The sequence below is a fragment of the Streptomyces sp. NPDC001222 genome, from assembly GCF_042896945.1.
Classification (GTDB): domain Bacteria; phylum Actinomycetota; class Actinomycetes; order Streptomycetales; family Streptomycetaceae; genus Streptomyces; species Streptomyces gibsoniae.
The window spans coordinates 1-57,537 of record NZ_JBIAXT010000017.1 but is presented as its reverse complement, the minus strand read 5'-3'; the positions used below and the strand labels follow the sequence as shown (position 1 = coordinate 57,537).

The 57,537-nt window shown below is 70.7% G+C and carries 50 protein-coding genes, 1 tRNA gene and 2 pseudogenes (1 of these 53 only partly in view); 8 read left to right on the top strand and 45 right to left on the bottom strand.

The features are described 5' to 3' along the window. From carB to pyrR, 6 genes are all read right to left on the bottom strand, one after another. Positions 1-2,761, bottom strand: partial view of a carbamoyl-phosphate synthase large subunit gene (gene carB, locus ACFY2Z_RS22785; RefSeq protein WP_390745924.1) — the 5' portion only. 548 nt of this gene lie to the left of the window's left edge; only the first 2,761 of its 3,309 coding nucleotides appear in the window; its start codon is at positions 2,759-2,761; the stop codon falls past the left edge of the window. Then, a complete protein-coding gene (carA, locus tag ACFY2Z_RS22780; protein ID WP_390745923.1) occupies positions 2,754-3,896 on the bottom strand; it encodes a glutamine-hydrolyzing carbamoyl-phosphate synthase small subunit in 1,143 nt (380 codons plus the stop codon). Before carA ends, carB begins: the two co-directional genes overlap by 8 nt. Beyond that, positions 3,893-4,504 (bottom strand): hypothetical protein, encoded by a 612-nt coding sequence (locus ACFY2Z_RS22775; RefSeq protein WP_390745922.1) that lies wholly within the window; start codon positions 4,502-4,504, stop codon positions 3,893-3,895. Before ACFY2Z_RS22775 ends, carA begins: the two co-directional genes overlap by 4 nt. After that, positions 4,501-5,787 (bottom strand): dihydroorotase, encoded by a 1,287-nt coding sequence (locus ACFY2Z_RS22770; RefSeq protein ID WP_390745921.1) that lies wholly within the window; start codon positions 5,785-5,787, stop codon positions 4,501-4,503. Before ACFY2Z_RS22770 ends, ACFY2Z_RS22775 begins: the two co-directional genes overlap by 4 nt. A gap of 5 nt (positions 5,788-5,792) precedes the next feature. Next, positions 5,793-6,788 carry an aspartate carbamoyltransferase catalytic subunit gene (locus tag ACFY2Z_RS22765; protein ID WP_355913665.1) on the bottom strand — a complete coding sequence of 332 codons (996 nt, stop codon included), beginning with the start codon at positions 6,786-6,788 and terminating at the stop codon, positions 5,793-5,795. Positions 6,789-6,892: 104 nt separating this feature from the next. Further along, positions 6,893-7,465, bottom strand: a complete 573-nt coding sequence (gene pyrR / locus ACFY2Z_RS22760; RefSeq protein WP_311696015.1) for a bifunctional pyr operon transcriptional regulator/uracil phosphoribosyltransferase PyrR — start codon at positions 7,463-7,465, stop codon at positions 6,893-6,895. Between the two features lie 241 nt (positions 7,466-7,706). On the opposite strand from pyrR, the gene bldD reads away from it, so the two are divergent. Beyond that, entirely contained in the window at positions 7,707-8,210 is a 504-nt protein-coding gene (gene bldD / locus ACFY2Z_RS22755; protein ID WP_311696017.1) for a transcriptional regulator BldD, read from the top strand. Between the two features lie 263 nt (positions 8,211-8,473). Here the strand turns inward: bldD and nusB are convergent, their stop codons facing one another. The 16 genes from nusB to ACFY2Z_RS22675 all read right to left on the bottom strand — a co-directional run bounded on the left by nusB (position 8,474) and on the right by ACFY2Z_RS22675 (position 24,985). Further along, on the bottom strand, positions 8,474-8,902 hold the full coding sequence (nusB, locus tag ACFY2Z_RS22750) for a transcription antitermination factor NusB (RefSeq protein WP_390745920.1): 429 nt from the start codon (positions 8,900-8,902) through the stop codon (positions 8,474-8,476). 2 nt (positions 8,903-8,904) lie between these two features. Then, positions 8,905-9,471 carry an elongation factor P gene (gene efp, locus ACFY2Z_RS22745; RefSeq protein WP_311696020.1) on the bottom strand — a complete coding sequence of 189 codons (567 nt, stop codon included), beginning with the start codon at positions 9,469-9,471 and terminating at the stop codon, positions 8,905-8,907. 44 nt (positions 9,472-9,515) lie between these two features. Further along, on the bottom strand, positions 9,516-10,622 hold the full coding sequence (locus ACFY2Z_RS22740) for an aminopeptidase P family protein (RefSeq protein WP_390745919.1): 1,107 nt from the start codon (positions 10,620-10,622) through the stop codon (positions 9,516-9,518). Positions 10,623-10,863: 241 nt separating this feature from the next. Continuing rightward, positions 10,864-11,730: a Pro-rich N-terminal domain-containing protein gene (locus tag ACFY2Z_RS22735; protein ID WP_390745918.1), complete on the bottom strand. Its 867-nt coding sequence runs from the start codon at positions 11,728-11,730 to the stop codon at positions 10,864-10,866. Between the two features lie 174 nt (positions 11,731-11,904). Further along, the gene (aroB, locus tag ACFY2Z_RS22730) at positions 11,905-12,996 is read right to left on the bottom strand and encodes a 3-dehydroquinate synthase (RefSeq protein ID WP_311696026.1); all 1,092 of its coding nucleotides are present in this window, start codon (positions 12,994-12,996) and stop codon (positions 11,905-11,907) included. Next, positions 12,993-13,475: a shikimate kinase gene (locus tag ACFY2Z_RS22725; protein ID WP_390746012.1), complete on the bottom strand. Its 483-nt coding sequence runs from the start codon at positions 13,473-13,475 to the stop codon at positions 12,993-12,995. The genes aroB and ACFY2Z_RS22725 overlap by 4 nt, the downstream gene beginning before the upstream one ends. Before the next feature lie 32 nt (positions 13,476-13,507). Further along, positions 13,508-14,692, bottom strand: a complete 1,185-nt coding sequence (aroC, locus tag ACFY2Z_RS22720; RefSeq protein WP_390745917.1) for a chorismate synthase — start codon at positions 14,690-14,692, stop codon at positions 13,508-13,510. Between the two features lie 214 nt (positions 14,693-14,906). Beyond that, positions 14,907-15,743, bottom strand: a complete 837-nt coding sequence (locus tag ACFY2Z_RS22715) for a shikimate dehydrogenase (protein WP_390745916.1) — start codon at positions 15,741-15,743, stop codon at positions 14,907-14,909. Beyond that, complete coding sequence (gene mltG / locus ACFY2Z_RS22710; RefSeq protein ID WP_390745915.1) at positions 15,740-17,503, bottom strand: endolytic transglycosylase MltG; 1,764 nt, start codon at positions 17,501-17,503, stop codon at positions 15,740-15,742. The genes ACFY2Z_RS22715 and mltG overlap by 4 nt, the downstream gene beginning before the upstream one ends. Before the next feature lie 123 nt (positions 17,504-17,626). After that, complete coding sequence (gene ruvX / locus ACFY2Z_RS22705; RefSeq protein WP_388971656.1) at positions 17,627-18,091, bottom strand: Holliday junction resolvase RuvX; 465 nt, start codon at positions 18,089-18,091, stop codon at positions 17,627-17,629. Positions 18,092-18,104: 13 nt separating this feature from the next. After that, positions 18,105-20,777 (bottom strand): alanine--tRNA ligase, encoded by a 2,673-nt coding sequence (gene alaS, locus ACFY2Z_RS22700; RefSeq protein ID WP_390745914.1) that lies wholly within the window; start codon positions 20,775-20,777, stop codon positions 18,105-18,107. Further along, complete coding sequence (locus tag ACFY2Z_RS22695; RefSeq protein WP_390745913.1) at positions 20,777-21,124, bottom strand: hypothetical protein; 348 nt, start codon at positions 21,122-21,124, stop codon at positions 20,777-20,779. The genes alaS and ACFY2Z_RS22695 overlap by 1 nt, the downstream gene beginning before the upstream one ends. Before the next feature lie 7 nt (positions 21,125-21,131). Next, entirely contained in the window at positions 21,132-21,599 is a 468-nt protein-coding gene (locus ACFY2Z_RS22690; RefSeq protein WP_390745912.1) for a DUF948 domain-containing protein, read from the bottom strand. Positions 21,600-21,889: 290 nt separating this feature from the next. After that, positions 21,890-22,504, bottom strand: a complete 615-nt coding sequence (gene rpsD / locus ACFY2Z_RS22685; protein WP_311696037.1) for a 30S ribosomal protein S4 — start codon at positions 22,502-22,504, stop codon at positions 21,890-21,892. A gap of 387 nt (positions 22,505-22,891) precedes the next feature. Then, positions 22,892-24,247 carry a replication-associated recombination protein A gene (locus ACFY2Z_RS22680; protein WP_390745911.1) on the bottom strand — a complete coding sequence of 452 codons (1,356 nt, stop codon included), beginning with the start codon at positions 24,245-24,247 and terminating at the stop codon, positions 22,892-22,894. A gap of 81 nt (positions 24,248-24,328) precedes the next feature. Next, positions 24,329-24,985, bottom strand: a complete 657-nt coding sequence (locus tag ACFY2Z_RS22675) for a vitamin K epoxide reductase family protein (RefSeq protein ID WP_390745910.1) — start codon at positions 24,983-24,985, stop codon at positions 24,329-24,331. Between the two features lie 141 nt (positions 24,986-25,126). Here ACFY2Z_RS22675 and ACFY2Z_RS22670 point away from each other — a divergent pair. Further along, positions 25,127-25,876 (top strand): annotated as a pseudogene (locus ACFY2Z_RS22670) (ABC transporter ATP-binding protein); the annotation flags it as partial. A 105-nt stretch (positions 25,877-25,981) separates the two neighbouring features. Continuing rightward, positions 25,982-26,158, top strand: a pseudogene (locus ACFY2Z_RS22665) (response regulator transcription factor); the annotation flags it as partial. A gap of 107 nt (positions 26,159-26,265) precedes the next feature. On the opposite strand, the gene hisS reads toward ACFY2Z_RS22665, so the two are convergent. Beyond that, positions 26,266-27,528, bottom strand: coding sequence for a histidine--tRNA ligase (gene hisS, locus ACFY2Z_RS22660; protein ID WP_390745909.1), 1,263 nt, complete (start codon positions 27,526-27,528; stop codon positions 26,266-26,268). 10 nt (positions 27,529-27,538) lie between these two features. Continuing rightward, complete coding sequence (locus ACFY2Z_RS22655; RefSeq protein ID WP_390745908.1) at positions 27,539-28,249, bottom strand: MBL fold metallo-hydrolase; 711 nt, start codon at positions 28,247-28,249, stop codon at positions 27,539-27,541. A 168-nt stretch (positions 28,250-28,417) separates the two neighbouring features. On the opposite strand from ACFY2Z_RS22655, the gene ACFY2Z_RS22650 reads away from it, so the two are divergent. Together ACFY2Z_RS22650 and ACFY2Z_RS22645 are read left to right on the top strand one after the other, a co-directional pair. Then, complete coding sequence (locus ACFY2Z_RS22650) at positions 28,418-29,266, top strand: peptidylprolyl isomerase (RefSeq protein ID WP_390745907.1); 849 nt, start codon at positions 28,418-28,420, stop codon at positions 29,264-29,266. A 135-nt stretch (positions 29,267-29,401) separates the two neighbouring features. Then, positions 29,402-30,631, top strand: coding sequence for a DUF349 domain-containing protein (locus ACFY2Z_RS22645; RefSeq protein WP_390745906.1), 1,230 nt, complete (start codon positions 29,402-29,404; stop codon positions 30,629-30,631). 123 nt (positions 30,632-30,754) lie between these two features. Here ACFY2Z_RS22645 and ACFY2Z_RS22640 read toward each other — a convergent pair whose 3' ends face one another. The 15 genes from ACFY2Z_RS22640 to pgsA form a co-directional block, all read right to left on the bottom strand. Then, on the bottom strand, positions 30,755-33,286 hold the full coding sequence (locus ACFY2Z_RS22640) for a RelA/SpoT family protein (RefSeq protein WP_390745905.1): 2,532 nt from the start codon (positions 33,284-33,286) through the stop codon (positions 30,755-30,757). Positions 33,287-33,513: 227 nt separating this feature from the next. Next, the gene (locus tag ACFY2Z_RS22635) at positions 33,514-34,062 is read right to left on the bottom strand and encodes an adenine phosphoribosyltransferase (RefSeq protein ID WP_390745904.1); all 549 of its coding nucleotides are present in this window, start codon (positions 34,060-34,062) and stop codon (positions 33,514-33,516) included. Continuing rightward, entirely contained in the window at positions 34,059-35,159 is a 1,101-nt protein-coding gene (secF, locus tag ACFY2Z_RS22630) for a protein translocase subunit SecF (RefSeq protein WP_390745903.1), read from the bottom strand. Before secF ends, ACFY2Z_RS22635 begins: the two co-directional genes overlap by 4 nt. Before the next feature lie 3 nt (positions 35,160-35,162). Further along, positions 35,163-36,980 (bottom strand): protein translocase subunit SecD, encoded by a 1,818-nt coding sequence (secD, locus tag ACFY2Z_RS22625; protein WP_390745902.1) that lies wholly within the window; start codon positions 36,978-36,980, stop codon positions 35,163-35,165. Positions 36,981-37,121: 141 nt separating this feature from the next. Then, positions 37,122-37,613 carry a preprotein translocase subunit YajC gene (gene yajC / locus ACFY2Z_RS22620; RefSeq protein ID WP_390745901.1) on the bottom strand — a complete coding sequence of 164 codons (492 nt, stop codon included), beginning with the start codon at positions 37,611-37,613 and terminating at the stop codon, positions 37,122-37,124. 164 nt (positions 37,614-37,777) lie between these two features. Further along, positions 37,778-38,887, bottom strand: a complete 1,110-nt coding sequence (ruvB, locus tag ACFY2Z_RS22615) for a Holliday junction branch migration DNA helicase RuvB (RefSeq protein ID WP_390745900.1) — start codon at positions 38,885-38,887, stop codon at positions 37,778-37,780. Positions 38,888-38,924: 37 nt separating this feature from the next. Further along, entirely contained in the window at positions 38,925-39,530 is a 606-nt protein-coding gene (ruvA, locus tag ACFY2Z_RS22610) for a Holliday junction branch migration protein RuvA (RefSeq protein ID WP_390745899.1), read from the bottom strand. Continuing rightward, positions 39,527-40,057 (bottom strand): crossover junction endodeoxyribonuclease RuvC, encoded by a 531-nt coding sequence (gene ruvC / locus ACFY2Z_RS22605; RefSeq protein WP_390745898.1) that lies wholly within the window; start codon positions 40,055-40,057, stop codon positions 39,527-39,529. Before ruvC ends, ruvA begins: the two co-directional genes overlap by 4 nt. Positions 40,058-40,199: 142 nt before the next feature. Continuing rightward, positions 40,200-40,952: a YebC/PmpR family DNA-binding transcriptional regulator gene (locus ACFY2Z_RS22600; RefSeq protein WP_355910106.1), complete on the bottom strand. Its 753-nt coding sequence runs from the start codon at positions 40,950-40,952 to the stop codon at positions 40,200-40,202. Positions 40,953-41,029: 77 nt separating this feature from the next. Continuing rightward, complete coding sequence (gene pdxT / locus ACFY2Z_RS22595; RefSeq protein WP_390745897.1) at positions 41,030-41,638, bottom strand: pyridoxal 5'-phosphate synthase glutaminase subunit PdxT; 609 nt, start codon at positions 41,636-41,638, stop codon at positions 41,030-41,032. Between the two features lie 49 nt (positions 41,639-41,687). Next, complete coding sequence (pdxS, locus tag ACFY2Z_RS22590; RefSeq protein ID WP_390745896.1) at positions 41,688-42,599, bottom strand: pyridoxal 5'-phosphate synthase lyase subunit PdxS; 912 nt, start codon at positions 42,597-42,599, stop codon at positions 41,688-41,690. Between the two features lie 231 nt (positions 42,600-42,830). After that, complete coding sequence (locus ACFY2Z_RS22585; protein WP_390745895.1) at positions 42,831-43,376, bottom strand: hypothetical protein; 546 nt, start codon at positions 43,374-43,376, stop codon at positions 42,831-42,833. 49 nt (positions 43,377-43,425) lie between these two features. Then, a complete protein-coding gene (locus ACFY2Z_RS22580; protein ID WP_390745894.1) occupies positions 43,426-44,634 on the bottom strand; it encodes a glycosyltransferase family 4 protein in 1,209 nt (402 codons plus the stop codon). Continuing rightward, positions 44,631-45,569, bottom strand: a complete 939-nt coding sequence (locus ACFY2Z_RS22575) for a phosphatidylinositol mannoside acyltransferase (protein WP_390745893.1) — start codon at positions 45,567-45,569, stop codon at positions 44,631-44,633. Before ACFY2Z_RS22575 ends, ACFY2Z_RS22580 begins: the two co-directional genes overlap by 4 nt. Positions 45,570-45,597: 28 nt before the next feature. Continuing rightward, on the bottom strand, positions 45,598-46,284 hold the full coding sequence (gene pgsA / locus ACFY2Z_RS22570; protein WP_390745892.1) for a phosphatidylinositol phosphate synthase: 687 nt from the start codon (positions 46,282-46,284) through the stop codon (positions 45,598-45,600). A gap of 309 nt (positions 46,285-46,593) precedes the next feature. On the opposite strand from pgsA, the gene ACFY2Z_RS22565 reads away from it, so the two are divergent. Then, a complete protein-coding gene (locus ACFY2Z_RS22565; RefSeq protein WP_390746011.1) occupies positions 46,594-48,792 on the top strand; it encodes an elongation factor G-like protein EF-G2 in 2,199 nt (732 codons plus the stop codon). A 195-nt stretch (positions 48,793-48,987) separates the two neighbouring features. After that, complete coding sequence (locus tag ACFY2Z_RS22560) at positions 48,988-50,646, top strand: hypothetical protein (RefSeq protein WP_390745891.1); 1,659 nt, start codon at positions 48,988-48,990, stop codon at positions 50,644-50,646. 79 nt (positions 50,647-50,725) lie between these two features. On the opposite strand, the gene ACFY2Z_RS22555 is transcribed toward ACFY2Z_RS22560, so the two are convergent. The 4 genes from ACFY2Z_RS22555 to ACFY2Z_RS22540 form a co-directional block, all read right to left on the bottom strand. Next, positions 50,726-51,286, bottom strand: a complete 561-nt coding sequence (locus ACFY2Z_RS22555; RefSeq protein ID WP_390745890.1) for an HIT family protein — start codon at positions 51,284-51,286, stop codon at positions 50,726-50,728. A gap of 147 nt (positions 51,287-51,433) precedes the next feature. Next, entirely contained in the window at positions 51,434-53,410 is a 1,977-nt protein-coding gene (thrS, locus tag ACFY2Z_RS22550) for a threonine--tRNA ligase (protein WP_390745889.1), read from the bottom strand. Between the two features lie 100 nt (positions 53,411-53,510). Then, positions 53,511-54,737 (bottom strand): hypothetical protein, encoded by a 1,227-nt coding sequence (locus ACFY2Z_RS22545; RefSeq protein WP_390745888.1) that lies wholly within the window; start codon positions 54,735-54,737, stop codon positions 53,511-53,513. Beyond that, positions 54,734-55,300 carry a DUF4365 domain-containing protein gene (locus ACFY2Z_RS22540; protein ID WP_311696071.1) on the bottom strand — a complete coding sequence of 189 codons (567 nt, stop codon included), beginning with the start codon at positions 55,298-55,300 and terminating at the stop codon, positions 54,734-54,736. The genes ACFY2Z_RS22545 and ACFY2Z_RS22540 overlap by 4 nt, the downstream gene beginning before the upstream one ends. Positions 55,301-55,468: 168 nt before the next feature. Between ACFY2Z_RS22540 and ACFY2Z_RS22535 the strand changes: the two genes are divergently transcribed. Then, on the top strand, positions 55,469-56,194 hold the full coding sequence (locus tag ACFY2Z_RS22535) for a 3'-5' exonuclease (RefSeq protein WP_390745887.1): 726 nt from the start codon (positions 55,469-55,471) through the stop codon (positions 56,192-56,194). Positions 56,195-56,286: 92 nt separating this feature from the next. Here ACFY2Z_RS22535 and ACFY2Z_RS22530 read toward each other — a convergent pair. Together ACFY2Z_RS22530 and ACFY2Z_RS22525 are read right to left on the bottom strand one after the other, a co-directional pair. Further along, a tRNA-Val gene (locus tag ACFY2Z_RS22530) sits at positions 56,287-56,358 on the bottom strand. 39 nt (positions 56,359-56,397) lie between these two features. Beyond that, on the bottom strand, positions 56,398-56,844 hold the full coding sequence (locus ACFY2Z_RS22525) for an SRPBCC family protein (protein WP_390745886.1): 447 nt from the start codon (positions 56,842-56,844) through the stop codon (positions 56,398-56,400). Positions 56,845-57,537: the final 693 nt, after the last annotated feature.

Genomic DNA, 57,537 nt, shown 5'->3' with positions numbered 1-57,537 from the left:
CGCCCCGGCCGTGGATGTCGCGGAACCGCGACCACGGCAGCACGGCCTCCTTGACCGAGATCGGCGCGTCCAGCGGCAGCTCGCCGCCGTCGCCGTTCTTCGGCAGCAGACCCTCCTCGCGCAGCTGCGCGACGGTCGCGCCCAGCGAGATCCGGGCGGCGGCCTTGGCCAGCGGCACCGCGGTCGCCTTCGAGGTGAAGGGGACGGTGCGGGAGGCGCGCGGGTTGGCCTCGAGGACATAGAGGATGTCACCCGCCATCGCGAACTGGATGTTGATCAGTCCGCGCACCCCGACGCCGCGGGCGATGGCCTCCGTGGAGGCGCGCAGCCGCTTGATGTCGAAGCCGCCCAGCGTGATCGGCGGCAGCGCGCACGCCGAGTCGCCGGAGTGGATGCCGGCCTCCTCGATGTGCTCCATCACACCGCCGAGGTACAGCTCCTGGCCGTCGTAGAGGGCGTCCACGTCGATCTCGATCGCGTCGTCGAGGAAGCGGTCGACGAGCACCGGCCGGGACGGGCTGATCTCGGTCGACTCGGCGATGTACGACGCCAGCCGGGTCTCGTCGTAGACGATCTCCATGCCGCGTCCGCCGAGGACGTACGACGGCCTGACGAGGACCGGGTAGCCGATCTCGTCCGCGATCGCCTTGGCCTCCCCGAACGTGGTGGCCGTGCCGTGCTTGGGGGCCGGCAGCCCGGCCTCGGCGAGCACGCGACCGAACGCGCCGCGGTCCTCGGCGGCGTGGATCGCCTCGGGCGAGGTGCCCACGATCGGCACGCCGTTGTCCTTCAGTGCCTGGGCCAGGCCCAGCGGGGTCTGGCCGCCGAGCTGGACCACGACGCCCGCGACCGGGCCGGCCTGCTGCTCGGCGTGGACGATCTCCAGCACGTCCTCGAGCGTCAGCGGCTCGAAGTACAGGCGGTCGGAGGTGTCGTAGTCCGTGGAGACCGTCTCGGGGTTGCAGTTGACCATCACGGTCTCGTACCCGGCGTCTCTGAGCGCGAAGGAGGCGTGGACGCAGGAGTAGTCGAACTCGATGCCCTGGCCGATCCGGTTGGGACCGGAGCCCAGGATGATGACCGCGGGCTTCTCGCGCGGCGCGACCTCGCTCTCCTCGTCGTAGGAGGAGTAGAAGTACGGCGTCTTCGCGGCGAACTCGGCGGCGCAGGTGTCCACCGTCTTGTAGACCGGGCGCACGCCCAGCGCGTGCCGTACCTCGCGCACCACGTCCTCGCGCAGGCCCCGGATCTCGGCGATCTGCTGGTCGGAGAAGCCATGTCGCTTGGCCTCGGCCAGCAGCTCGGCGTCCAGCCGCTCGGCGGCGGCCAGCTCGTCCGCGAGCTCCTTGATGAGGAAGAGCTGGTCGACGAACCAGGGGTCGATCCTGGTGGACTCGAAGACCTCCTCCTGGGTGGCGCCCGCGCGGATCGCCTCCATGACCGTGTTGATCCGGCCGTCCGTGGGACGGGCGGCCTCGCGCAGCAGCGCCGCCTTGTCGCCGGTCTCGCCCGTGAAGGCGAACTGGCTGCCCTTCTTCTCCAGGGAGCGCAGCGCTTTCTGGAACGCCTCGGTGAAGTTGCGGCCGATCGCCATCGCCTCGCCGACCGACTTCATGGTCGTGGTCAGCGTGGAGTCGGCCGACGGGAACTTCTCGAAGGCGAACCGCGGCGCCTTGACGACCACGTAGTCGAGGGTCGGCTCGAAGGAGGCCGGGGTCTCCTGGGTGATGTCGTTGGGGATCTCGTCGAGGGTGTAGCCCACGGCGAGCCTGGCGGCGATCTTGGCGATCGGGAAGCCGGTGGCCTTGGAGGCGAGGGCGGACGAGCGCGACACGCGCGGGTTCATCTCGATGACGATCACACGACCGTCCTCGGGGTCCACCGCGAACTGGATGTTGCAGCCGCCCGTGTCCACGCCGACCTCGCGGATGACGGCGATGCCGATGTCGCGCAGGATCTGGTACTCGCGGTCGGTCAGGGTCATCGCCGGGGCGACGGTGATCGAGTCGCCGGTGTGCACACCCATCGGGTCGAAGTTCTCGATGGAGCAGACGACCACGACGTTGTCGTTCTTGTCGCGCATCAGCTCCAGCTCGTACTCCTTCCAGCCGAGGATGGACTCCTCCAGGAGCACCTCGGTGGTCGGCGAGAGGGTGAGGCCCTGGCCCGCGATGCGACGCAGCTCGTCCTCGTCGTGCGCGAAGCCGGACCCGGCGCCGCCCATGGTGAAGGAGGGGCGGACGACGACCGGGTAGCCGCCGAGCTGCTCGACGCCGGCCAGCACCTCGTCCATGGAGTGGCAGATCACCGAGCGGGCGGACTCACCGTGCCCGATCTTCCGCCGGACCGCCTCGACGACCTCCTTGAACTGGTCGCGGTCCTCGCCCTTGTGGATGGCCTCGACGTTGGCGCCGATCAGCTCGACGCCGTACTTGTCCAGGACACCGTTCTCGTGCAGCGCGATGGCGGCGTTGAGGGCCGTCTGACCGCCCAGGGTGGGCAGCAGGGCGTCGGGGCGCTCCTTGGCGATGATCTTCTCGACGAAGTCCGGGGTGATCGGCTCGACGTACGTGGCGTCCGCGATCTCCGGGTCGGTCATGATCGTCGCCGGGTTCGAGTTGACCAGGACGACCCGCAGGCCCTCGGACTTCAGCACCCGGCACGCCTGGGTGCCGGAGTAGTCGAACTCGGCGGCCTGGCCGATGACGATCGGGCCGGAGCCGATGACCAGGACGGACTGGATATCGGTGCGCTTAGGCACGCTGGCCCTCCATCAGGGATACGAAGCGGTCGAACAGGTAGGCGGCGTCGTGCGGTCCCGCGGCGGCTTCGGGGTGGTACTGGACGCTGAAGGCCGGCTGGTCGAGCAGCTGGAGGCCCTCCACCACGTCGTCGTTGAGGCAGACGTGGGAGACCTCGGCGCGGCCGTAGGGGGTGTCGGACACCTGGTCGAGGGGTGCGTCGACGGCGAAGCCGTGGTTGTGCGCGGTGACCTCGACCTTGCCGGTCGTACGGTCCTGCACCGGCTGGTTGATGCCGCGGTGGCCGTACTTCAGCTTGTAGGTGCCGAAGCCGAGCGCACGGCCGAGGATCTGGTTGCCGAAGCAGATGCCGAACAGGGGCGTCCGCCGCTCCAGGACGGCCTGCATGACGGCGACGGGGTGGTCGGCGGTCGCGGGGTCGCCGGGGCCGTTGGAGAAGAACACGCCGTCCGGGTTCACCGCGAACACGTCCTCGGCGGTCGCCGTCGCGGGCAGCACATGCACCTCGATGCCGCGCTCGGCCATGCGGTGCGGGGTCATGCCCTTGATGCCCAGGTCGATCGCGGCGACGGTGAACCGCCTCTCGCCGATGGCGGGGACGACGTAGGCCTCCTTGGTGGCGACCTCGGCGGCCAGGTCCGCGCCCACCATCTCGGGGGCCTGGCGGACCTCGGCGAGCATGGTGCCCTCGTCGGGCAGCGCGTGGCCGGAGAAGATCCCGACGCGCATGGCGCCGCGCTCGCGCAGATGGCGGGTGAGCGCGCGGGTGTCGATACCGCAGATGCCGACGACGCCCTGGTGGCGCAGCTCCTCGTCCAGCGCGCGCTTGGCGCGCCAGTTGGAGGGCACGCGCGCGGGGTCGCGCACGACGTAGCCCGCGACCCAGATCCGCTGGGACTCGGGGTCCTCGTCGTTGACCCCGGTGTTGCCGACGTGGGGGGCGGTCATCACGACGACCTGGCGGTGGTACGACGGGTCGGTGAGGGTCTCCTGGTAGCCGGTCATGCCGGTGGAGAACACGGCCTCGCCGAAGGTCACCCCCACGGCCCCGTAGGCACGGCCGCGGAAGATCCGGCCGTCCTCCAGGACGAGTACGGCGGGAGTCCTGGTGGCTCCCTCGGTGGAGGTGGTCATCGTGCGCCTTCCATCTTGTCGATCATGTGGTTCAGGGTGTCGACCCAGTCGTTGTGCTCGGCCGCGCGGTCGGAGCGGAACCCGGAGTCGAGCAGCTTGCCGCCGTGCTCCCAGGTCACGACCAGCAGTCCGCCCTCGGTGAGCACCTTGCCCGCGATGCCCTTGTCGAGCCGGGCCCCGCGCAGCTGCTCGGCGGGGACGAAGAAGTCGGTCGCGCCGGGGCGTACGACGTCGAGTCCGGCGTCCGTCAGCGTGAGCTCGACCCGGCTGCGGGTACCCAGGCCGTGGGCCACGATGCGGTCCAGCCACTGTCCGGCGGTCGTGGAGCCGTGGTAGCGGCCGCTCATGCTCAGTCTCGCCGGACCGGGCTCCTCGGGCATTCCGGGCCGGGGCGGTTTGCCGCCCCCGTTGAGGGTGGTGGGCGACGGGCGGGCGGGCAGCTCCGGCAGGTCGCTCTGGAGGGTGCCGCGCCACTTCCAGCCCTCGCGCATCAGCCAGTAGACGAGCGCGACGAACAGGGCGAGCCCCACGAGCCAGCCGATCCGAGCGGCCCAGTCGGTCACTTCCGCCGATTTCTTCGCGGCGGCGAGCAGGATTTCAGAAGTCACGCGAGCTTCCCGTCAACGAGGGTGGCCTTGCCCCGGAGCCAGGTGTGGGTGACACGGCCCGGCAGCTCACGGCCCTCGTACGGAGTGTTGCGGCTGCGCGAGGCGAAGCCCGCGGGGTCCACCTGCCCACGGTAGGCGGTGTCGACGAGGGCGAGATTGGCGGGCTCACCTGCCGAGACGGGGCGGCCGTGGCCGGCGGCCCGGCCGATCGTCGCGGGCTTGAAGGACATGCGGTCGGCGACCCCCGCCCAGTCGAGCAGCCCGGTGTCGACCATCGTCTCCTGCACCACGGACAGCGCCGTCTCCAGGCCCACCATGCCCATGGCGGCGGCGGCCCACTCGCAGTCCTTGTCCTCGTGCGGATGGGGGGCGTGGTCGGTGGCGACGATGTCGATCGTGCCGTCGGCGAGTGCCTCACGCAGCGCCATGACGTCGCGCTCGGTGCGCAGCGGCGGGTTGACCTTGTAGACCGGGTTGTAGGTGCGTACCAGCTCGTCGGTGAGGAGCAGATGGTGCGGGGTGACCTCGGCGGTGACGTCGATGCCGCGGGACTTCGCCCAGCGCACGATCTCGACGGACCCGGCGGTCGACAGATGGCAGATGTGCACGCGCGAGCCGACGTGGTCGGCGAGCAGCACGTCCCGGGCGATGATCGACTCCTCGGCGACCGCGGGCCAGCCGCCGAGCCCCAGTTCCGCGGAGACGACGCCCTCGTTCATCTGCGCGCCCTCGGTGAGCCGCGGCTCCTGCGCGTGCTGGGCGACCACCCCGCCGAAGGCCTTCACGTACTCCAGCGCCCGGCGCATGATCACCGCGTCGTCGACGCACTTGCCGTCGTCGGAGAAGACGGTGACGCCGGCCGCCGACTCGTGCATGGCGCCCAGCTCGGCGAGTTTCTTGCCCTCCAGGCCGACGGTGACGGCACCGATGGGGTGGACGTCGCAGTAGCCGTGCTCCCGGCCGAGGCGCCACACCTGCTCGACGACGCCGGCGGTGTCGGCGACCGGGAAGGTGTTGGCCATGGCGAACACGGCCGTGTAACCGCCGCCGGCGGCGGCCCGGGTCCCGGTCAGGACCGTCTCGGAGTCCTCGCGGCCGGGTTCGCGGAGGTGGGTGTGCAGATCGACGAGGCCCGGCAGCAGCACCTTGCCCTCGGCCTCGACGACCTGGGCGCCCTCGGCGGACAGCCCCGTGCCGACCGCCTCGATGGTCTCGCCGTCGATCAGGACGTCCTGCGGCTCACCACCGAGCACCCTCGCACCACGGATCAGGATCTTGCTCATCTGTCTTACTTCTCCTCGGTACGGGTGTCGGGCTGGGCGGAGGCGTTCCGGGAATCGAATACAGCCCCGCCGAGCAGCAGGTACAGAACGGCCATCCGGATCGAGACACCGTTGGCCACCTGCTCGACGGCGGTGCAGCGCCCGGAGTCGGCGACCTCGGCGGTGATCTCCATGCCGCGGACCATCGGGCCGGGGTGCATGACGATGGCGTGTTCCGGCATCCTCGCCATCCGGTCGCCGTCCAGGCCGTAGCGCCGGGCGTACTCGCGCTCGGTCGGGAAGAAGGCGGCGTTCATGCGCTCGCGCTGGACGCGCAGCATCATCACCGCGTCCGACTTGGGCAGCGCGGTGTCGAGGTCGTAGGAGATCTCGCAGGGCCAGGAGCCGACGCCGACGGGCAGCAGAGTGGGCGGGGCGACCAGGGTGACCTCGGCGCCCAGGGTGTGCAGCAGATCGACGTTGGAGCGGGCGACCCGGCTGTGCAGCACGTCTCCGACGATGGTGATGCGCTTCCCGGCCAGGTCGTGGCCCAGTCCCGCGTCCCGGCCCACCAGGCGGCGGCGCATGGTGAACGCGTCGAGCAGTGCCTGGGTGGGGTGTTGGTGGGTGCCGTCCCCGGCGTTGATCACGGCGGCGTCGATCCACCCGGAGTTGGCCAGGCGGTAGGGGGCTCCGGAGGCGCCGTGCCGGATGACGACGGCGTCGACGCCCATCGCCTCCAGGGTCTGGGCGGTGTCCTTGAGGGACTCGCCCTTGGACACGCTGGATCCCTTGGCGGAGAAGTTGATCACGTCCGCGGACAGCCGCTTCTCGGCGGCCTCGAAGGAGATCCGGGTGCGGGTGGAGTCCTCGAAGAAGAGGTTGACGACGGTGCGGCCGCGCAGGGTCGGCAGCTTTTTGATCGGCCGGTCCGCGACCCGGGCCATCTCCTCGGCGGTGTCGAGGATCAGGACGGCGTCGTCACGGGTGAGGTCGGCGGCCGAGATGAGATGGCGCTGCATCTGTCAGGCTCCGTAAGGCAGTTCATCATTCGGGAGGATTCGGGCAGGCGCGGGCGCGCGGGGACGCACTCGCGGGACGTACGGCAGGGGTGTACGTCGGAGTGCTACTGCTGTGCGCCCGCCACGGTCTGCTTCACTCCGAGCAGCACGGTGTCACGACCGTCCTCCTCGGTGAGCTGGACCTTGACCGTCTCCCGCAGCGACGTGGGGAGGTTCTTGCCGACGTAGTCGGCACGGATCGGAAGTTCACGGTGGCCGCGGTCGACGAGGACCGCGAGCTGGACCGCGCGCGGGCGCCCGATGTCGTTCAGGGCGTCGAGGGCGGCGCGAATGGTGCGGCCGGAGAAGAGCACGTCGTCGACGAGCACGACGAGCCGGCCGTCGAGCCCGTCTCCGGGGATCTCCGTACGGGCCAGGGCACGCGGGGGCTGCAGCCGCAGATCGTCGCGGTACATGGTGATGTCGAGGGAGCCGACCGGGATCGTACGGCCGGTGATCTGCTCGAGCTTCACGGCGAGCCGACGGGCGAGGAAGACGCCCCGGGTCGGGATGCCGAGGAGCACCACGTCGTCGGCGCCCTTGGCGCGCTCGACGATCTCGTGGGCGATGCGGGTGAGCACCCGCGCGATGTCAGGACCTTCGAGAACGGGTCGGGCATCGGAATGCTGTGTGTCCATACGAAACGGACCCCCTTCTCCGCCTCACGGGACGGACCTTAAAGGACGTCGGAATTGCGCCATACAGACTACCAGCCCGCCTGGGGCGGTCGATCACCCCCCTGGCGCCCCCGTGTCACCCGTTCGGCGTCACCGCACGTCGCCGCTCACGGACGGGTCGCTGCGGACCATTCGGCTTGACGGGGGAGAGTCACGCTGCGTAACCTCACAGTGAGTCACCAGCCTTCGTCCGGGGAGCTATATGTCCAGCGAATACGCCAAACAGCTCGGGGCCAAGCTCCGGGCCATCCGCACCCAGCAGGGCCTTTCCCTCCACGGTGTGGAGGAGAAGTCCCAGGGACGCTGGAAGGCGGTCGTGGTCGGGTCGTACGAGCGCGGAGACCGCGCCGTCACCGTGCAGCGCCTCGCCGAGCTGGCGGATTTCTACGGGGTTCCGGTTCAGGAACTGCTGCCCGGCACCACTCCGGGCGGCGCCGCCGAGCCGCCGCCGAAGCTCGTTCTGGACCTGGAGCGCCTGGCCGGCGTGCCGGCCGAGAAGGCGGGCCCGCTGCAGCGGTATGCGGCGACGATCCAGTCCCAGCGCGGTGACTACAACGGCAAGGTCCTGTCGATCCGCCAGGACGACCTGCGCACCCTCGCGGTGATCTACGACCAGTCGCCCTCGGTGCTGACCGAGCAGCTGATCAGCTGGGGCGTCCTGGACGCGGACGCGCGCCGTGCCGTGGCGTCCCACGAGGAGAGCTGACCCTCCCTCCCGTCTCAGCAGAAACGTGCCGCCGGGGGGTGGCCGGGCCAGTACGGTCCGGCCACCCCGGCGGCGTTCTCGGGGCCTGTGACGGCCGCCCTGGGACCGATACGCCGGAGGGCCCGCAGCATGCGTGCTGCGGGCCCTCCGGCGTATGTACGGCGTCCTCGCTCCCGGGGTGCGGCCGCGCCCGAAAGGGCGCGCGGGACCGCGGCCCGCGGACACCCCAGCGCCGCGGCGAGCGGCGCGGTGCGTCCGCGGAGCTACTCGCGGCGCAGCGAGGGCTTCAGGTCCTTCAGCCGGCCGAGCAGCCCGTTGACGAACGCGGGCGACTCGTCCGTGGAGAACTCCTTGGCGAGCTGCACCATCTCGTCGAGCACCACGGGGTCCGGCGTCTCGTCGACCCAGATCAGCTCGTAGGCACCGAGGCGCAGGATGTTGCGGTCGACGACCGGCATCCGGTCGAGGGTCCAGCCGACCGCGTACTGCGCGATCAGCTCGTCGATGCGCTTCGCGTGCCCCGCGTAACCCTCGACCAGCTGCATCGTGTACTCGCTCACCGGCGGCTGCCGGGTGTCGGTCCGCGAGAGCCGGATCCAGTCCGCGAGGACCGTCAGGACGTCGGCCCCGCGCTGGTCGCCCTCGAAGAGGATCTGGAAGGCGCGCTTACGGGCCGTGTTACGAGCAGCCACGGTTAGCTGTTCACCCGGCCGAGGTAGTCGCTCGTGCGGGTGTCAACCTTGATCTTCTCACCGGTGGTGATGAAGAGCGGGACCTGGATCTGGTGGCCGGTCTCCAGGGTGGCAGGCTTGGTGCCACCGGTGGAGCGGTCGCCCTGGACGCCCGGCTCCGTCTCGGCGATGGTCAGCTCGACAGCGGCGGGCAGCTCGACGAAGAGCACCTCGCCCTCGTGCTGCGCGACGACGGCTGTGAAGCCCTCGATGAGGAAGTTCGCGGCGTCGCCGACGGCCTTCGGGTCGATGTGCAGCTGGTCGTACGTCTCCATGTCCATGAAGACGAAGTACTCGCCGTCCTTGTACGAGAACTGCATGTCGCGCTTGTCGACGGTGGCCGTCTCGACCTTGACACCGGCGTTGAACGTCTTGTCGACGACCTTGCCGGAGAGCACGTTCTTGAGCTTGGTGCGCACGAAGGCCGGGCCCTTGCCGGGCTTGACGTGCTGGAACTCGACGACGGACCAGAGCTGGCCGCCTTCGAGCTTGAGCACCAGGCCGTTCTTGAGGTCGTTCGTGGAAGCCACGGTTGCGGAATCTCCTGGACTGACGTACGACCACGGGGCACGCGTCACAACGCGAGCAGCTCCTTGGTCGTGATGGTGAGTAGCTCGGGTCCGCCGTCCGCCTCGGGGCGTACGACGAGCGTGTCATCGATCCGGACCCCGCCCCGGCCCGGGAGGTGAACCCCGGGTTCGACGGTGACCGGCACGCAAGCGTCCAGTTTACCCATGGCGGCCGGGGTCAACTGCGGGTCCTCGTCGATTTCGAGTCCCACACCGTGCCCGGTGCCCGGCCCGAGGCCGCTGCCGTACCCCGCGGAGTCCAGTATCTGACGCGCTGCGCGGTCCACGTCCCGGTACGCGACCCCTGGTGCCAGGGCCTGCCGACCGGCCCGCTGGGCGGCGAAGACAAGATCATACAACTCGATCTGCCAGTCCGCGGGCGAGGTGCCGATCACGAAGGTGCGGCCGATCTCGCAGCGGTAGCCGCGGTAGGTGGCCCCGAGGCAGACGGAGAGGAAGTCGCCCTCCTCCACCCGCCGGTCGGTGGGGCGGTGACCTGGACGGCCGGAGTTCGGGCCGGTGCCGACGGAGGTGCTGAAGGCGGGCCCGTCGGCGCCATGGTCGATCAGACGGCGCTCCAGTTCGAGGGCGAGATGGCGCTCGGTGCGGCCGACGAGGATCGACTCCAGCAGCTCGCTCAGCGCCTGGTCGACGATCTCCGCCCCGATGCGCAGCAGGGAGATCTCCTCCTCGTCCTTGACCAGCCGCAGCTGCTCGACCGCGCCACCGAGGTCGAGGAGCCGCAGCCGGGGGGCGACCGAGTTCAGGGCCCGGTGCCGGGCCACCGTGAGGTGGTGCTCCTCGACCGCCAGGGACTCGGCGCTCTGCGCGGCGGCCAGATCGGCACCGGCCACGGCGGGGTCGCCACCGGCCGGCGGCAGCACCTGGACCCGTAGCGACTCGTCCGGCCGTCCGTCGATCAGCTCGTCGTCCGGCGGCCCGGCGCACAGCAGCACGTCCTCCCCCGTGCCGACCAGCAGGACGGCGCCCTGGGGCGCGGCGCCCGCGAGATAGCGGACATTGGCGGGGCGGGTGACCAGCGCCGCCGCACTGCCACCCGCGCTGCAGCGATCCCTCAGCCGGTCCCGGCGGGCCGCGTACACCTCTGGCATGACCCGAGCCTACGAGCGGTGGCCGGATGTCGCCGTTCCAACGGGGCCGGACGGGCGGCCGGGCAGGCTCCGGAGGCGGCCCGAAGGCCTACGGCGGCGGGCCGGACGCCCCTTGCCGCAGAGCCCCGAGCGGCCCGTGGAAAGGGACCGGGAGCGGGCCCCTCGGCTCACCACCTGCGCCTCTTACGGCGTCACGGCCGCAGCGGGAGCGCGTGGTCACCCGGATGGCCGCACGGACCGGTCACCACTGCGGCGGGCTGGCGATCGAGCGGGCCAGGACCTCGTCCAGCGCCCGGGCCGTGCCGGCCACGTCGAGCTGTGAGTTGTCGATGATCGGCAGTCCGGAGCCGTACCAGCCGGCCATGCGGCCGTGGATCCGGGCGACCTCCTCGTCGGTGAGGCGGCGGTTGCCCGTGCGCTCCGCGTTGCGCTCCAGGACTATCTCCAGGCCGGGCAGCAGGACGACCGGGAGCAGACCGGGACCCACATGCCGCTTCCAGCCACCGAGGCCGACGACCGGGCGGTCCGGGAAGACGGCGTCGTCGAGGATGCACGAGATGCCGTTGGCCAGGAAGTTGCGGGCCGCGAAGCCGCAGGTGCGGCGGGCGAGACGATACTGCGCCTCCGAGTGGTCGTTCCACCCCGACTGGGGGTCGGCGAAGCCGGAGCGCACCCATTCGCGTACGTCGTCGAGGCTGATGTGGGCCGTGGGGACCCGGCGGTGGTCGGCCCAGTACTTCGCGACGCTGGTCTTGCCCGCGCCCGCCGGGCCGATGAGCAGCACCGCGAGCGTGGCGCACGAGGGGTCCGGCGCGGGCACGGCCGGGGGCGTGCCCGGCATGCCGTCGGGGGCGCCGGGCGGACGACCGACCTGGGCCGTGGTGTCCGGCGCGGGCTGGACGGGAGCCTGGTGCGGGGGCACACGGGTGTGCGGAGGACCGGGCGGCACCGCGGGACCCGCGAAGCCCGGCGCGGGCGGGACGTGCGGTGCGGGACCCGGATGGGCACCCGGCTGTCCCGGCTGGTGCGCGGCCGGTGACCAGGCGGTCACCGGTTCCTGCCCCGGCTGGTGGGGCGGCGGCAGCGGAGCTCCCACTGCGTGCTGCATCCGGTGCCACTCCGTCTCTTTGTCTCGGGCTCGCTCCCCACCGAACCGTACCGTCCCCGGCCGTTGTTGTGTGAACGGCCGGGGGCGGCCCGAAGTGCCCGTTGTCGCAGGCGAATCGGGGCAACCGGCGCCCGGCGGAACGAGTCGCCCGCCGATCGGGCCCCGGAGCGCGGGCTACTGGCCGACTTCGCCGTACGCGGCCAGGAGCACCGCCGGGTCCGGGCCCTCCAGCACGGTCGGCCTGGCCAGACCGTCCAGCACGATGAAGCGGAGCAGATCGCCGCGGGACTTCTTGTCGACCTTCATGGTCTCCAGCAGCCTGGGCCACTGGTCGTAGCGGTAGTGCAGCGGCAGCCCGACGGCCTCGAGGACCGTACGGTGGCGATCGGCCGTGGCGTCGTCCAAGCGGCCCGCCAGCCGCCCGAGTTCGGCGGCGAAGTGCATACCGACGGCGACGGCGGCGCCGTGGCGCCACTGGTAGCGCTCGTTCTTCTCGATCGCGTGGCCGAGCGTGTGCCCGTAGTTGAGGATCTCCCGCAGGCCGGACTCCTTCAGGTCCGCCGAGACCACCTCGGCCTTGACCCTGATGGAGCGCTCGATCAGCTCGGCGGTGCGCGGGCCGGCCGGGGTACGGGCGGCGGCCGGGTCCTCCTCGATCAGGTCCAGGATCACCGGGTCGGCGATGAAACCGGCCTTGATCACCTCGGCGAGACCGGACACGTAGTCGTGGACCGGCAGGGAGTCCAGGGCGGCGAGGTCGCACAGCACACCCGCGGGCGGGTGGAAGGCGCCCACCAGGTTCTTGCCCTCGGCGGTGTTGATACCGGTCTTGCCGCCGACCGCCGCGTCCACCATGGCCAGCACGGTGGTCGGAACGGCGATCCAGCGCACTCCGCGCAGCCAGGTCGCGGCCACGAACCCGGCCAGGTCGGTGGTCGCGCCGCCGCCCACGCCGACGATGACGTCGGTGCGGGTGAAGCCGGACTGGCCGAGCGCCTTCCAGCAGTAGGCGGCGACCTCGGCGGTCTTGGCCTCCTCGGCGTTCGGGACCTGGATGGCGATCGCCTCGAAGCCCTGCCCCGCGAGGTCGGCGCGCAGCGCCTCGCCCGTCTCGGTCAGCGCCTCCGGGTGGATCACGGCGACCCGCTTGACCCGGTCACCGATCAAACCGGCCAGCTCACCCAGGAGTTGACGGCCCACCAGGACCTCGTAGGGGTCGGTGCCCGCGGTACCGCCGATCCGGATCCGCGTCACTGCCTCGCTCATGCTTCCTTCAACTCCACTGCGTCCAGAACGGCTCGGGTCACCTCTTCGGGGCTCCGGGCGTCGGTGGAAACGACGGCCGTGGCGACCTCTTCGTACAGATGGCGGCGTGCCTCCATCAGCTCACGCCACTGTCGGCGCGGGTTGACGGCGAGCAGGGGGCGGGCCGTGTTGAGGCCGGTGCGCCGCACCGCCTCCTCGACGTCCATCGAGAGGTAGACCACCCGCTGTCCGGCGAGCAGGGCGCGGGTGTCCTCGTCCAGGATCGCGCCGCCGCCCAGGGCCAGCACACCGTGGTGCTCGGCGACCGCCCGTCGCACGGCCTGCTTCTCGAGCGTGCGGAAGAAGGACTCGCCCTCGTCCACGAAGATCTCCGCGATGCTGCGGCCCTGCTCGGCCACGATGTCGTCGTCGGTGTCGCGGTAGCCGACGCCCAGCCGCTCGGCCAGCAGCTGCCCGACGGTGGACTTTCCCACCCCCATCGGGCCGACGAGGACGACCGCGGGTGCCGCGCTCACCGGATCTCCAGGGCGTCGAGGTAGGAACGCACGTTGCGGCGGGTCTCCGGCACGCTGTCGCCGCCGAACTTCTCCGCCACCGCGTCCGCCAGGACGAGCGCGACCATCGCCTCGGCGACGATGCCGGCCGCCGGGACCGCGCACACGTCGGAGCGCTGGTGATGCGCCTGCGTCGGCTCGCCCGTGGAGACGTCGACGGTCCGCAGCGCGCGGGGCACGGTCGCGATGGGCTTCATCGCCGCGCGGACGCGCAGCAGCTCGCCGGTGGACAGCCCGCCCTCGGTGCCGCCGGAGCGGCCGGTCGCCCGCTTGATGCCGTCGGCCGTCGTCACGATCTCGTCATGGGCCTTGGAGCCCGGCACCCGGGCCAGCTCGAAACCGTCGCCGACCTCGACGCCCTTGATCGCCTGGATGCCCATCAGCGCGGCGGCGAGCCGCGCGTCGAGCCGGCGGTCCCAGTGGACGTGCGAGCCGAGGCCGACGGGCACGCCGTAGGCGAGGACCTCGGCCACGCCGCCGAGGGTGTCGCCGTCCTTGTGAGCCTGGTCGATCTCCGCGACCATCGCCTTCGACGTGTCCGCGTCCAGGCAGCGCACCGGGTCGGCGTCCAGCTTCTCCACGTCGGCCGGGGTCGGGTAGACGCCGTACGGGGCCTTCGTCGACGCCAGTTCGACGACGTGCGAGACGATCTCGATGCCCGCGGTCTCCTTCAGGTACGACCGGGCCACCGCGCCGAGCGCCACACGCGCCGCGGTCTCACGGGCCGACGCGCGCTCCAGGATCGGCCGCGCCTCGTCGAAGCCGTACTTCTGCATACCGGCGAGGTCGGCGTGGCCGGGCCGCGGCCGGGTCAGCGGCGCGTTGCGGGCCAGTCCCGCGAGCACCTCGGGGTCCACCGGGTCGGCCGCCATGACCTGTTCCCACTTGGGCCACTCGGTGTTCCCGACCATGATCGCCACCGGGGAGCCCAGGGTGAGACCGTGCCGGACGCCACCCAGGAAGGTGACCTCGTCACGCTCGAACTTCATCCGCGCACCGCGGCCATAGCCGAGCCGCCGCCGCGCCAGGTGATCCGCCACCATCTCCGTGGTGATCGGCACGCCGGCGGGAAGGCCCTCCAGCGTCGCGACAAGTGCGGGACCGTGGGACTCCCCCGCGGTCAGCCAGCGCAACCTGCTCAACGGTGCTCCTCAGTGCTCGCGCCTGGTACTGCCCTGCGTACGCGCGTCCTCGCGTACGGCGACAGCGCGACCGGGTGCGCGGCCCCGGCCCGCCACCACCGATCCTCCCACGTCCGGCGGTGTGAACCGGTCCCAGGTCCATCAGACGGACGCCTGCACACGGGGTTCCCTCGCTCGGAAGCGGTCCGGAGCGGGCCGTTCCGAGAGCTGTCGCCTAACGAGCCGCCAGGGCGTGCTCCCCCGCCTTGCGCATGGCGTCCACCGGGACCGGGGAGCGGCCCGTCATCTGTTCGACCTGGAGCACCGCCTGGTGCACCAGCAGGTCGAGGCCGCTGACGACGGCGCCGCCGTGCGCGGACCAGCGTGCCGCGAGAGCGGTGGGCCAGGGGTCGTAGAGCACGTCGAAGAGGGTCGCGGGGCGCTCCGGTACGGCGGCGGCGAGCACGTCCGTGGTCCCGGCCGGGGTGGTGGCGACGACCAGCGGGGCGTGCAGCGCCCGCGCGGCCTCCGACCAGTCGGCCGTCCGGACGTCGATGCCGATCCGCTCGCCCCACTGCCGCATCTCGGCGGCCCGTGCCTCGCTGCGGACATAGGCGACGACCTCGCCGGTGCAGACGCGCGCGAGGGCGGCCAGCGCGGAGGAGGCGGTCGCGCCCGCGCCGAGGATCGCGGCGGAGTCGACCTGCTCGACGCCTCGTTCGCGCAGCGCGGCGACCATCCCGGGGATGTCGGTGTTGTCACCGATGCGCCGCCCGTCCTCAGTGAACACCACCGTGTTCACCGCCTCGACGCCGGCCGCGGTGTCGCTGATCGCGTCGAGCAGGGGGATGACGGCCCGCTTGAGCGGCATGGTCAGCGAGAGGCCGGCCCATTCGGGTCCGAGGTCCGCGAAGAACCCCGGCAGCGCGGCCTCGTCGATCTCGAACCGGTCGTAGGACCAGTTCGTCAGTCCCAGCTCGTCGTACGCGGCGCGGTGCAGCACCGGGGAGAGGGAGTGGGCGATCGGGGAGCCGAGGACGGCGGCCCGGCGCTTGCCGGCGGTGCTCGTCATTGTCCCTTCTTCTGCTCTTCGAGGTACTTCTCGCGGTTGCGGTTCTGCTCCGCGTTGGTCTCGGCGAACAGCGTCTCGTTGTCGCTGATCGAGACGAAGTAGTACCAGTTGCCCTTGGCCGGGTGGAGCGCGGCCTTGATCGCCACTTCGCCGGGGTTGTCGATCGGGCCGGGGGGCAGGCCGTGGACCCGGTAGGTGTTGTACGGGTTGTCGATCTTCCGGAGGTCGTCGACGGAACCGGTGGCGAGCTTGGACTGGCCGCGCAGGTAGTTCACCGTCGAGTCGAAGTCGAGCCGGCCGGCGGTCTCCGTGTTGTTCGGCTTGAGCCGGTTGTAGACGACCGTGGCGACCTTCTCGAAGTCGCGTTTGGACTTGCCCTCGGCCTGGACGAGGCTCGCGACCGTCAGGACCTGGAGCGGGTTGTCCAGGTTGAGGCTCTTCGCCTTGGCCTGGAGGCCGTACTCGGCGTACTTCTCCTTGGCCATGTCGACCATCTGTTTGAGGACGTCCTCGGGCTTCATGCCCTTGGCGACCGGATAGCTGGACGGGTAGAGGAACCCTTCCAGCGGGTCCTGGATGCTGCTGTTGGTGTCGGCCCAGTCGGGCAGGCCGAAGCTCTTCCACTCCTTCAAGGCGAGAGCCTGGGTGGTGCCCGCCTTGAGCTGCAGACGGTCGTCGATCGCCGCGTAGATCTTCGTGTTGCGCCAGCCCTCGGCGATGATCAGGTTGTTCTTGCTCGCCGGGCTGAGCATCAACTGCACGGCCGCCGCCGCGGACATGTGCTTCTTCAGCGTGTACGTGCCCGCCTGGAGGGTCTTGCCGTTCGGGTTCTGCTCCTGCGCCGCGACGAACGCGTCGACGCTCTTGACGACACCGGCCTGCTTGAGCACCTGGCCGATGGCGTAACCGCCGGACCCCTTGGGGATGGTGACCGTGACCTGCTCGCCGCTGCCCTCGCCGGCATAGTCGGGCGCCGTGCCGAAACGATTTTGGTAGAACTGCCACCCGAAGTAGCCGACTCCGCCGATACCGCCGCCGAAGACCAGGACGACGACCAGGCAGGCGCAGCCGTTGCGGCGCTTCTTGCCCTTGCCGCCGCGCCCCCGGCGGTCGCCACGGCCACGGCTCTCGTCGTCATCGTCGTCGTCGGCGTCGTCTCCCGCGAAGAACGCGTGTTCGCCCTGATCCGGGCCCGGGTCCCAGTCGGTCTCCGGCTCCGGCTCGGCCTTCCTGCGGTGCGGCGGCTCGGGCGGCGGATAGGCGTCCGGCGTCTGGTAGTGGTCGGGCTGCTCACCGTAGGCACCGCTCTGGGTGCCGTACGGGTCCCCGGGGTCGGCGGCGTAGGGGACCTGACCCTGGTCCTGGCCCTGACCGCCGCCCCAGTTCTCGTCGCCGTAACCCTGCTGGTGCTGGCCGGGATAGGGCCCCGCGTTCTGCTGCGGCTCCTGCTGGTACTGCTGTCCGTCCGGCCCGTGCTGCGGGTACTGCTGCCCGTGCTGCTGCTGGTACTGGTCCGGGTACTGCTGCCCGCCGTGGCCGGGGTACTGCTGGTATCCCTGCTGTCCCTGGCCGTACGGGTCGCCCTGCGAACCGTTCCAGCCGCCGTAGTGCTGCTGTGCCTGCTCCGGGTGCTGCTGCGGCCGGCCGCCGTGAGGGGACTGGCCGGCATGGGCCTGCTGTCCTCCCCATCCGCCGTCCCCGTACAACGGGTCCTCCGGATGCCACGGTGCGGAGCCTTGGCCCCGGCCATACTCAGTCATCGATCCCCTAGAGCCGCGAGGCGGCGGTCGCGGGCTCCGGTGCCCCGGCTTCCGTTCCGCCTCTTTGCTGTGCGGTGGCTGTTCGAACACCATCGCATCGCGCGGAACGTTACCGTATCGCGATCAGATGACCACTTCGACGCCCTCGCCGGGTGCTTTACCTGACACCCGTTCGGATTCGAGGGCCTGCTGGAGGATGATGACGGCCGCTGCCTGGTCGATCACGGACCGTCCCTTCTTGGACTTCACGCCGGAGGCGCGCAGTCCCTGACCCGCCGTCACCGTCGTCATCCGCTCGTCCACGAGCCGCACCGGTACGGGTGCGATCGAACGGGCCAGCTCCTGCGTGAAGCCGCGAACCTTTACGGCGGCCGGACCCTCGCCCCCCTTGAGGGAGCGAGGCAGGCCGACGACGACCTCGATCGGCTCGTACTCCTCGACGAGCTGCTTCAGCCGACGCTGGGCCGCCGGAACGTCCCGTCCCGGAACCGTCTCCACCGGGGTGGCGAGGATCCCGTCGGGGTCGCACGAGGCGACCCCGATCCGGGCGTCACCGACGTCGATCGCGAGTCGGCGTCCTCTTCTCATCTGTGTGGCCGCCCTACTTGGCGGTCTCGGCGATCAGGCGTTCGACGGCCTCGACGGCCTCACCGACGGCGGCCGGGTTCTGGCCGCCGCCCTGGGCGACGTCCGGCTTGCCGCCACCGCCGCCACCGAGGGTCTTGGCGGCCGTACGGACCAGGTCGCCGGCCTTCAGACCGCGCTCACGGGCGGCCTCGTTGGTGGCGATGACCGTGAGCGGCTTGCCGTTGTTCACGGTGAACAGGGCGACCACGGCGGCGCGTCCGCCCTGGATGCGGCCCCGCACGTCGAGGACCAGCTTGCGCAGGTCGTCCGGGGTGGTGCCGTCCGGGACCTGACCGGTGACGACCGCGATCCCGCGGACGTCCCTGGCGGACTCGGCGAGACCGGCGGCGGCCTGGAGCACCTTCTCGGCGCGGAACTTCTCGATCTCCTTCTCGGCGTCCTTCAGCTTGCCGAGCATTCCGGCGACCTTCTCCGGCAGTTCCTCCGGGCGGCCCTTGAGCAGCTCGGTGAGCTGGTTGACGACCGTGTGCTCCCGGGCGAGGAAGTGGTAGGCGTCGACGCCGACCAGGGCCTCGATACGACGGACACCGGAGCCGATCGAGGACTCGCCGAGCAGCTTCACCAGGCCCAGCTGGGCGGTGTTGTGCACATGCGTGCCGCCGCACAGCTCCTTGGAGAAGTCGCCGATGGTCACGACGCGGACCCGCTCGCCGTACTTCTCACCGAACTCGGCGATGGCGCCCTGCTTCTTGGCCTCGTCGATCCCCATGATCTCGGCGTGCACGTCGAGATCGCGGGCGAGCACCTCGTTGATCTTCTGCTCGACGTCGGTCATCACGGCCGTCGGGACGGCCGACGGGGAGCCGAAGTCGAAGCGGAAGCGGCCCGGCTGGTTCTCGGAACCGGCCTGGGCGGCCGTCGGGCCGAGGGCGTCCCGCAGAGCCTGGTGGGTGAGGTGGGTGGCCGAGTGGGCGCGGGCGATGGCCTGGCGACGGCGGAGGTCGATCGAGGCGTGGACCTTGGCGCCGACGGTGACCTCGCCGACCTGGACGACGCCCTTGTGGACGTAGACGCCCGGGACCGGCTTCTGGGTGTCGCGGACCTCGATGACGGCACCGGAGTCCGTGCGGATACGGCCGGTGTCGCCGATCTGGCCGCCGCCCTCGGCGTAGAACGGGGTGCGGTCGAGCACGATCTCGACCTCGTCGCCCTCGGTGGCGGCCGGGGAGGAGGCGCCGTCGACGAGGATGCCGACGACCGTGGACTCGCCCTCGGTGTCGGAGTAGCCGATGAAGTCGGTCTCCCCGGAGGAGTCGGCGATCTCGCGGTAGGCGCCGAGGTCGGCGTGGCCGGTCTTCTTGGCCTGGGCGTCGGCCTTGGCGCGCTCCCGCTGCTCCTTCATCAGGCGGCGGAAGCCGTCCTCGTCCACCGCCAGGCCCTGCTCGGCGGCCATCTCGAGGGTGAGGTCGATCGGGAAGCCCCAGGTGTCGTGGAGCAGGAAGGCCTTGTCGCCCGACAGGACCGTGCCGCCGGCGGCCTTGGTCTCGGTCACGGCGGTGTCGAGGATGTTGGTGCCGGCCTTCAGCGTCTTGAGGAAGGCGTTCTCCTCGGCGAGGGCGACCTTCTCGATGCGCTCGCGGTCGGTGACCAGCTCGGGGTACTGCTGGCCCATCATGCGGATGACGACGTCGATCAGGTCCCTGACGACCGGACCGGTGGCGCCGAGCAGACGCATGTTGCGGATGGCGCGGCGCATGATGCGGCGCAGGACGTAGCCGCGGCCCTCGTTGCCGGGGGTCACACCGTCGCCGATGAGCATGGTGGCGGTGCGCATATGGTCGGTGACCACACGCAGGGAGACGTCCGAGCCGTGGGCGTCGCCGTAGGCCACACCGGTCAGCTCGGTGGCCTTGTTGATCACGGCCATGGAGGTGTCGATCTCGTACATGTTCTGCACGCCCTGCAGAATCATGGCGAGGCGCTCGAGACCGAGGCCGGTGTCGATGTTCTTGCTCGGCAGGTCGCCGAGGATCTCGAAGTTGTCCTTGCCGGTGCCCTCGCCGCGCTCGTACTGCATGAAGACGAGGTTCCAGATCTCCACGTACCGCTCGTCGTTGACGGCGGGGCCGCCCTCGACGCCGAACTCGGGGCCGCGGTCGTAGTTGATCTCGGAGCACGGGCCGCAGGGGCCGGGGACGCCCATGGACCAGAAGTTGTCCTTCATGCCCAGGCGCTGGATGCGCTCGGCGGGGACGCCGACGACGTCGCGCCAGATCTGCTCGGCCTCGTCGTCGTCCTGGTAGACGGTGATCCACAGCCGCTCGGGGTCGAGGCCGTAACCGCCCTTGTCCTGGGACGAGGTGAGCAGCTCCCAGGCGAGCTTGATGGCGCCTTCCTTGAAGTAGTCGCCGAACGAGAAGTTGCCGCACATCTGGAAGAACGTGCCGTGGCGCGTGGTCTTGCCGACCTCTTCGATGTCGGGCGTGCGCACGCACTTCTGCACGCTGGTGGCGCGCGGGAACGGCGGCTTGACCTCCCCCAGGAAGTAGGGCTTGAAGGGCACCATGCCGGCCGGGACGAGCAGCAGAGTCGGGTCGTCCGCGATGAGCGACGCCGAAGGGACGACGGTGTGACCGCGCTCCTCGAAGAAGCTCAACCAGCGGCGGCGGATTTCAGCCGACTCCATCAGTGGTCCTCATTCCGATTGTGCGAGTACGTCGTGGTCTCGATGTACTTCGGGTTGTTGCTGTTCTCGATGGCGGGGTACCGCCGTGGTCCCGGGAGCTGGTCGACGGGAGCGTCCAGGCCGAGGGCGTCGCCGAGTTCCGCCTCCCGCTGGGCCATGCCGGCGCGGACGTCGAGCGCGAAGTCGAGCGCGCGGTCCTTGAGCCGGTGACCGGCCTCGAGTGCCTTGTTCGCCGCCTGCGCGGCCAGGCTCTCGGGGGTCAGTTGCCTCAGCTTGCGGTTGACCTTGGTGGTGGCCCACACACCGGCTGCGACGCCTGTGGTGAACCAGAACGTACGGCGGAACATCGCTCCGTCAGAGCCCCTCTTCCCGGTTGATTCCCCGGTCGTTCCGCTTCCCCCGTCGCTGGGACGGGACGGTGCGGCCCACGATCACGGTACGCCGGGGCGCCTTGGCGGGCACGTTCTCACGGCGGCCGGCGATCGCCCGGCGTACGCCGTAGCCGAACGCCGCGACCTTCACCAAAGGGCCGCCGAAGGTGGAGGCGACGGTCGTCGACAGCGCCGAGGCGTTCGACGTGACCTCCTGGACGTCGGACGCGATCGCGTCGACCCGGTCGATCTGGGTCTGTGCGGACCGCACCGCCGCGGAGGCGTCGGCCAGCAGGGGAACGGCCTGGTCGGTCACGTCCGCCACCAGCTTGGTGGTCGCCTTGAGCGTCTGGGCCAGCCTCGCCAGTGCGACGGCGAGGAAGGAGACCAGGATCGCCCAGAAGACGGCCACGAGAATCCCGGCCACCTCTCCACCGGACACCGTGTGCACCCGCTCCCTAGAACGTGCCTGAACATCGAAAAGTCGTCTCCCGAGCCTATCGCGCCGGGGTGGCCGGTCCGTACCGGATTACGGGCCGAGCGCACCGGAGTTGCACGAGGCGTGCACATCGCGGGTGCACGGGCTCCGTACGCACCGTGTACGCGCGCGTGCGCGTCGCGTCAACTCCCGGTCCCCGCCGCGGAATCCGGCGGACATGCGACGGCCCGCCGTCCCGGCCGCCCGGATGGGCGGGGGACGACGGGCCGGTGCGCTGGGGTGCTACGTCCGCCGAAGGAGGATCAACGGGCGTAGTACTCGACGACGAGCTGCTCGTCGCAGATCACCGGGATCTCCTTGCGGTTCGGCTCACGGTCCAGGCGGAACGCCAGGGCCTTGAGGTTCACCTGGAGGTAGCGCGGGGTCTCGCCGTCGGGGGCGAAGCCACCCTCGCGGGCGACCTGGAAGAGCGCCTTCTCACGGCTGCGCTCGCGGACCATCACGACGTCGTCGGGACGGACGCGGAACGACGGCTTGTCGACCTTCTGGCCGTTGACCTCGATGTGGCCGTGGACGACCATCTGGCGGGCCTGGTAGATCGTGCGGGCGATGCCCGAACGCAGGACCAGAGCGTCGAGACGGCGCTCCAGCTCGACGATCAGGGCCTCACCGGTCTTGCCCTGGACCTTGGACGCACGCTCGTAGGCGCGGACCAGCTGACGCTCGGAGATGTCGTACTGCGCGCGCAGACGCTGCTTCTCCAGCAGACGGACCTTGTAGTCCGAGTTCTGCTTGCGGCCACGGCCGTGCTCGCCCGGCGGGTAGGGGCGGGCCTCGAAGTACTTGACGGCCTTCGGGGTCAGCGCGATGCCGAGGGCACGCGACTTCTTGACCTTGGGGCGGGACTGGTTCGCCATGAACCAAACACCTCGTGTTTCTGTATGGGATCGGCTTCACCAGGGTTAGGGGAGGTCGCATCCGCAGCCGGGGAATCCCTGCGGGTCCACGTGGGACCTGCCGGGTAGCCGCTCCCCTGGTCTGGGCACATACGTGCAGCACGCGAGTGGCCCACCGACCTGTCTCCGGGCTACCGGGAGGTGGTGGGCTGCCCGCGACACCGTTCGACGGTGCGCGACGCTCCTGGATCCCCGTGCCGTACGGCGATGGGGTTCCGGCTGGATGTCCCGCTCTGGTGGTGCCGGCCCCTCATTTCTGAGGTACCGGACGCGGGACGCAGCGCTTCGGGTAAGTCTACAGGGTGCGGGGGCCGGCGTTGACCCCCGGTCTGCTGTCCGGCGCGGGCGTCAGGAGCGTCGTCGGCCGAGGTGCTTGCGGGTCCACTCCACCGCGTCCGCGTACCGCGTCTCCGCGCCGTGCCGGGTCGGGCTGTAGTACTCGCGGTCCTTGATGGCGTCCGGGGCGTACTGCTGGGCGGCGATGCCCTCCGGCAGGTCGTGCGGATACACATAGCCCTGGGCGTGGCCGAGCTCGGCCGCGCCCTTGTAGTGCCCGTCGCGCAGATGCGGGGGCACGGATCCGGCGAGGCCCGCCCGGACGTCCGCCATGGCCGCCCCGATCGCCGTGGTCGCCGAGTTGGACTTGGGGGCGAGCGCGAGGGCGATGGTGGCGTGGCTGAGGGTGAGGGCGGCCTCCGGGAAGCCGATCATGGCGACGGCCTGGGCGGCGGCGACGGCGATCGGCAGCGCGTTCGGATCGGCCAGGCCGATGTCCTCGCTGGCCGAGATCATCAGGCGGCGGGCGATGAAGCGGGGGTCCTCACCGGCCTCGATCATCCGGGCCAGATAGTGCAGGGCCGCGTCCACGTCGGAGCCGCGGATCGACTTGATGAGGGCGCTCGCCACGTCGTAGTGCTGGTCGCCGTCCCGGTCGTACTTCACCGCGGCGCGGTCGACCGTCTCCTCCAGCGTGGTGAGGGCGATCTCCGTCTCGCCCTTGTCGAGGGCTGCGCCGGCGGCGGCCTCCAGGGCCGTCAGTGCGCGGCGGGCGTCGCCGCCGGCGATCCGCAGCAGATGGGACTCGGTGTCCTCGGGCAGGGTGACGGCGCCGGCGAGGCCCCGCTCGTCGGCCAGGGCCCGGCGCAGCAGACCGCGCACGTCGTCGTCGGTGAGCGGTTCCAGGGTGAGCAGCAGGGAGCGGGACAGCAGCGGGGAGATCACCGAGAAGTACGGGTTCTCCGTGGTCGCCGCGATCAGCGTCACCCAGCGGTTCTCGACGGCCGGGAGCAGGGAGTCCTGCTGGGCCTTGCTGAAGCGGTGGATCTCGTCCAGGAAGAGGACGGTCTCCTTGCCGAAGCCGCCGCTGGCGCGCCGGGCGCCGTCGATGACCGCGCGGACCTCCTTCACGCCCGCAGTGATCGCCGAGAGCTCCACGAAGCGCTTGTCGGTGGCCTTGGACACGACGTAGGCCAGTGTGGTCTTGCCGGTGCCGGGCGGGCCCCAGAGGATCACCGAGGAGGGCCCGGCGGGCCCGCCGCTGCCCTCGCCGACCAGTCTGCGCAGCGGTGATCCCGGCTTGAGCAGGTGCTGCTGGCCCACCACCTCGTCGAGGGTGCGCGGGCGCATACGGACCGCCAGGGGACTCGCGGCCGGGTCCTTCTCCTGGCGTTCTTCTGCGGCGGCGGTGAACAGGTCGGGTTCCACGCTGAAACCCTATGTCACGCCACTGACAACGCCGCCGGGCCCGGGGCGAGGGCCGTGCGGCCCCCGGTCAGCGCCTGCGGATCAGGCCCAGAGCTGACTGCCCCAGCGGGTCAGGATCAGCATCGCGATGATGCCGACGTGGGTGACCGGGAGGATCCAGGTGAACTCGCCGAGGAAGTTCTTCACGGGGCGCGGCGCGGGCAGGAGGTCGTTGCGGACGTTGAACGAGGTCACGTACCAGAACATGGTGATCGTGGCGACCCAGGCCAGCGAGCACCACAGGCACAGAGCGTTGATCCGGTACAGCGACTGGAACTGCAGCCAGGTGCAGAAAGCCACACCGAAGAGCGTGCCGAAGTTGAAGGTCAGCCAGTACCAGCGGGGGAAACGGACCCGGGTGAGCAGGCTCATGCCGACGCAGATGACGATGCCGTAGCAGACGAGGCCGAGCATCGGGTTGGGGAAGCCGAACACGCCGGCCTGCTTGCTCTCCATGACGCTGCCGCAGGAGATGATCGGGTTGATGCTGCAGCTGGGCGTGAACGTCTTACCGCTCACCTTGCCCTCGAGGATCTTGAACTTGTCGAGCGTGATGACCCACGCGGCGAGCAGGCCGGCCGCGCCGGTGATCACGAGCAGCAGGGCGAACGCGCGGCTGCCGCCGACCGTCCGGGGAGCGTCCGTGCGTTCCGGTTCGATGTGTCCGGTGGGGACGGCCTGCACTGTCGTCTTGGTCATCACGCCGATTCCGATGCTCGGGGTTGGATCTGCGGGCTCTGGTCATTGTGCCGCACACAGCCCTGTGTCCACCGTTCGATGGACATAAGGAAGTACGCACGGTCGTCGCGGAACGTTCGGTTCAGGCCGAGGCTCTTGGCCATGACGCCAAACACGAACGGGCTCACGGTGGACGTACCCGGGCTGCGCAGGCGGTACGGGGACGTCACCGCGGTCGGCGGGCTCGACTCGAGATCCGCCCGGACGAGGTGTTCGGCCTGCTCGGGCCCAACGGGGCGGGCAAGACCACCGCCGTGGAGATCCTCCAGGGCAACCGAGACCGGGACGGGGGCGAGGTGTCCGTGCTCGGGACGGACCCGGCGAGCGCCTCGCGCGCGTGGCGCTCGAAAACTCGAAAACAGGCATCGTCTGGCAGGACGAATCGGCGCCCGCGGAGTTGACGGTCCGCGAGACCGTACGGCATCTCGCCCGCTACTGCCCCCGGCCGCGCGACCCCGAGAAGGTCATCGGGCAGGTGGGCCTCCAGGCGAAGGCGGACAGCCGGATCAAGGGCTGCCGGGTGGGCAGCGCCGCCGTCTCGACGTGGCTCTCGGCGTGATCGGCGGCCCGGAGCCGCTGCTCCTGGACGAACCGACGACCGGATTCGACCCGGCGGCCCGGCGCCAGTTCTGGGAGCTGATCCGCTCGCTCGCCGACGAGGGCACCACCATCCTGCTCACCACCCACTATCTGGAGGAGGCCGAGGAGCCGGCCGACCGGCTGGCGGTGGTGGCCAGGGGCCGAGTGGTGGCCGAGGGCACCGCGGCGGCGCTGCGGTACCGCTTCGGCAGCGACGCGGTCGTCGAGTGGACGGAGGCGGACGGCAGGCCCCGCCGGGAGTCCACCGGGACGGGCGGCGGCGCGGGGCTAGACGGTGCCGACGCCCTCGGTGGCGGCCCGCCTGGTCGACCAGCTCCGCGCGCCAGGCCGGAGCGCCCCGGGCGGTCGGACCGGGAGACGGCGGTCCTGCGGCTGGTGGCCGAGGGCTGCACCAACGCCGAGATCGGGCGACGGCTGTTCATCGGGGAGTCGACGGTGGAGACCCATCTGCTGCGGATCTTCGGCAAGCTCGGGGTGGCCGACAGAACGGCGGCGGTCACCAGCGCGATGCGGCACGGGCTGCCCTCCCCCTGACCACACCGCGGCGCCGACCGGCGCGATGCCACGCGGGACGCGGCGGTACGGCAAGGGCCCAGGGCGGCGTGTGCCCAGGGCCCCCTACGTGCCGGTGTCGCATCCGGTCAGCCCAGCCGGGACTCCAGCTCCGCCACGATCTCGTTGACCCCGACCGCCGTCTGCTCGCCGGACTCCATGTCCTTGAGCTGGACGACGCCCTCGGCCAGATCACGTTCGCCGGCCACGATCGTGTAGCGGGCGCCACTGCGGTTGGCGTTCTTCATCGCGCCCTTGAGGCCCTTGCCGCCGTACGCGAAGTCCGCCGCGACACCGAGCCTGCGCAGCTCGGTGATCTTGCCGAACAGGATCCGGCGGGCCTCCTCGCCCAGCGGGACCGCGAACACGCTGGTGGACGCGGGCAGTTGGAGCTCGATGCCCTCGGCCTCCAGCGCGAGCACCGTACGGTCGACGCCGAGCGCCCAGCCCACGGACGGCAGCGCGGGGCCGCCGATCATCTCCGAGAGGCCGTCGTAGCGTCCGCCGCCGCCCACCGCGGACTGGGAGCCCAGACCGTCGTGGACGAACTCGAAGGTGGTCCGCGTGTAGTAGTCCAGGCCGCGCACCAGCTTCGGGTCGTCCTCGAAGGACACACCCGCCGCGGTGATCAGCTCACGGACCTCCTCGTGGTACGCCTTGCACGCGTCGCACAGGTAGTCGCGCAGCAGCGGGGCACCGGTCAGCTGCTTCTGGACCGACTCACGCTTGTCGTCGAGGACCCGCAGCGGGTTGATGTCGACGCGGCGGCGCGTGTCCTCGTCCAGGTCCAGGCCGCGCAGGAAGTCCTGGAGCGCGGCCCGGTAGACCGGGCGGCACTCCTTGTCCCCCAGGCTGTTGAGCAGGATGCGGAAGTCTCGCAGACCGAGCGAGCGGTAGGCCTGGTCGGCCAGGATGATCAACTCGGCGTCCAGGGCCGGGTCCTCGGCACCGATCGCCTCGGCGCCCACCTGCGAGAAGTGGCGGTAGCGGCCCTTCTGCGGGCGCTCGTAGCGGTAGTACGAGCCCGAGTACCAGAGCTTGACCGGGAGGTTGCCCGTCTTGTGCAGGTTGGCCTCAAGGGCGGCGCGCAGCACGGAGGCCGTGCCCTCGGGACGCAGGGCGAGCCTGTCGCCGCCCTTGGTCTCGAAGGCGTACATCTCCTTCGTCACGATGTCGGTGGACTCGCCGACGCCGCGCGCGAACAGCTCCACGCTCTCGAAGCCGGGGGTCTCGATGTAGCCGTAGCCGGAGTTGCGCAGCGGAGCGGCGATCGCCTCGCGCACCGCGAGGTACTTGGCGGAATCCGGCGGGATCAGGTCGTACGTGCCCTTGGGGGCCTTGAAGGTGCTCACGAAGGTCTCGTCACATTCCTCGTCGGGGAGCGTCCACATCCACTCCCGGGCCGGCGGCCACCTGCCGCAGATAAGGGTTGGTGGCGCGCTCCTGGCCGATGGTCGTCTGGGGGCCGTGGCCGGACAGCACCACGGTCGAGTCGTCGAGCGGAAGGCACACGCGGGCCAGCGAGTCGAGCATCTCGGCCATGTCACCGCCGGGCAGGTCGGTGCGTCCGATGGAGCCGGCGAACAGCAGATCGCCCGAGAAGAAGATCGGCGGGATGTCCGCCGCCTCGGGCATGCCGAAGGTCACCGACCCCTTGGTATGGCCGGGCGCGTGCGCGACGGACAGCTCCAGACCGGCCAGCTCCAGCTTCGCCCCGTCGGTGAGCTCCTTGACGTCGCCGGGCTCGCCCACGGTCAGCTCGCCCATCAGCGGCATCCCGACGGACCGTCCGAGCGCCTTCTCCGGGTCGCTCATCATGTACCGGTCCTCGGGGTGGATCCAGGCCGGCACGTCGTGCGCGCCGCAGACCGGGACGACCGAGGCCACATGGTCGATGTGACCGTGGGTGAGGACGACGGCGACAGGCTTGAGCCGATGTTTCCGGAGCAGCTCCTCGACTCCCGCGGCGGCCTGGTGGCCCGGGTCGATGATCACGCACTCCTCACCCGCGGCGGGGGCGACCAGGTAACAGTTGGTCCCCCAGGCCCCGGCGGGGAACCCGGCAATCAGCACGATCGTCCTTAGGTGTGTCGTACGGAGAGTGACTGTTTCGCGGTCAGAGCCTACCGGCGCTGCCGATTCCTCAGCGAACCCATATACGGTACGGGGCACACGCACGCGGAGGACACACCAGACGCACGCGTACCGGTCGGTGTACGAGACGCATGAGGAGACAACCCCGTGGTCAGCCAGGAACAGCGGCGGCGGCAGCTCGCCCGGGAGAAGTTCTTGCGGCAGCAGCAGCGACGTACGGACGCACGGCGCAAGACGCGCGTGCGCAATTCGGTGGTCGGCGCCGTCCTCGGGGTGCTGGTGGTCGGCAGCCTGGTGTCCTACACGGCTGGGGTCTTCACCGGTGACGACAAGAAGGCCAACGCGAGCGCGCAGGTCTCCCCGAGCGCCTCGGCGACCAGCAAGGCGCCGGACCCGTGCGCGAAGCCGGCGGCCGGCTCGGCGAAGAAGCTGAGCTGGAAGAAGGAGCCGGCGATGACGATCGACACGTCGGCGAAGTACACGATGAAGCTCGCCACGACGTGCGGCGACATCGACATCGACATGAAGACGGCGGCGGCCCCGCACACGGTGAACTCGTTCAACTTCCTGGCGGGCAAGGGATTCTTCGATCACACGAAGTGCCACCGCCTGGTTACGAGCGGAATCTACGTGCTCCAGTGCGGCGACCCGACAGGCACCGGGAGGGGCGGGCCCGGCTACACGATCCCGGACGAGAACCTGAAGGACAAGAGCCTCAAGGGGAACGTGTACCCGGCGGGCACTGTGGCGATGGCCAACCAGTACAACGCGCAGACCCAGCAGGGCCGCAACAGCGGCGGCAGCCAGTTCTTCCTGGTCTACCAGGACAGTCCGCTGCCGGCCGACTACACACCGTTCGGCACCATCTCCGGCGCGGGCATGAACGTACTGAAGAAGATCGCCGCCGCCGGTGCCCAGCCCGCGGATCCCACGACGGGCAACACCGCACCGAACGCAACTGTCGTGATCAACAAGGCGACGGTGACGAAATCCTGACCGTCAACTGCGGAATTTCGGTCGCGCGGGATGCGGACAGCCGCCCCGCCGGTCGCCTATGTTGGCGGTGACGAAACTGTGGACGATGCCCGGGGGCGCTGAGGCCCCTCGCAGGCATCATGTGGAGGAGGCGCTGTGAGCAGCGACCCGTGGGGCCGCGTCGACGAGACGGGGACCGTGTACGTGCGAACGGCCGACGGTGAGCAGGTCGTCGGTTCCTGGCAGGCCGGCTCCCCTGAGGAGGCGCTGGCCTACTTCGAGCGCAAGTACGAGGGCCTGGTGGTCGAGATCGGCCTCCTCGAGAAGCGAGTGCAGACGACCGATCTGTCGGCGAAGGACGCCCAGGCCGCGATCGGCCATCTGCGGGAGCAGGTGGACGCGCACCACGCGGTCGGCGACCTGGAATCGCTGCGGAGCCGTCTGGACAAGCTCGTGGAGACCGTCGAGGCGCGTCGTGAGGAGCGCAAGGCGCAGCGGGCCAAGCAGTCCGACGAGGCACGCCACTCGAAGGAGGCGCTGGTCGTCGAGGCCGAGGAACTGGCGCAGTCCGACCAGTGGCGGGCCGCCGGTGAGCGGCTGCGGGCGCTGGTGGACACCTGGAAGGGGCTGCCGCGGCTCGACCGCAAGTCGGACGACGAGCTGTGGCACCGCTTCTCGCACGCGCGGTCGGCGTTCTCCAAGCGTCGCAAGGCGCACTTCGCGCAGCTCGACGCGCAGCGCGAGGACGCCCGCAAGACCAAGGAGAAGCTGGTCGCCGAGGCCGAGGCGCTGTCGGCCTCGACGGACTGGGGTCCGACGGCGGCGCGCTACCGCGAGCTGATGGCCGACTGGAAGGCGGCGGGCCGCGCCCAGCGCGAGCACGAGGACGACCTGTGGAACCGCTTCCGCGGCGCCCAGGACGTGTTCTTCGCCGCCCGCAGCTCGGTCTTCGCGGAGCGCGACGCCGAGCAGTCCGAGAACCTCAAGCTCAAGGAGGAGCTGGCCGAGGAGGCGGAGAAGCTGCTGCCGATCACGGACCTCAAGGCCTCCCGTGCCGCCTTCCGCTCGATCAACGAGCGGTGGGAGGCCATCGGGCATGTGCCGCGCGACGCCCGGTCGAGGGTCGAGGGCCGGATGCACTCGGTCGAGCGGGCCATCCAGGAGGCCGAGGAGGCCGAGTGGCGCCGCACGAACCCGGAGGCCCGGGCGCGCGCCGAGGGCCTGACCGGTCAGCTGCAGGCCGCCGTGGACAAGCTGAGGGGCCAGATCGAGCAGGCCCGGGCCCAGGGCAACAACGCGAAGGCCGAGAAGCTGGAGCGGGAGCTGGAGGGCCGCCAGGCGCTCCTGGACCAGGCCCTGAAGGGGCTCCAGGAGTTCGGCGGCTGACACCTGCTGCGCAGAGGGGGCTCCCGTACGGTGCGTACGGGAGCCCCCTCTGCGTGTGCGGGGTGTCGGCCGCCGTGTGCGGGCCGGTCGGCCGGGGCTCCGGGCCGGTCGCCGCAGGGCCGGTCAGTCCGACGGTCGGCGGGCCGACGTCACGCGGTAGACGTCGTACACGCCCTCGACGCCCCGTACGGCCTTCAGGACATGGCCCAGGTGCTTCGGGTCGCCCATCTCGAAGGTGAAGCGGGAGGTGGCGACCCGGTCGCGGGACGTCTGCACCGCGGCCGAGAGGATGTTGACGTGCTGGTCGGACAGGACCCGGGTGACGTCCGAGAGCAGCCGCGAGCGGTCCAGTGCCTCCACCTGGATCGCCACCAGGAAGACGGACGACTGGGTCGGGGCCCATTCCACGTCGAGGATGCGTTCGGGCTCGCGCGACAGTGACTCGACGTTCACACAGTCGGTGCGGTGAACCGATACGCCGCTGCCGCGGGTGACGAAGCCGATGATGGGGTCGCCGGGGACGGGCGTACAGCAGCGGGCCAGTTTGACCCAGACGTCCTCGACGCCCTTGACCACCACGCCGGGGTCCTGGCTGCGGCGCCGCTTGCGGCCGCGGCTGCGGGTCGGCGGGACGGCCTCGTCGATCTCCTCGGTGGCGGCCTCCTCGCCGCCGAGCGCCTGTACCAGCTTCTGCACGACGTTCTGCGCCGCGACATGGCCCTCGCCGATCGCCGCGTACAACGACGAGATGTCGGGGTAGCGCATCTCGTGGGCGAGGGTCACCAGCGAGTCGCCGGTGAGGATGCGCTGGATCGGCAGGTTCTGCTTGCGCATGGCCCGCGCGATGGCGTCCTTGCCCTGCTCGATCGCCTCGTCGCGCCGCTCCTTGGAGAACCACGCCCGGATCTTGTTGCGGGCGCGCGGCGACTTCACGAAGCCGAGCCAGTCGCGGGACGGGCCCGCGCCGGGTGCCTTGGAGGTGAAGACCTCCACCAAGTCGCCGTTGTCCAGAGTGGATTCGAGCGGTACCAGACGGCCGTTGACCCGCGCGCCTATCGTCCGGTGGCCGACCTCGGTGTGGACCGCGTAGGCGAAGTCCACCGGGGTGGCCCCGGCCGGCAGCGCTATGACGTCGCCCTTCGGGGTGAAGACGAAGACCTCGTTGCGCGACAGGTCGAAGCGCAGGGACTCGAGGAACTCGCTCGGGTCCTCGGTCTCCTTCTGCCAGTCGAGCAACTGACGCAGCCACGCCATGTCGTTGACGGCGTCGTGGTCCTTGGCGTTCTTGGTGCTCGAACGGGGCGCGTCCGTACGGATCTTGGAGGCGCCCGCCACGGCCTCCTGCTTGTACTTCCAGTGCGCGGCGATGCCGTACTCAGCGCGGCGGTGCATGTCGAACGTACGGATCTGCAGCTCGACGGGCTTGCCGTTGGGGCCGATCACCGTCGTGTGCAGCGACTGGTACATGTTGAACTTGGGCATCGCGATGTAGTCCTTGAACCGCCCCGGAACCGGGTTCCAGCGGGCGTGGACCGTGCCCAGTGCCGCATAGCAGTCGCGGACGGTGTCGACGAGGACGCGGATGCCGACCAGGTCGTAGATCTCCGCGAAGTCACGTCCACGGACGATCATCTTCTGGTAGACGCTGTAGTAGTGCTTGGGTCGGCCGGTGACCGTCGCCTTGATCCGGGCCGCGCGCAGATCGCCCTGGACCTCGTCCGTCACTATCGCCAGATACTCGTCGCGCTTGGGCGCGCGCTCGGCGACCAGCCGGACGATCTCGTCGTACATCTTGGGGTAGAGGATCGCGAAGGCGAGGTCCTCCAGCTCCCACTTGATGGTGTTCATGCCCAGGCGGTGGGCGAGCGGCGCGTAGATCTCCAGGGTCTCGCGTGCCTTCTTCTCCTGCTTCTCGCGCTTGAGGTAGCGCATGGTCCGCATGTTGTGCAGACGGTCGGCCAGCTTGATGACCAGGACGCGGGGGTCCTTGGCCATGGCGACGACCATCTTGCGTACGGTCTCGGCCTGCGCGGCCTCTCCGAACTTGACCTTGTCCAGCTTGGTGACGCCGTCCACGAGGAGGGCCACGGTGTCGCCGAAGTCGCGGCGCAACTGGTCCAGGCCGTACTCGGTGTCCTCGACGGTGTCGTGCAGCAGGCCCGCCATCAGGGTGGCCGGGTCCATGCCCAGCTCGGCGAGGATCGTGGTCACCGCGAGCGGGTGCGTGATGTACGGGTCGCCGCTCTTGCGCTTCTGGCCGCGGTGCCAGCGTTCGGCGACCTGGTAGGCGCGCTCGATCTGGCGGAGCGTCGAGTTCTCGATCTTCGGGTCGTTGCTGCGCACTATCCGCAGCAACGGCTCCAGGACCGGGTTGTACGGGTTTGCGCGCTGGACACCGAGGCGGGCGAGGCGGGCGCGGACACGGTTGGAGGAGCCGGAGCGGGCGGGCGGGGCCGGAGCGGGACGGACCGCGGGGGTGCGCTCGGCGGGGGCCGGCTTGGGCCGGGGCCGCTCGACGGCCGGCTCGACGGGCGCCGACTGGGCGTGCTCGACCGGCCCGTGCGGAGCGTCCTTCGCGCTGCGCGCGGGCTGGGCCGCGGCCTTCGACGACGGGTCGGGCTTGGCGGCGGTCAGGTGCTGGGCCTCGTCTGGCAAGAGGGCTCCTCGTGCGCGATCCGGGTCCCCCGGTCAGGCTCCGGAAACCCCATGGTAGCGATCCCGGGCTCCGGGCTCGCCCTCAGGCCGAGGGGACGGCCTGCTACCGGGGAAACGCATGAGGCGGGCGCCGGATTCCTCCGGGCCCGCCTCGCGGTGTACGGCGGCCTTCCACGGCCTTGCGCGGGGGTGTCCCGCACGGGTGCCGGACCTGACCGAGACCTGTCTCAGATCTGAAGGAGCGCCTCCAGGGGCGCACCGGCGAGGGCCGGCTCCAGCCGGGCACGGCCGCCCAGGAAGCCCAGCTCCATGAGCACGGACACCCCGGCGACCTCTGCGCCCGCCCGGCGGATGAGCCGGAGCGAGGCCTCGGCGGTGCCGCCGGTGGCGAGAACGTCGTCGACGACCATCACGCGGTCGCCCGCGGTCAGGTCCTCGGCATGCACCTCGATCTCCGCGGAGCCGTACTCCAGGTCGTAGGCCTGGCGCAGGGTGGCTCCGGGGAGCTTGCCCGCCTTGCGGACGGGGATGAAGCCGACGCCCGCGCGGACGGCGACCGGGGCGCCCAGGATGAACCCACGGGCCTCCAGGCCGACGATCTTCGTCGCACCGTGCCGCACGACGAGGTCCGCCAGTGCGTCGGTCAGCGCGCTGAAGGCCGCCGGATCCGACAGGAGCGGGGTGATGTCCTTGAACATCACGCCCGGCTCCGGGTGGTCCGGCACATCGCGGATGCGGCTGAGCAGAAGGTGCTTTATGTCAGTGGTGTCGGTCATCGACGCTTTCCTGAGGGTCGGCCGCGACCGCGGCCACGGGACGCGGGCTGGTGGCGCTGGCCGACGACGGCGGGCGTCGCGTCCTGCGGCTCGTCGGCGATCTGCGTCTCGGCGATCTCGTCCTCGGCGGCGGCCTGGGCGCGCTTGGCCATGACCCGCTTCCTGAGGGCCTTCATCTGCGGCTCGCGCTCCTTGAGGTCGGCGACGAGCGGCGTGGCGATGAAGATCGACGAGTAGGCACCGGCCGCGAGGCCGACGAACAGCGACAGCGAGATGTCGTTCAGCGTGCCGGCACCGAGGAAGCCGCCACCGATGAACAGCAGGCCGGCCACCGGAAGCAGCGCCACCACCGTGGTGTTGATGGAGCGGACCAGGGTGCTGTTGATCGAGCGGTTGGCGACGTCGCTGTAGGTCCAGCGGGTCTGCTTGGTGAGGTCCTTCGTCTGCTCCTTGAGGCTGTCGAAGACGACGACCGTGTCGTAGAGCGAGTAACCGAGGATCGTCAGCAGACCGATCACCGTACCGGGCGTCACCTCGAAGCCGACGAGGGCGTAGATACCGGTCGTGATGGTGATGTCGTGGATCAGCGCGACCAGGGCCGCCAGCGCCATCCGCCACTCGAAGGCGATCGCCAGGTAGATCACCACAAGCACCATGAAGATCGCCAGGCCCTGCCAGGCCTTGCTGGCGATCTGCTCACCCCAGCTGGGGCCGACCAGGTCGGCGTTGATCTGCTCGGAGCCGACCTTCAGGTCCTTGGCCAGCGTGTCCTTGATCTGGTCGGACTTGCCGGTGTCGACCCCCGCGACCTGGATGCGCAGGCCGCCCGTGCCGAGCTTCTGCACGACGGCGGGGTGGCCGGAGGCGTCCTGGGCGTAGGTCTCGGCCTGGGTCACCGAGACGCTCGTCTTCGGGGTGGTGAAGATCGCTCCACCCTGGAACTCGATGCCCATGTTCAGACCGCGCACCGTCAGGCCCAGGATGGCCGTGATGGTGATCAGGATCGAGATGCCGTACCAGATCTTGCGGTTGGCGACGAAGTCGTAACCGACCTCGCCTCGGTGGAGCCGGGCGCCGAGGTTGCCGAGCTTCGACATCTCTCACGCCTCCTTCGGGTCGACGGGGGCGGAGGGACGACGGGTGCGCCGCAGCGGCGGCTTGGCGCCGAGACGCTTGGGGTCGAGGCCGGACCAGCTGTGTCCGCTCGCGAAGAACGTACGGCGGGCGAGGATCGTCATCAGCGGCTTGGTGAAGAAGAAGACGACGACGACGTCGAGGACCGTGGTCAGACCCAGCGTGAACGCGAAGCCCTGGACCTTGCCGACGGTGACGATGAACAGCACCGCGGCGGCCAGGAACGACACGAAGTCGGAGACCAGGATCGTGCGCCGGGCACGCGGCCAGGCACGCTCGACGGCGGGCCGCAGCGAACGTCCCTCGCGGATCTCGTCCCGGATGCGTTCGAAGAACACGATGAAGGAGTCCGCGGTGATACCGATCGCGACGATGGCACCGCACACGGCGGGCAGGTTCAGCGCGAAATGGATCGTGGGGCCGAGCAGCGCCATGATCACGTACGTCATGGTCGCGGACACCAGCAGGGACGCGACGGCCACCAGCGACAGACCGCGGTAGTAGACGACCAGGTAGATCATGACCAGGGCCAGGCCGATCGCACCGGCGATGAGCCCCGCCTGGAGCTGCTCGCCGCCGAGCGCCGCGGTCACCGTGGTCACGCTCGACTCCTTGAAGGTGAGCGGGAGCGCGCCGTAGGACAGCATGTTGGACAGGCTCTGGGCCTCGGTCTGGGTGAAGCTGCCGGAGATCTGCGCATTGCCTCCGGTGATCGCGGTCTGGACGTACGGGTGGGAGACGACCTCGTCGTCGAGGACGATCGCGAACTCGTTCTGCGGGGAGCTGTTCTTGGACAGCTGGCCGGTGACGTCGGCGAACTTCTTCGAGCCGCTGGAGTTGAAGTTCATCACGACCTGCCAGCCGGCGGCGCCCTGGGTGTCGAAGGCGGCCTGGGCCTTCTTCACCTCCGTGCCGTCGACCGCGACCGGGCCGAGGATGAACTTGTTCCAGGTGTTGCCGTCCTTGCCGCAGGCGACGGTGGCGTCGCCGGGCTTGGCACCCTTGCCGGCGGTGGCGCGCTGCGCGGGCTTGCTGCAGTCGAGGGCGGCGTACTGGGCCTCGAGCTTGCTCGCGTCAGCGGAAGCGCCGCTCGCGGACGGCGTGGGGCTGGCAGCGGCGTTGGCGGGCGCGGAACCCGTCGCGGAGGGGGTGGCGGAGCCGGTCGCCGACGGCGTGGCCGAGCCGGCCTTCAGCGCGTCGGTGACCGGGCGGCCCTGCGTGGTGGCGGAGGCCGTCGGAGAGGCGGTGGAGCCAGCCGTCGGGGTGGCAGCCTTGCCCGTGCTGGTGCTGCCCGCCTTGGCGCTGCTCGACGCGCTCGGCTCGGCGCTGCCGCCCGTGCTCGGGCTGGCGCTCGGGCTCGCCGGGGTGGGGGTGCCGGAGGCCGCACGCTGCAGGACCGGGCGGAAGTAGAGCTTCGCCGTGGTTCCGACCTGCTGGCGGGCCTCCTCGGAGTTCATGCCCCGAGGGATGTTGACGATGATGTTGCGATCGCCCTGGGTCTGCACCTCCGCCTCGGACACGCCCAGACCGTTGACACGGCGGTTCATGATGTCGACCGCGGTGTCCATGTTGGTCTTGTTGATCGCGTTGGGCTGCCCGGGTTCGTTGACCGCCGTCAGCGTGATGCTGGTGCCGCCGGCGAGGTCGATGCCGAGACGCGGAGTGGTGTGCCCGGAGGCGAACATTCCCCCGGTGAGCGCCGCGATGGCGATCAGGATGAGGGCCAGCGAGCGCCCCGGCCTGCTCTGGGCGCTCGCGCTCCGGCCCTTCTTCGGTGCTGCCACCTTCTCGTACTCCCTCTCGGGCCGACCGGCGCCGGTCGGGCGCGCGGTCGACCATGACATGGTGTCGGGACTCCGTGCGGGAACGACACGTCCCGGGAGGCGGACGGCGCGCGGACGGCGCGCCGTGCTCCCGGGGCGTGACTACTTCGCGTCGGACTCGCCGTCGGTCTTCTTCGGCTCTGCTTCGTCGGCCTTCGCGCCGGGCGTCTCGTCGGCGGCGTCGTCGGCCGCGTCCTTCTTGCCGAGGTCGACGGGCTTGTCGGCGGGGGCGTCGGCGGCGGGCTCGTCCGTCTCGGTGAGGGAGGAGACGTCGTCCGGCACAACGGCGCCGTCGGCCTTGAGGTCGTGCTCGATGCCGTGGACGATGCGGTTGTACTCGTCGTCGGTCAGGACGGCGCCGATCGCGTTCTTCGCGAAGAGCAGCTCCACCCCCGGGCCTGCGTCGACGAGGACCGTGTCCTCGTTGACCTCCTTGACCGTGGCGTACATGCCCCCGATGGTGCGGATGCCGGAGCCGGGCTGCATCTCGTTCCGCATGGTCGCGGCCTGCTGCTGCTTCTTTTTGGCCGAGCGCGTCATCAGGAACATGGCCGCGATGAGCACGATGAACGGGAGAAGGGTCAAGGTATTCACGGGACGGAAATTCCTTCGCACGACCGCTGTGGCGGCGGCCTGATGGATTGGGGGTGGTCGGCACCGCCCACAAGGGCGGCATCGGCGGAGTCTAAGCGAGTCCGCATGCATGGAACAACGCCCAGCATGGCACCCGGGTTCCTGCCGGTGCGAGTCCCGCGCCGTCACGCACCGAACAGGTCCTGTTGTCCGTTTGCCCCGGTCCTCGCCCCGGTTCCGCCGCCCGTCGGGGCGGTGAGGCCGAGGTGGGCCCAGGCGGCCGGCGTGGCCACTCGCCCCCGCGGGGTCCGGGCGAGCAGGCCCTCCCTGACCAGGAAGGGCTCGGCGACCTCCTCCACGGTCTCACGTTCCTCCCCCACTGCGACCGCGAGTGTGGAGAGTCCCACAGGACCGCCGCCGAACAGTTTGAGCAGGGCCTCCAGAACAGCCCGGTCCAGGCGGTCCAGGCCTCGCCCGTCCACCTCGTACACCCCGAGAGCCGCCGCGGAGATCTCGCGGGTGATCACTCCGTCGGCCTTGACCTGCGCATAGTCCCGTACACGGCGCAGCAGCCGGTTGGCGATACGAGGGGTGCCGCGGGAGCGTCCGGCGATCTCCGCCGCCCCGTCGGGGTCGATCTCGACGTCCAGCAGGCTCGCCGAGCGGTGGATCACGCGCTGCAGCTCGGCGGGCTCGTAGTACTCCATGTGCGCGGTGAAGCCGAAGCGGTCGCGCAGCGGGGGCGGCAGCAGTCCCGCGCGCGTGGTGGCGCCGACCAGGGTGAACGGCGGCAGCTCCAGGGGGATGGCGGTGGCGCCGGGGCCCTTGCCGACGATCACGTCGACCCGGAAGTCCTCCATCGCCATGTAGAGCATCTCCTCGGCGGGCCGGGACATGCGGTGGATCTCGTCGAGGAAGAGGACCTCGCCCTCCTGGAGGGAGGAGAGGATCGCGGCGAGGTCGCCGGCGTGCTGGATGGCGGGGCCGCTGGTGATGCGGATGGGGGCGCCCATCTCGGCCGCGATGATCATCGAGAGCGTGGTCTTGCCGAGGCCGGGGGCTCCGGACAGCAGGACATGGTCGGCGGTGGCTCCCCGCGCGCGAGCCGCCCGCAGTACGAGGTCGAGCTGCTCACGGACCTTCTCCTGGCCGATGAACTCGTCCAGGTCCTTGGGGCGCAGGGCGGCCTCGACAGCCTGGTCGTCACGGTCGGCGACAGAGCCCACCAGCCGCTCCGCAGCGGGGCCGGCGGGCCCCTCGGCGGCGGGGGTGTCGGTCGTGTCGTCCCAGTTCATGGAGTGTGCCTCGCGGTCTCGTGGGGGCGCGGATGGGTCAGCGGGCGCGGTTCAGGCTCTGCAGGGCCGCCTTCAGGAGCGCGCCCACCTGGGGTGTGCCCGGGCCGGCCTCGGCCTGCGGGGCGACGGCGGCCACGGCCTCGTCCGCCTCGCGGGTCGCGTACCCGAGGCCGATCAGGGCGGCGTGCAGCTGGTCGCGCCAGCCGGCGGTGACCGGTGCGCCGACCACGGGGGCGCCGGTCGGCTCGCCGAGCCGGTCCTTCAGCTCCAGCAGCAGCTTCTGGGCGCCCTTCTTGCCGATGCCGGGCACGGCCGTGAGGGCCTTCTCGTCGCCGGTGGCCACGGCGCGGCGCAGGGCATCCGGGGTGTGGACGGCCAGCATCGCCTGGGCCAGCCGGGGGCCGACGCCGCTCGCGGTCTGGAGCAGCTCGAAGACCTGGCGCTCGTCGTCGTCCGCGAAGCCGTACAGCGTCAGCGAGTCCTCCCGGACGACCAGGGAGGTGGCGAGCCTGGCCTGCCGGCCCTTGCGAAGCCCGGAGAGCGTGTTCGGCGTGCACTGGACGGCGAGACCGATGCCGCCCACCTCGACCACGGCGGAGTCCGGGGCGAGGGCGGCGACCGGGCCGCTGACGAAGGCGATCATGCGGTACGGCCTTTCGAGGCGTGCAGGGCGACGGCCTGCTGGAGTCGGTTCTGGGCGGGGGCGCGCCAGATGTGGCAGATGGCGAGCGCGAGGGCGTCCGCGGCGTCGGCGGGCTTCGGTGGCGCGGCCAGCCGCAGCAGCCGGGTGACCATGGCGCCGACCTGGGCCTTGTCGGCGCGTCCGCTGCCGGTGACGGCGGCCTTGACCTCGCTGGGGGTGTGCAGGGCGACGGGGATGCCGCGGCGGGTGGCGCAGAGGATGGCGACGGCGCTGGCCTGGGCGGTGCCCATGACCGTCCGCACGTTGTGCTGGCTGAAGACGCGCTCCACGGCGACGAATTCCGGCCGGTGCTCGTCCAGCCACTGCTCTACGCCCTGCTCGACGGCGACGAGGCGGTGGCCGAGGTCGGCGTCGGCCGGCGTACGGACGACTCCGACGCCGAGCATCGTCAGCGGCCGGCCGGGCACGCCCTCGACGACGCCGATGCCGCACCGCGTCAGTCCCGGGTCCACCCCCAGTACGCGCACCCCCGTGCCTCCCTTCGCTCTCCCCGGTCGCCGCCGGGCACTGCCCCCGGTTCGTGCAGGCTATCGGGTGCCACTGACAACGCCCGGCAAAGCGACGGGCCGACGGGTGGTGTCCCGTCGGCCCGGTCGGTTCGCGGCGGCTCTAGGCGTCGACCTTCTCCATGACCTCGTCGCTGACGTCGAAGTTGGCGAAGACGTTCTGCACGTCGTCGCTGTCCTCGAGCGCGTCGATCAGCTTGAAGATCTTCGTGGCGCCCTCTTCGTCGAGCTGGACCTGCATGGTCGGCACGAAGTTGGCCTCGGCGGAGTCGTAGTCGACCCCGGCGTCCTGGAGGGCGCTGCGGACCGCCACCAGGTCGGTGGCCTCGCTGATCACCTCGAAGGACTCGCCGAGGTCGTTGACCTCCTCGGCGCCCGCGTCGAGCACGGCGCCCAGGACGTCGTCCTCGGTCAACTCGCCCTTGGGGACGATCACGACGCCCTTGCGGTTGAACAGGTACGACACGGAGCCCGGGTCGGCCATGGAGCCGCCGTTGCGGGTCATGGCGACACGGACGTCCGAGGCGGCACGGTTGCGGTTGTCGGTGAGGCACTCGATGAGCACCGCGACACCGTTGGGACCGTAGCCCTCGTACATGATCGTCTCGTAGTCGGCGCCACCGGCCTCCAGGCCCGCGCCACGCTTGACCGCCGAGTCGATGTTCTTGTTCGGGACCGACTGCTTCTTGGCCTTCTGGATGGCGTCGTAGAGAGTCGGGTTGCCCTCGGGGTCCGCGCCTCCCGTCCGGGCCGCGACCTCGATGTTCTTGATCAGCTTCGCGAAGAGCTTGCCGCGCTTGGCATCGATGACGGCCTTCTTGTGCTTCGTCGTGGCCCATTTAGAGTGGCCGGACATCTGCCTGTCTCCTTCGCGTAACCCATCCTGTACGAACTCCCCCAGACCTCAAGCGCCTGAGGGGACCCCCGGAGATCCTACAAGGACTCCGGTGTCCGGTTGGCGCGCACCATGTCAACGAACAGTGAGTGAACGCGGTGATCGCCGGTCAGCTCCGGGTGGAACGACGTTGCGAGCGCGTTTCCCTGGCGTACGGCCACGATGTGACCGTCGTACACGGCGAGCACCTCGGCCTGGGCGCCCACGGACTCGACCCAGGGGGCCCGGATGAAGACGCCCTCTACAGGATCGCCCTCCACACCCTCGACGTCGACCGCCGCCTCGAAGGACTCGTTCTGCCGGCCGAAGGCGTTGCGGCGCACGATCATGTCGATGCCGCCGATGGTCTCCTGGCCGGAGCGCGGGTCGAGGATCTTGTCGGCGAGCATGATCATGCCCGCGCAGGTGCCGTAGATCGGCATGCCCTCGCGCACGCGCACGCGAAGGGGTTCCATCACCCCGAAGAGGACGGCCAGCTTGGAGATGGTGGTGGACTCGCCGCCGGGAAGGACGAGGCCGTCGACCTCGGCGAGTTCTTCGGGGCGCCGCACCGGCCTGGCCACGGCGTCGGCCGCGGCCAGGGCGATGAGGTGCTCCCGTACGTCGCCCTGGAGAGCCAGGACGCCTATGACGGGTGCGTCGGTCATGTACGTGGTGTCCTAAGTGAGGTCGGGCTGTGTCGTGCCGGGGTGCGTCTTACCAGCCGCGGTTGGCGTAGCGCTCGTTCTCGGGGAGGACGTCGCAGTTGATGCCGACCATGGCCTCGCCGAGGTTGCGGGACGCGTCCGCGATGATCTTCGGGTCGTCGTAGAAGGTGGTCGCCTTCACGATGGCGGCGGCGCGCTTGGCCGGGTCGCCGGACTTGAAGATGCCGGAGCCGACGAAGACGCCCTCGGCGCCGAGCTGGCGCATCAGCGCGGCGTCCGCAGGGGTGGCGACACCGCCGGCGGAGAACAGCACGACCGGGAGCTTGCCCAGCTCGGCGACCTCCTTGACCAGCTCGTACGGGGCGCGCAGCTCCTTCGCGGCGGCGTACAGCTCGTGGTTGTCGAAGCCGCGCAGCTTGGCGATCTCGTTCTTGATCTGGCGCAGGTGGCGGACGGCCTCGACGACGTTGCCGGTGCCGGCCTCGCCCTTGGAGCGGATCATCGCGGCACCCTCGGCGATACGGCGCAGGGCCTCGCCCAGGTTGGTGGCACCGCAGACGAACGGCGTGGTGAAGGCCCACTTGTCGGAGTGGTTGACCTCGTCGGCCGGGGTGAGGACCTCGGACTCGTCGATGTAGTCGACACCGAGCGCCTGCAGCACCTGGGCCTCGACGAAGTGGCCGATGCGGGACTTGGCCATCACAGGGATGGACACGGCGTTGATGATGCCCTCGATCATGTCCGGGTCGGACATGCGGGCCACGCCGCCGTCCTTGCGGATGTCGGCCGGGACCCGCTCGAGGGCCATGACGGCGACGGCGCCCGCGTCCTCGGCGATCTTCGCCTGCTCCGGCGTGACGACGTCCATGATCACGCCGCCCTTGAGCTGCTCGGCCATGCCGCGCTTGACGCGAGCCGTGCCGGTCTCGGGGGTCTGGGGGGTGGAGAGCGTGCTGGACACGGGTTCGACCTCACTCGGGAAAAAGGCTGATTTCTGCTGGACCGAGGAAACGCCGGGTGAACAGGCCACGGCAAGGGCCAATGGAGAGGCGGTGGATCGTTTTTTTGGGTGCCGGAGCGGCCCGCGCCACCCCGTACCGGCCGGCACCCACCCCGTACGGCGCGCCCCGCCCAGCCCCGTGCAGGACGGTCCAGACGGCCTCCTACGGCACGCGAGGCCCGAACCGGTCCCTCACACCGTCGACCGGTCCGTCAGCGCCGCAGGGGGCTCGTCGTCCATCTCGAAGGCCATCGGGAACGGGGCGTGACCGGCCAGCCGGAACCAGCGCACCTTGCGGTGGCGGCGCAGCGCCCGGGCCGCACGCACGGCGTCGTTGTGGAACCTCCGGGCCATCGGCACCCGGCGCACGGCCTCGGTCAGCTCATGGGCGGCCGTCTCGCCGCCGGGTGCCTCCCGCACCGCCTCCATCTGCTGGGCCTCGCCGAACACGGCCCGCAGCGCCTGGCTGAGCTCGCTCTCGGCGACCTCCCGCTGCTCCTCCTCCGCCTGCCGGGCCGCGTGGGCGGCCTCGTACAGCACGATCGACGCGGCCGGGTCGAGCACCCCCGAGGTCGCCAGCTCCTGGGCGACGGATGCCCGGCGCAGCAACTGGGCGTCGAGCGCGGCGCGCGTCGCGTCGATGCGGGAGTGCAACCGGTCGAGGCGGCCCGCGGTCCAGCTCAGATAGAGGCCGATCGCGACGAGGGCGACGAGGATCCAGATGAGGGTTGCGGTCACGGGCGGCAAGGCTACCGGGCGGCCCGCTCACCGGTGCCGTTCGCCGGACTCAGTCCCGGACCAGGCCCAGGCGGGCCCGCAGACCCGTCCGCTCGTCCGCGGCGACCGCGGCCGCGCCGTCCGTCACCGTCTCGTAGACCGACAGGATGTCCGCGCCGACCGTCGCCCAGTCGAAGCGCCGTACATGGGCGCTGCCGCGCGCCCGCAGCTCCGCGCGGCGCTCCGGGTCCGCGAGCAGCCGCAGGGCCGCGTCGGCGAGCGCGTCGGCGTCCTCGTTGGCGAACAGCTCACCGGCCGCCCCCTGGTCGAGGACCTGGGCGAAGGCGTCCAGATCGGAGGCGAGCACGGGTGCGCCCGCCGACATCGCCTCGACCAGGACGATGCCGAAGCTCTCGCCCCCGGTGTTGGGCGCCACGTACAGGTCGACGCTGCGCAGGAAGCGCGCCTTGTCCTCGTCGCTGATCATGCCGAGGAACTCGACGCGCGCACGCAGCTCGGCGGGGAGCGCCGCCACGGCCTCCTCCTCGTCACCGCGTCCGGCGACCAGGAGCCGGGTGTCCGGGCGCGCGGCAAGGATCTTCGGCAGGGCCTTCATGAGGACCGGCAGGCCCTTGCGGGGCTCGTCGATACGGCCTATGAAACCGATGGTGCTGCCCGCGGCTCCCCCGCCGCCGGCAGCGACGGAGCCTCGCGCCTCGTCCGACTGCCATTCGGCCTTGGGTTCGGCCTTCGCGAAGAAGTCCACGTCCACGCCGTTCGGGATCACCACGGCGTCGCCGCCCAGGTGTTCGACGAGCGTGCGGCGCGCGTACTCGCTCACCGCGATGCGCGCGCTGATCTTCTCCAGGGCCGCCTGGAGGATCGAGTAGGCGGCGACCATGGCCCGCGAGCGCGGGTTGGAGGTGTGGAAGGTCGCCACGATCGGGCCCTGCGCCGCCCAGCAGGCCAGCAGGCCCAGCGACGGCGAGGCCGGCTCATGGATGTGGATCACGTCGAACTCGCCGTCGTGGAGCCAGCGCCGCACCCGGGCCGCGCTGAGGAAGCCGAAGTTCAGCCGGGCCACCGAGCCGTTGTAGGGCACCGGGACCGCGCGGCCGGCCGAGACGACGTAGGGCGGCAGCGGGGTGTCGTCGTCCGCGGGGGCTAGAACGGAGACCTCGTGCCCCAGACGGATGAAGTACTCGGCCAGATCGCGGATGTGGAACTGGACGCCGCCCGGCACGTCCCAGGAGTACGGGCAGACGATGCCGATCCTCACTCCGCACCCTCCCGAGGGTCCTCGTTCCGGGGAGCCCTGCCGGGATCCAGGTCGGCGAGCCACAAGCGCTGCAGCATGTGCCAGTCCTCCGGATGCTCGGCGATCCCCGTGGCGAAGGCGTCTGCCAGCGCCTGTGTCATGACAGACGCCTTCTCGGCCCGGGTACCTGTCTCCGGTACCTCGATCGGGGGATGCACGCGGCCACGCATGACGGGCGAGTCGTCGTACCAGAGCGTCACCGGCAGCAGCAGCGCGCCGGTCTGCTGGGCGAGCAGCGCAGGTCCGGCGGGCATCCGCGCCGTCTCCCCGAAGAAGGTGACCTCGACGCCGGAGGCCGACAGATCGCGGTCGGCGACGAGACAGACGAGTCCGCCGTCGCGCAGCCGCCGGGCCAGGGTGCCGAACGCGGAGCCGCCGCTGTGCGGCAGCACCTCCATGCCGAGGCCCTCGCGGTAGGCGACGAAACGGTCGTAGAGCGTCTCGGGCTTGAGCCGCTCGGCCACCGTCGTGAACGGGGTCTTCAGCGCGGTGGTGACCCAGGCGCCCGCCAGGTCCCAGTTGGCCAGGTGCGGCAGCGCGAGGACGACGCCCTTGCCCGCGGCCAGTCCGTCGGTGAGGAAGTGCAGGTCCTTCGCGTCGAAGCCGTCCCTGACGCGCTCCGGGCTCCAGGCCGGCAGCCGGAAGGACTCCATCCAGTAGCGCAGATAGGAGCGCATGCCCGCCCGGGACAGCTCGGCGAGCCGTTCGGGGCTCGCGCCGGGCAGCACGCGCGCGTAGTTGCTCTCGAGCCTCTGCACGCCCTTGCCGCGCTGTCTCCAGGCGGTGTCGGCGATGGTCCGGCCCAGCCGGGTGGCGACGGGCTCGGGCAGGGCCTTGACCGTGCTCCAGCCGAGTCCGTAGAGCCCGTCGATGAGCCGCTCCTGCAGGCTGGTCACGTCGCCGCCCCGCTCTTGTGCACGTGGTTCACTGCCCCGTCCCGCTTCCGTGCGAGGCGCCCTGGTCCCGGTCGCGCTCCGCGGCCGCGTCCGCCTCGGCGGACTCCCGGCGGACCGTGACGACCCGCTGGACCAGCGTGATCAGGCTGCCGACGGCGACGATCCACAGCGCGATCGGCAGCAGCACCTGGATACCCGGCACGCCGAACTTGTGCAGCCCCGCGACCCCGGCCGCGACCAGCGAGATGACCAGCCGCTCGGCGCGCTCGACGAGCCCGTTCACGGCGACGGGCAAACCGATCGACTCGCCACGGGCCTTGGTGTACGACACCACCTGGCCGCTGGCCAGACAGAAGATCGAGACCGCGCACAGGACGTTGTCGTTGCCGTTGCCCGCGTACCACAGGGCGAAGCCGCCGAAGATCGCGCCGTCGGCGACCCGGTCGAGCGTGGAGTCCAGGAAGGCGCCCCAGCGGCTGGAGCGGCCGAGCTGGCGGGCCATGTTGCCGTCGACGAGGTCCGAGAACACGAACAGGGTGATGACGACCGTGCCCCAGAAGAACTCGCCCCGGGGGTAGAAGACCAGCGCGCCCGCGATCACCCCGGCGGTGCCGATGAGCGTGACCGTGTCGGGGCTCACGCCCCTGCGGATCAGAAACGCGGCGAACGGTGTGAGGACACGCGTGAAGAATGCACGCGCGTACTTGTTCAGCATGGCCTTCCCGACGGTCGGTGAGCCGCGCGGCCTCTGCTGGCCGCCGGCTGGCCCATCGTAGCCACGCGCGTGTGTGCGCGACGGCCGGGCACCCGCGGGCCCGTGTCACGTCCCGGTGGCACCGGGGTCACGGGGCGATCGCAGGGGGCTCCGACCCGCACGTATGGCGGGATCCCGTCCTCCGTATGGACGCACCGTGACGGGAGTGCAAAGCTCGAAGACACCGCGGGCGTCACCGGAACCGCCTACCGCACGCGGGTCCGCATGTCCGCGCCCGCAGAGACCTCACCGTGCACGGGAGGCAAGGCCATGGGCGACAAGGCGAACGCACACCCTGGAGCCGCCGGCAGGGCTACGGCGGCCGACCACCCCGCGTCCGTACGGAATGTGGTGCTGGTCGGTCACAGCGGATCCGGCAAGACGACACTGGTGGAGGCTCTCGCGCTGACGGCGGGAGCGGTGAACCGGGCGGGCCGCGTGGAGGACGGCGGCACCGTCTCCGACTACGACGAGATCGAGCACCGGCAGCAGCGTTCGGTGCAGCTCTCCCTGGTCCCCGTCGAACGCGACGGGATCAAGATCAATCTGCTGGACACTCCCGGATACGCCGATTTCGTCGGGGAGTTGCGGGCCGGTCTGCGCGCGGCGGACGCGGCCCTCTTCGTGGTCTCGGCCGCGGACGGGGTGGACGGCTCCACCCGGATGGTCTGGGACGAGTGCGCGGCCGTCGGTATGCCGCGCGCCCTGGTGATCACGCACCTGGAGGCGGCCCGGGCCGACTTCGAGGAGATGACCCGGATCTGCGCGCAGGAGTTCGGCGGGGAGGACCCCGACGCCGTGCTGCCCCTGTACCTGCCGTTGCACGGCGCCGAGGGCTCCGACGGGCACGCGCCCGTGACCGGGCTCGTCGGACTGCTGTCGCAGAAGTTGTTCGACTACGCCTCGGGCGAGCGCAAGGAGTCCGAGCCGGGCCCGGAACAGCTGCCGCTGATCGAGGACGCCCGCAACCGGCTCATCGAGGGGATCATCTCCGAGAGCGAGGACGAGACCCTCATGGACCGCTATCTGGGCGGCGAGGCGATCGAGATCGACACGCTGACGCAGGACCTGGAGCGCGCGGTCGCGCGTGGGGTCTTCTTCCCGGTGCTCGCCGCCGCGCCCGCGGCCGAGGGCGCCCGCCAGGGACTCGGCACCGTCGAGCTGCTGGAACTGATCACGGGCGGCTTCCCCACCCCGCTGGAGCATGAGGCGGCCGTGGTGACCACCCCGGACGGCAAGCCCCGTGACCTCGCGCTCTGCGACCCTTCGGGGCCTTTGGTGGCGGAGGTCGTCAAGACGTCCTCCGACCCGTACGTGGGCCGTATCTCGCTGGTCCGCGTCTTCTCCGGCACCCTGCATCCCGACGACACGGTCCATGTCTCCGGGCACGGACTGGCCGACCGCGGCCATGAGGACCATGACGTCGACGAGCGCATCGGCGCCCTGTCCGTCCCGTTCGGGAAGCAGCAGCGCCCGCTCTCGCAGTGCATCGCGGGCGATCTGGCGTGCGTGGCGAAACTGAACCGGGCCGAGACCGGTGACACGCTCTCGGCCAAGGACGAGCCGCTGCTCATGGCGCCCTGGGAGATGCCGGACCCGTTGTTGCCGCTCGCCATCCAGGCGCACAGCAAGCCGGACGAGGACAAGCTCAGCCAGGGGCTCTCCCGGCTGGTCGCCGAGGATCCGACCATGCGGCTCGAACAGAACCAGGACACCCACCAGGTGGTGCTGTGGTGCCTGGGCGAGGCGCACGCGGACGTCGCTCTGGAGCGGCTGCGCAGCCGCTACGGCGTCCAGGTCGACGTGGTGCCGCACAAGGTCTCCCTCCGGGAGACCTTCGCGGGCACCTCCGGCGGGCGCGGCCGGCACGTCAAGCAGTCCGGCGGGCACGGGCAGTACGCGATCTGCGAGATCGAGGTGGAACCGCTGCCCGGCGGCTCCGGCATCGAGTTCGTCGACAAGGTGGTCGGCGGGGCCGTGCCCCGGCAGTTCATCCCGTCCGTGGAGAAGGGTGTACGCGCCCAGGCCGCCAAGGGCGTGGCCACCGGGCACCCCCTCGTGGACGTCCGGATCACGCTTCTCGACGGCAAGGCGCACTCCGTGGACTCCTCGGACGCCGCCTTCCAGACGGCGGGCGCACTCGCCCTGCGCGAGGCGGCGGCCGACGCGACGATCCATCTGCTGGAACCGGTCGCCGAGGTCTCGGTACTCGTCGGTGACGACTACGTCGGTGCCGTGATGAGTGACCTGTCCACGCGGCGCGGCCGGGTCCTGGGCACCGAACAGACGAGCGGCGGCCGGACGCTGGTGCGGGCCGAGGTGCCGGAGATCGAGATCGGCCGGTACGCGGTCGACCTCCGTTCCCTCTCGCACGGCACGGCACGCTTCAGCCGCTCCTACGCGCGGCACGAGCCGATGCCGACGCAGCTCGCTCAGAAGATCCGCGAAGAGGCGCAGCGCTCCACGTAGTCCGGGCTGCGCTTCCGGCTCCCCCCGGCGGGCGGCTTCTTGGCCGTCCGCCGACGGATGTCCGTCGCGGCGGATACGCTGATGACCTGATCAAGTTGACACGCGATCACCACGATGACCTGTTCAACAGGTGTGCGGGACAAGGAAGTCGGGAAGGCCGCAGAAGCGGGTTCGGCGGCGAGGGGGCGGGCGGCAGTGACGGACGGATTCGATTTCAGCCCCGGGGCACAGGTGCCCCTCTCGGGCTCCGCGGGTCAGACGGCGGCGACCTACGCCCTGGCCTCGGCGGCCTACCGGGACGCGAAGGTCGAGACGATCCTCGACGCGAACAACGAATGGCACGAGTCGAAGGTCAGCCCTCCCCGACCCTGGGCGAAGCTCTTCCGCCCCAACCTCGGCGAGGCCTTCTCGCTCGCGGTGCGGGACCGCATGCTCGGGGCCGGCCGCAAGCCGCTCATCCAGTCCTTCGGCACCGAGCCGCAGGTGGTCGTGGAGCACTGTCTGGCCGCCCACCGCATCCGCCGGGAGCGCGACAACTGGCTCTCTGCGGTGACGGTGCTGTGCGGGGTGCTGTTCCTGCCCGGGCTGCTGGTGTGGCTGCTGGTCTTCCAGATCCGCGCCACCATCGCCAGGCGGGACGCCAAGCGCGGATCCGCCCTCGGCACCACGCTGCTGGTCGCGGTGGGCGCCCTCGCCGTGATCTTCCTGATCCGGATGCCGTTCACGGGCTTCTGGGCGTGGTACGGGCGCGCGGCGGCGGTGCTGCCCGTGATCGGCTGGTACTGGGCGAAGCAGATCTGCGAGCGGACCGCACGGGACCTGCGCGAGCGCTGGGAGAGCCTGCTCGCCGGCGGCGGCCTGGGCGCGAAGATCCCCGAGGCGGTGCCGGGCAGCCCCGGGGAGAACTCCGCCGAGCTGCTGCGCCAGGCACTGGTCCGGCTGAGCGCCGAGCAGCGGTCCAACTCCGTCTTCTACGCGGGGCCCAAGGGCATCCTGGGCATGGGCACACGCTGGGGCAGCTGGCAGCTCGCCGAGGACCTGGTGCCGCGTGACCCGGACAAGGAGATCCACCCGTTCCGCAGCTGGGACGTGGTCAGGGCCATCCATGACCAGCTGAGCATGCTGGAGCGCGGCCCGCTGAACACCGGCGGCTTCCCGACGCCGTCGATCAAGCACTGGATCGTCAGCCCGATCGGCGAGAAGGCCGCAGAGGTGTCCCGCAGCGAGGGCACGGACGTGGACGCGTACCAGATCAAGCCGCACGCGATACAGGAGATCTGCAACAAGCAGCAGTTCGGCGGCGGTGAGCGGCACTACCTCGGCGTCCAGTGGACGCTGTGGGACGGCCAGCTGGTCCTCACCATGCTGATCACGGTGACGGTGCTGCACGAGACGCTGCGCATCGAGGTCACCGGGCACGCCCTGGGGCCGGTGAACGCACTGTTCACGACCAAGCCCTCGGCACCGACCAAGAAGGTGCAGAAGCAGATCAGGTTCTGGGAGACCCGCGAGGTGAAGCTCCCGCTGGTCGACGCGGACGAGGTGGTGCGCCTGGCGGTCCGCGCCCCGCTCACCTGGTATCCGCCGGTGCTGAACTGGCTGGGCGGCTCGCTGACCCTGCCGGAGCCCTTCGGTCTGCGGCACGCCTGGGCGGACCAGCCGTGGCGCCACCGCTTCATGGCGGACGACGCGCTGCGGGCGGCCACACCGGTGCTGCGCGTGGTGCACGCGGCGGCGATCCGGGTGCTGGAGGAGAACGGCGTGGACACGGAGAAGTTCGGCACGCGGTCGTCGTTCCTCAGCACGCAGGTGCAGGACCCGATGCCGCGGAAGGCCGACCTCTACGACGCATAGCGCGCCTGAACCGGTTCCTGCCGGGCCACCCGGTCGGTCGGGCGGTCCGGCAGCAACCGGAGCTACGAGAGCCTCGCGGTCACGACGTGGTCCAGGCCTCCGCCAGCATCGTGCGGGTGTCGGCCAGCAGCTGCGGCAGCACCTTGGTGTGGCCGACCACGGGCATGAAGTTCGTGTCGCCGCCCCAGCGCGGGACGATGTGCTGGTGCAGATGGGCCGCGATGCCCGCGCCGGCGACCGTGCCCTGGTTCATGCCGATGTTGAAGCCGTGGGCCCCGGAGGCGGTGCGCAGGGCGGTCATGGCCTGCTTGGTCAGCTCGGCCAGCTCCGCGGTCTCCGGCTCCGTCAGGTCGGTGTAGTCGGCGACGTGGCGGTAGGGCACGACCATCAGATGGCCGCCGTTGTACGGGTACAGGTTCAGGACCGCGTACACCTGCTCGCCGCGCTTGACGATCAGCCCGTCCTCGTCGGACTTGGCCGGTATGGTGCAGAACGGGCAGCCGTCGTCGGCCCCCGGACCGGTCGGCTTGTTCTCGCCCTGGATGTAGGCCATCCGGTGGGGCGTCCACAGGCGCTGGAACGCGTCCTGCGTCCCCACTCCGATCTGCTGCTCCGGCTCACTCGTCATGCAGTGCAGCATATGGCTTCACCCGTGTGCGGCGTCGGGGCGGTCCTCGGGGGCCCCGGTCCGACCAGGAACGAGGCAGGGCCCCCGGGGCGCTGAACTCCCCGGGGGCCCTGGCGTCCGTCGCCTACGGGTCGGACGCACATCTCACACCGGCGCGGATCAGACCTGTGCCCGCTCCTCGACGACCTTCATGATCTTCGCGATGGCCTCGTCGAACGGGATGGCGTTCTCCTGCGAGCCGTCCCGGTAGCGGAAGGACACCGATCCGTTGGACATGTCCTCGTCGCCCGCGATGACCATGAAGGGCACCTTCTGCTTCTGGGCGTTGCGGATCTTCTTCTGCATCCGGTCCGAGGAGGAGTCGACCTCGACGCGCAGGCCCTTCTTGCGGGCGGCCTCGGTGAACCTCTGCAGATACTCGACGTGCGCGTCACCGATCGGGATGCCGATGGCCTGGACCGGTGCCAGCCACGCCGGGAAGGCGCCCGCGTAGTGCTCCAGCAGCACCGCGAAGAACCGCTCGATGGAGCCGAAGAGGGCGCGGTGGATCATGACCGGGCGCTGCTTGGAGCCGTCCGCGGCCGTGTACTCCAGGTCGAAGCGCTCCGGCAGGTTGAAGTCCAGCTGGACCGTCGACATCTGCCAGGTGCGGCCGATCGCGTCCTTGGCCTGGACGGAGATCTTCGGACCGTAGAAGGCGGCGCCGCCCGGGTCCGGGACCAGCGGGAGGCCCTGCTTCTCGGCGACCTGGCGGAGGGTCTCGGTGGCCTCCTCCCAGGCCTCGTCGGAGCCGACGTACTTCTCCGGGTCCTTGGTGGACAACTCCAGGTAGAAGTCGGTCAGGCCGTAGTCGCGCAGCAGGTTCAGCACGAAGGTGAGCGTCTTGTCGAGCTCGTCGCCCATCTGCTCGCGCGTGCAGTAGATGTGCGCGTCGTCCTGGGTGAAGCCGCGGGCCCGGGTCAGACCGTGCACGACACCCGACTTCTCGTACCGGTACACGGTGCCGAACTCGAACAGGCGCAGCGGCAGTTCACGGTAGGAGCGGCCGCGCGCGTCGAAGATCAGGTTGTGCATCGGGCAGTTCATGGGCTTGAGGTAGTAGTCCACGCCCTCGTCGAGCTGCATGGGCGGGTACATGCCGTCGGCGTACCAGTCCAGGTGGCCCGAGGTCTCGAAGAGCTTCCCCTTCGTCGCGTGCGGGGTGTAGACGAACTCGTAGCCCTCTTCCTCGTGGCGGCGCCGCGAGTAGTCCTCCATCACACGGCGGACGATGCCGCCCTTGGGGTGGAAGACGGCGAGGCCGGAGCCGATCTGCTCCGGGATGGAGAACAGGTCCAGCTCGCTGCCCAGCTTGCGGTGGTCGCGCTTCTCGGCCTCGACGAGGAAGTCCAGGTACGCCTTCAGCTCGTCCTTGGACGGCCAGGCCGTGCCGTAGATGCGCTGGAGCATCGGGTTCTTCTCGCTGCCGCGCCAGTAGGCGGCCGCGTTGCGCATCAGCTTGAACGCCGGGATCAGCCGGGTCGAGGGCAGGTGGGGACCGCGGCAGAGGTCCTTCCAGCACAGCTCGCCGGTCTTGGCGTCGAGGTTGTCGTAGATCGTCAGCTCGCCGGCGCCGACCTCGACGTCCGCGCCGTCCTCGCTGGACGCCGAGCCCTTGAGGCCGATCAGCTCCAGCTTGTAGGGCTCGTCCGCCAGCTCCTCGCGGGCGGCCTCGTCGGTGACGACACGGCGGGAGAAGCGCTGGCCGCGCTTCTGGATCTCCTGCATCTTCTTCTCGACGGCCTTGAGATCCTCGGGCGTGAACGGCCGCGCCACGTCGAAGTCGTAGTAGAAGCCGTCCTTGACCGGCGGGCCGATGCCCAGCTTGGCCTCGGGGAAGATCTCCTGCACGGCCTGCGCCATCACGTGCGCGGTGGAGTGGCGCAGGATGCCCAGGCCGTCCTCGGAGGAGATCTCGACGCCCTCGACGGTCTCGCCGTCCTGGACCGCGTAGCTGAGGTCCTTCAGTTCGCCGGCCACGCGCGCGGCGATGATCGAGCGCTCGCCGGCGAAGAGGTCGGCGGCCGTAGTGCCCGTCGTCACCACGCGCTCTTCCCGCTCGGAATCGCGTTGGATGATCACACGGACGTCTGACACCGGTCTCTCCTGACTGCTGGCGGATGCGGCGCCATACCTGGAGCGCGCGCATGACTGGGATCGTACCGACCCACGGCCGCCCACCGCGAAACGGTCGCGGTCAGTCCTCCTCGCACGCCCCCTCGAAGAAATCCGTGTCCTTCGCGTTCTCCTGGAGCGACTTCATCAGCCGGTCCCGCTCGGCCTCGTCCACCCGCACCGGGGCCACCCCGGACGCGTCCGCCAGGCGGCGGAAGCCGCCGCGGCTCTCCAGCCGCCCGTGCACCCGCACCGGCAGCCCGGCGAGATGGGCCTGGCCCGCCGTCCGGTACGCCTCCTCGTCCAGGGTCATCCGTACGTGCGGCACCTCGGCCCCGGCGATGACCCGCAACCGGACCGTGCCCTCGCCGCCCGGCGCCGACCGGCGCAGCCGGACGACGGTACCGGTGATCCGCACCCGGACGGACGGCTCCTCGCGCAGATAGCGGGCCCCGGCCTCGCGCAGCACGGGCAGGTCGCCCGGCGAGAACTCGACCGGTTCGACGGGCGTCGCACCGCCCTCGGGCACGCCGACGGCGGGTGCCCACTCGACGGCGATACGGGCGCCCTCGGAGCCGCGCACAAGCGCCACCAGGGCCTCGGTCAGCTCACGGCTCACGCCCGCCTCGACGGCGGCGTCGAAGGCGTCCATGCCGCCGGTGGCGCGCTGGTAGTCGACGGCCTCCCGGGCCGCGTAGAGCGCCTGGTGCAGACGTACGGCGAGCGGCCGGCCGGTGGCGACGGGCACGAAGGCGGTGAGCCTGCGGCCGCCGGGGGCGGCGCCGACCAGCACGTCGTCCAGGGACGCGACGGCGGGCCTGCGGTGCCGGGCGCCGTAGTAGCCCGCCCGTGCGCGGGTGGCGAGCGCACCGGCCAGCAGCATCCCCCGGGCGGCGGAGCGCAGCTCGTCCTCCACGGCCCAGGGCGCGGTGCCCACGGGCCCCGTGGGCACGTCTCGCCACCAGTGGATCTCGTCGCTGGGCACGGAGAGTCCGACCAGCACGTCACGGGCGGAGGGCGAGCCGCTGCGGGAGAGGGCGACAAGGGCCTCGCCGAGCAGGTCGTCGCTGTCGGGGAAGGCCCGGCTCTCCGGCACCAGCAGGCTGGTGCCGCCGCTGCCCGGACCGGGCGGGGTCCACCGGCCGTAGCGTCCGGGGGCGCCGCCGCGGCGCTGCCAGCCGTGCCGGTGCAGGAGGGCGCCGAGTACGGCGGGATCGACCTGGTCCGGCGCGGGCGGCTGGTTCCACGGCTGCTCCGCCGGGTGTGGTCGCACGGCGCGCAGTGGCTCGTCGAGGGGACGGTGGGTCACGGTCTGCCTCCCGTTCCGACCCGGGTCATGATCTCGCACAGGGCACGGTCGTCGAAGATGCGCGCGGTGGGGATGCGCACGGTGGTGCGGTGCCGGCCTGTGATCGGATGTCCGGCCAGATTGATCCAGTAGCAGCAGTGCCGCAGGTCGAGGCGGTCGTGGCCGGCCCGCAGCCACTGCTCCTGGGACCTGGGCACGATCATCACGACGAGGATCTTGTGCACGGAGACGGGGGTGCGGGCCAGCTTCGCCAGGTGCTCGTTGTCGAGCGTGAAGGAGAAGAAACGCCCCGGCGGATTCGGCGGGATCTGGTAGGTGGCCTTGAGCTGCACCTTGATGGTGACCTCGTCGTCGACGGTGTGACCGGGGGCGCTGTGGCTGACGTGCCAGTCGATGCCGTTGTCCGGAAAGGGCTGGGACAGCGAGCAGCCGGCCGCGGCGGCGACCGCGTGCAGATATCCCACCTGCAATGTCTCCATGCAGGCGGTGGTGGCGAGTGTGCCGCGAAGGGGGCCCGTGCGTTCGGGCAGCAGCCCGCCCCGCTCGGGCTGCGCTATCGCCATGACCAACAGCCTTCCCCGTCGGATCGATCCCCGTGACGGGCCGCTGAACTGCAAAGACCCGTACTCCTGTTGTGTCCTTCCGGCGTACGACGCAAACAGCCCGGGTATCACCAAACGGGCAGAAGACGGTACGTCAACTGCCGAAGGTGAACAAGGAGTTGAGTTCGTATGGCGTGCTGGTACGAGGGCCCCTTGGCCGCGTTCGACACGGAGACCACGGGCGTGGACGTCGAGACCGACCGGATCGTGTCGGCCGCCGTCGCCGTCCAGGACGCACCGGGCACCCGACCGAGGGTGTGCCGGTGGCTGGTGAACCCGGGTGTGCCGGTGCCCGCGGAGGCGACGGCTGTGCACGGGCTGACGGAGGAACATCTGCAGCGCAACGGCCGCTGGCCGTCGCCGGTGATGGAGGAGATAGCCAGGGAGCTGGGCGAACAGGCCGCACTGGGACGGCCGCTGGTGGTGATGAACGCGCCGTTCGATCTGACGCTCCTGGACCGGGAGTTGCGCCGCCACCGCGCCTCCTCGCTGGACCGCTGGTTCGCGTCGCAGCCGCTGTGCGTGCTCGACCCGCGGGTCCTCGACAAGCATCTGGACCGCTACCGCAAGGGCCGCCGCACCCTCATCGATCTGTGCGCGCACTACGGCGTGGTCCTGGAGGGGGCACACGACGCGGCGGCGGACGCGCTGGCCGCACTGGAGGTCGTACGGGCGCTGGGGCGTCGTTACGCGAGCCGTCTGGAGCGGCTGACGCCGGTCGAGCTGCACACCCTGCAGACGGGGTGGCATGCGGCGCAGGCGCGGGGGCTGCAGGCGTGGTTCGCGCGCAGCGGCTCGGACGAGGTGGTGGACCCTGCCTGGCCGCTGCGCCCGGGGCTGCCGGCGGCCGCCTGACCCGGGCCCACGGAGCGGGATCCGTCCCGGCGCCCCAGCACCTCGGCACACGAAAAAACCGGTCCGTCTGTGACGGACCGGTCTCCTCCGGGTGGGCGATACTGGGTTCGAACCAGTGACCTCTTCGGTGTGAACGAAGCGCTCTCCCACTGAGCTAATCGCCCGGGAACGCAGTGAACAATACAGGTCCGGGACCGGTTCGTTCAAACCGTTCGGAGGTGCGCGAGCAGTCCCCTGTGCCCCGCCCGCATCATGAGCCGGTGGTTCACCCGGAAGACTGGCCGCCCGGCCACGGCCCAGCGCCTGAGCAACGGCTTGGTGACCTCGACCTCCTGGTCGTAGCGGACCAGGGTGCCGGAGGCGGTCGCGGTGACCGTCCACCGCGCCCAGCCCTCGAGATCGCCGGAGAGCGCGGCCTCGAGGACCCCGGCCGCAGGATCGCGCCGCGCCTCGCGCGCGGTGAAGGTGATGTCGTACGGCAGCAGCGAGCGGACCCGGACGATGTCGGTGGTGTCGTCGAGCCGGATCACCTCCCGCACCTGACGCCACCATCTCGGGTACTCCTCGGCCCGCTCCAGGACCGCGTACACGGCGGCGGGGGGCGCGGGCAGCGGCCACAGGCTGCGGAAGCGGTAGTGGTTCGGGTCCATGCGCAGAGTCTGCCCGGGAGTGCCCCCGGTTTCTGAGTAGGCGTACTCATGCCGTACGCGGTGCGTCGGACCACACTGACGGGTGCGAGCGCCGTCGCCCGTGCGGCGGCGCTCCACGGCCCGGCCGTTCGTCGAATTCCCGGCCCCCACTTGGAACTTGAGGCCGAGCGGAACGCCCCTTCCGCCGCACTCCCGGGGAATCCGAGGGCGTTGTGGAATACGTCCGCGGGATTTCCGTCGGCCGCCCGGTCCAGGGCTTCTCCCAAAAGGCCGCGCGATACCGGAAGTCCGTGTTCCTCTCGACCTCCGGGGACTTCTTTTCGGAGAGGCCGGCCTAACGACTCTTCCGGACCGATTGATTCGGCCCGGTCGATCGCGGGCGGTCGACCGGGAGCGGTCGAACCGGACTGCCTGAATCCTCTTCGCGCACGTCGGCGCTGACAGGACGCGGCGGATCGTGACCGTTTCTGGCGCCGGTGCGCCCCGGCAGTGAATCGATTCGGGAAAGCGCTTGCCGAACGCATGCCCGGAGGGGCACATAAGACGAGGGTGGCGGGGGGGGGGGGGGGGGCGCGCCCCCCCCCCCCCCCCGGGGGGGGGGGGGGGCCGGGGCGGCCCCCCCCGCCCCCCCCGGGGGTAGTCCGACGGGCCCCCCCCGGGGAAAGACCCCCCGGCCGGGGGGGACAACACCCA

Excerpts from the sequence above, each read along its gene's own strand:
- carA (WP_390745923.1), bottom strand. The coding sequence starts at position 3,896 with ATGACCACCTCCACCGAGGGAGCCACCAGGACTCCCGCCGTACTCGTC.
- ACFY2Z_RS22770 (WP_390745921.1), bottom strand. The coding sequence starts at position 5,787 with ATGAGCAAGATCCTGATCCGTGGTGCGAGGGTGCTCGGTGGTGAGCCG.
- ACFY2Z_RS22765 (WP_355913665.1), bottom strand. The coding sequence starts at position 6,788 with ATGCAGCGCCATCTCATCTCGGCCGCCGACCTCACCCGTGACGACGCC.
- pyrR (WP_311696015.1), bottom strand. The coding sequence starts at position 7,465 with ATGGACACACAGCATTCCGATGCCCGACCCGTTCTCGAAGGTCCTGAC.
- bldD (WP_311696017.1), top strand. The coding sequence starts at position 7,707 with ATGTCCAGCGAATACGCCAAACAGCTCGGGGCCAAGCTCCGGGCCATC.
- ACFY2Z_RS22740 (WP_390745919.1), bottom strand. The coding sequence starts at position 10,622 with ATGCCAGAGGTGTACGCGGCCCGCCGGGACCGGCTGAGGGATCGCTGC.
- ACFY2Z_RS22735 (WP_390745918.1), bottom strand. The coding sequence starts at position 11,730 with ATGCAGCACGCAGTGGGAGCTCCGCTGCCGCCGCCCCACCAGCCGGGG.
- aroB (WP_311696026.1), bottom strand. The coding sequence starts at position 12,996 with ATGAGCGAGGCAGTGACGCGGATCCGGATCGGCGGTACCGCGGGCACC.
- ACFY2Z_RS22725 (WP_390746012.1), bottom strand. The coding sequence starts at position 13,475 with ATGGGGGTGGGAAAGTCCACCGTCGGGCAGCTGCTGGCCGAGCGGCTG.
- ACFY2Z_RS22715 (WP_390745916.1), bottom strand. The coding sequence starts at position 15,743 with ATGACGAGCACCGCCGGCAAGCGCCGGGCCGCCGTCCTCGGCTCCCCG.
- mltG (WP_390745915.1), bottom strand. The coding sequence starts at position 17,503 with ATGACTGAGTATGGCCGGGGCCAAGGCTCCGCACCGTGGCATCCGGAG.
- ruvX (WP_388971656.1), bottom strand. The coding sequence starts at position 18,091 with ATGAGAAGAGGACGCCGACTCGCGATCGACGTCGGTGACGCCCGGATC.
- alaS (WP_390745914.1), bottom strand. The coding sequence starts at position 20,777 with ATGGAGTCGGCTGAAATCCGCCGCCGCTGGTTGAGCTTCTTCGAGGAG.
- ACFY2Z_RS22695 (WP_390745913.1), bottom strand. The coding sequence starts at position 21,124 with ATGTTCCGCCGTACGTTCTGGTTCACCACAGGCGTCGCAGCCGGTGTG.
- rpsD (WP_311696037.1), bottom strand. The coding sequence starts at position 22,504 with ATGGCGAACCAGTCCCGCCCCAAGGTCAAGAAGTCGCGTGCCCTCGGC.
- ACFY2Z_RS22675 (WP_390745910.1), bottom strand. The coding sequence starts at position 24,985 with ATGACCAAGACGACAGTGCAGGCCGTCCCCACCGGACACATCGAACCG.
- ACFY2Z_RS22635 (WP_390745904.1), bottom strand. The coding sequence starts at position 34,062 with ATGACCGACACCACTGACATAAAGCACCTTCTGCTCAGCCGCATCCGC.
- secF (WP_390745903.1), bottom strand. The coding sequence starts at position 35,159 with ATGTCGAAGCTCGGCAACCTCGGCGCCCGGCTCCACCGAGGCGAGGTC.
- ruvB (WP_390745900.1), bottom strand. The coding sequence starts at position 38,887 with ATGAACTGGGACGACACGACCGACACCCCCGCCGCCGAGGGGCCCGCC.
- ruvA (WP_390745899.1), bottom strand. The coding sequence starts at position 39,530 with ATGATCGCCTTCGTCAGCGGCCCGGTCGCCGCCCTCGCCCCGGACTCC.
- ACFY2Z_RS22600 (WP_355910106.1), bottom strand. The coding sequence starts at position 40,952 with ATGTCCGGCCACTCTAAATGGGCCACGACGAAGCACAAGAAGGCCGTC.
- pdxT (WP_390745897.1), bottom strand. The coding sequence starts at position 41,638 with ATGACCGACGCACCCGTCATAGGCGTCCTGGCTCTCCAGGGCGACGTA.
- pgsA (WP_390745892.1), bottom strand. The coding sequence starts at position 46,284 with ATGCTGAACAAGTACGCGCGTGCATTCTTCACGCGTGTCCTCACACCG.
- ACFY2Z_RS22565 (WP_390746011.1), top strand. The coding sequence starts at position 46,594 with ATGGGCGACAAGGCGAACGCACACCCTGGAGCCGCCGGCAGGGCTACG.
- ACFY2Z_RS22555 (WP_390745890.1), bottom strand. The coding sequence starts at position 51,286 with ATGCTGCACTGCATGACGAGTGAGCCGGAGCAGCAGATCGGAGTGGGG.
- ACFY2Z_RS22540 (WP_311696071.1), bottom strand. The coding sequence starts at position 55,300 with ATGGCGATAGCGCAGCCCGAGCGGGGCGGGCTGCTGCCCGAACGCACG.
- ACFY2Z_RS22535 (WP_390745887.1), top strand. The coding sequence starts at position 55,469 with ATGGCGTGCTGGTACGAGGGCCCCTTGGCCGCGTTCGACACGGAGACC.
- ACFY2Z_RS22525 (WP_390745886.1), bottom strand. The coding sequence starts at position 56,844 with ATGGACCCGAACCACTACCGCTTCCGCAGCCTGTGGCCGCTGCCCGCG.